The sequence below is a fragment of the Streptosporangium subroseum genome (genome assembly GCF_900188345.1).
GTDB lineage: Bacteria > Actinomycetota > Actinomycetes > Streptosporangiales > Streptosporangiaceae > Streptosporangium > Streptosporangium subroseum.
The window spans coordinates 1-54707 of the sequence record NZ_FZOD01000057.1; the positions used below are offsets into that span (position 1 = coordinate 1).

Below are 54707 nucleotides of genomic sequence, written 5' to 3' on the forward strand. Positions count from 1 at the left end.
CGCTGCGCTCTGTATCCTTCGCCGGGTCCGGAGCAGCGCGTGATCGGTTCATGGTGCAGAGATTGTGTTGCCCGCGTCCACTATGTGATTCTGAAACAGCAAACACCGCCGCCTGGCCCGTAGTTGATACGGGCGGGTGTGAGTGTGGTGGTTGATTGTTTAATAGGGTTACGGCGGTTATGGCGAAGGGGAAACACCCGGTTACATTCCGAACCCGGAAGTTAAGCTCTTCAGCGCCGATGGTACTGCACCGGGGACGGTGTGGGAGAGTAGGTCACCGCCGGACAATCTTTTCAGAGAAGGCCACCCCGTTTCGGGGTGGCCTTTTCTGCGTTCACCCACCCGTGTTACCCGGGGGTTCACGCCATGCGGTGCGAACCCCCCTTTCCTGTGTCCGGGAGGGGGCCGCACCGCGCGGTACGGACCCCTTTTTTCGTTTCAGGGGCGAGCCGCTGTCTGCATTAGAAACCGCAGCGGTTCGCGGTCGCCGTTCTCCTGGTGGGAACCTCACAGAGAAGAAGCCCGAGACCCGTCCTCGTCGTCGATCAGCAGGAAGTCAGGCCGGTTCTCGCGCCACTCGGGCACGTCCATCGAGTTGAGCACGGAGATCAGCTTCTTCTCCTCATAGATGAAGTGCGTCTGCATGACCGCCGACAGCGCCGCCACCTCCTCACGCACCTTGGAGGCCGTGGCCGGGTCCGGTTTTTCCGGAAGGGACCCGAGTAACTTCTGCAGATTCCCCAGCAGCCAGTCCAGCTGGTTATGGTCGGTGCGCAAATCGGAGAGCACCTTGCTTAGCTCAGGGAACTCCTCGGCGATCGCTGGGAACGCACCCTTGTCCTCGCCGGTATGGTGGCGCGTCAACGCCGTGCAGAAGGAAAGGCAGTGGGCCCGCAGGTCCCGTGGCGGAAGCCCCTTGCCGTCGAAGTAGTCGTCGACGCTGTCCTGGAGGTCTTCCAGCATCTCGCGGAGCCATATATGCACTTCGAGCAACTGCGTGCCCAGGGCGGTGAGGCGGTTGCCCGCCTCGGAACGTGCATTCATGCTCTTCCTTTGGATGGGGTATCCCAGTATCCCCGCCGGCGCACCAGGGACAAGCCGACCGTCCGGGAGCGGCCAGGCAGTCCAGTACGCGGAGGCCGCCAACACGACCCCTCGGTGCCGTCACCGGCCGGTGTGCTGCCCCCGCTGACGGGTTCGAGGATCAACGTGCCCGGCCCGTCATGATTCAGCGACTAGACCGTGCCGGCGGCCGTGGGGGTGGCGCGGGCGCCTGGTATCCACGTTGCCGGTCAAGGTATTGAGGATGCCGGGTAGTACTTCTACCGTTCCGGCGGGCAGGCCGGTCACGGTTTCCTCCGCCAGCGCGCACCATAGCTGCTTGACCTGGTCGGCTAGCGCCTTGCCGCTGTCGGTGAGTTCGACGATGCTGGCGCGCTTGTCGGAGGGGGCGGGTGTGCGGCGGATATGGCCGGTGGCTTCGAGCTTGCGGGTCATGAGCGTGACGCTGGGCGGCTCGCAGCCGAGCGCCTCGCTGAGCTGGGCCTGGATCATCGGGCCGGTCCGGGCGAGCTCGAGGAGGAGCGCCTCCTGCCCGGGGTGCAGGCCAAGCGGGGCCAGCAGCGCCGCGGCCCTGGCCCGGTGGCGCAGGCTCAGGAGACGGATGGCCTGGTTGAGGGCGTCGGCCTGCTCGAAGTCCACGGGCTCTCCTTGACAAATTAGTTATGCGCATAACATTATTCGCATAACTAATTCTACGCGACATCGTAGGAGCCAACATGACCGTGAAGGTCGCCGTCATCTACTACAGCGCGACAGGTGCTGTGCACGCACTCGCGCAGGCCGTCGCCGAGGGCGCCGCCTCGGCCGGAGCCGAGGTGCGGCTGCGGCGGGTCGCCGAGCTGGCATCCGACAGCGCGATCGACGAGAACCCGCAGTGGCGGCGGCACACCGACGCCGCCACGTCGATCTCCCCGGCCTCGGTTGAGGACCTGGCGTGGGCCGACGCGTTCGCGTTCGGGACGCCGACCCGGTTCGGCGCGCCGGCCGCGCAGCTCAAGCACTTCATCGACCAGACCGGCGGGCTGTGGCAGGAGGGGAAACTGGCCGACAAGCCGGTGACGGCCTTCACCTCGGCTTTCAACCGGCACGGCGGCAGCGAGGCCACGATCTTGTCGCTGGGCAACGTCTTCTACCACTGGGGGGCGCTGATCATCCCACCCGGATTCACCGATCCGGCCGTGTACGCTGCCGGCGGCAACCCCTACGGCACGTCGTCTGTGACCGGCCCGACCGGAGACGGCTCCGACGCCGCGGCGCTGGAAGCGGCCAGGTACCAGGGACGGCGGCTGGCCCAGATCACGATCCGGCTGCTGGGGGACGGCCGCGTCACCGATGCCGCCGCGGGCGACGGGAACGCCCGCGAAACCGTGGCCGCGACAGCCTCCCAGACCGCGTGAGCGGCGGGGTTGGCAAGGCGGAAGCCATGACGGGCACCGGCACCGCAACTCAGCGGGCCACCTGGTTGGTCCTGGCGCTGGCGTGCGCCTGCCAGTTCGTGGTGATTCTGGACGCGTCCATCGTTAACGTCGCCCTGCCCTCGATCCGTGGGGACCTCGGCTTCACACCCACCGGTCTGGCCTGGGTGGTGAACGGCTACCTGCTTACCTTCGCCGGCTTCATGCTGCTGGGTGGCCGCGCCGCTGACCTGTTCGGCCCTCGCCGGATGCTGGTCGCCGGGCTGTTGCTGTTCTCCGTCTCAAGCCTGGTCGGCGGCCTGGCGACCGCTCCGGAGGCCCTGGTGGCGGCCCGCGTGGCGCAGGGCATCGGAGCCGCCATGCTGGCCCCGGCCACGCTGGCCGTGATCAACACCGGCTTCACCGAGCCGAACGCGCGTGCCCGGGCATTCGGCGCCTGGTCTGCCTCGGGCGGTGTGGGCGGGATGGCCGGCGCGATCGCGGGCGGTGCCATCACCACCGGCCTGTCGTGGCGGTGGGTCTTCCTCATCAACGTGCCGATCGGCGCGGTGCTGATCATGGCGGCCATGATGTCGCTGGCCGGCGCACGAACCCGCCGGCGGGAATCGCTCGACCTCGCCGGCGCGGTCACGGGGACGGCGGGGCTGGCCGCGCTGATCTACGGGGTCATGCAGAGCGCCGATCATGGCTGGACGTCCATGCCGGTCGCCGGGCCATTGGTGACGGGCCTGCTCCTGCTCGCCGTCTTCACCGTGGTGGAGGCGCGGTTCGCCACGCAGCCGATGATGCCCCTGCGGCTGTTCGGAATCCGGGGGGTTGCCGTCGGCAGCGGCATGCTGCTGCTGTTCGGCGGCATCGCCATCGCGATGTGGTATTTCACATCGCTCTTCCTGCAGAACGTCCTCGGCTACAGCGCGCTCCAGGCCGGGCTCGGGCAGACACCCGCGGCGGTGACGTTCATGGTGATCGCGCGATGGGCCGCCACCCTGCTGCCGCGAACCGGTGTGCGCCCCCTGGTGCTGGCCGGCAGCGCCTGTTTTGTGGCCGGTTTCGGCTGGCTCGCCCAGGCCCACTCCGACAGCGGCTACGTCACCGGCGTGCTCGGGCCTACGCTGCTCATCGCGGTCGGCATCGGGCTGACCTTCCCCACCCTCATGGCCGCGGTGACCGCCGACGTTCCCGAGGGTGCCGCGGGGATCATCGGCGGCCTGGCCCAAACCGCCAACCAGGTAGGCGGGGCGATCGGCCTGGCGGTGCTCGCGACGGCCGCCGGCGCCAGAGCCGCGATGGAGGCCGGCGGGAGTTCCCCGGCCGACGCCCTCGCCGTCGGCTACGACCTGGTCTTCCTCATGGCGGCTGGGCTCGGCCTGGCCATCGCGGTGGTCAGCTTGCTGCTGCCGCGGCACCGGCGCGGCTGACCGCCGGCGACGCCGCGTGCTCACTCGCCGCGCCCCTGTGTCCGCGTACGACCTCACGTGGCGGTGCACGTGAACCGTCCTGGGTTCGGAAGCGGGCCCGATGCACGCATGCACGTGCTCTTGGAGCCGAGCCGAGCCGAGCGGGCCGAGCCGGGCCGAGCCGGGCCGAGCCGGGCCGAGCCGAGAGAGGTCGGAGGTCGCGTGAGCGTGGATCACTAGAATGACGACGATGACCGGGCGGCATTCCCCATCCGGTTCCGGCGGGGAATCCGCGCCTTCAACGCAGCGAAGGAAGCCAGCTTATGATCTTCATCGTCGTCAAGTTCGTCATCCGTCCGGAGCGGAGCGAAGACTGGCTCTCGCTCGCCGACGACTTCACCCAGGCCACTCGGCAGGAGCCGGGGAATGTCTTCTTCGAATGGTCCAGGAGCGTTGACGCGCCTAACCAGTTCGTCTTGATCGAGGCGTTCGCCTCGTCCGACGCAGGTGCGGCACACGTGGGTTCCGACCACTTCAAGGCCGCCATGGCGTGGATGCCCGAGCTGATCGCGGAGACACCGGAGATCATCAACGTCGAGGTGCCCGGCGAGGGTTGGTCGCGAATGGCGGAGCTGACCCCCGCCTCGTAGAACGAATGGCGGAGCCGGCCCTGGTCTCATGGAACATCGAGGCGGTCCGGGCCGATGATCTCGTACGAGCGGCGGCTCGTCGCGGCGAGATGCTCTCCGGCCTTCGGGCGCGGTCGGAACGGTCGACGATGCGTTGATGAGGTCCGTACGGCTCGCATCCCCGCAAGCGGATGCGAGCCGTACGGGAAACCAGGGGTCAGGGGGTGAGGTCGAGGTCCTTGACCCGCGGGTCGCCCTCGTCGGCGAGATACTGGTCGGGCTGGGTGGCGTCGCCGCCGTCGGTCACCTTGGAGGCGCGGGCGATGACCGTGCCAAGGATGGCGACGATCAGGTTGACGGCCAGCGCCACGATGCCCGCGTAGATCGTCATCTTGGTGTCCAGTCCCAGCTTCTCCAGCGGGAACGCCGATCCGGCGAAGTGCAGCTTGCCGGTGACCGGATTGCCGATGTTGTAGAGCATGAGCATTCCGGCGCCCATGCCGGCGATCCATCCGGCGATCAGACCGGCGCGGTGGAACCAGCGGGTGTAGATGCCCAGCGCCACCGCCGGGAGCGTCTGCAGGATGATGACGCCGCCGATGAGCTGGAGGTCGATGGAGAATCCGGTGTCCAGGAACAGGATGCACAGGATCGCGCCGACCTTGACGAGCAGCGAGGTGAGCTTGGAAACGCGGGCCTCGTCGGCGTCGCTGGCGTTCGGCTTGATGTACTCCTTGTAGATGTTGCGGGTGAACAGGTTCGCCGCGGCGATGGACATGATCGCCGCGGGGACCAGCGCGCCGATGCCGATCGCGGCGTAGGCGACCCCGGTGAACCAGTCGGGGAACATCTGGTTGAACAGCTGCGGCACGATCGTGTTGTTGTCCGTGCCGATCGGCTTTACGCCGGCCGCGATGGCCATGTAGCCGAGCAGCGCGATCAGACCCAGCAGCAGGCTGTAGGCCGGGAGCGCGGCCATGTTCCGCTTGATCACGTCGCGGTTCTTGGAGGCCAGCACTCCGGTGATGCTGTGCGGGTAGAGGAAGAGCGCGAGCGCGGAGCCCAGGGCCAGAGTGACGTACTGGAGCTGGTTGTTGGCGTTGAGCAGGATGCCGTCAGGTGCGGGCGAGGCCGCGAACTTTTTCTGTGCCTCGCCGAAGACCACGTCCCAGCCGCCGAGCTTCATCGGAATCACGATGATCGCGACGATGATCACGATGTAGATCAGCGTGTCCTTGACGAAGGCGATCAGCGCCGGGGCGCGCAGGCCCGACTGGTAGGTGTAGGCGGCCAGGATGGCGAACGCGATGATGAGCGGCAGATGGCCGGTCACCCCCATCGACTTCAGCACGGCCTCGATGCCGACGAGCTGGAGCGCGATGTAGGGCATGGTCGCGACGATGCCGGTGATGGCGATCAGCAGCGCGAGCGTGGGGGAGCCGAAGCGGGCCCGGACGAAGTCGGCCGGGGTCACGAAGCCGTGCACGTGGGAGATCGACCAGAGCCGGAGCAGCACCAGGAACACGATCGGATAGACCACGATCGTGTACGGCACGGCGAAGAAGCCCATCGCGCCCGCGCTCCAGATCAGCGCGGGCACGGCCACGAAGGTGTAGGCGGTGTAGAGGTCGCCGCCGACGAGGAACCAGGTCACCCACGGCCCGAAGCTCCGGCCGCCGAGTCCCCACTCGTCCAGGCTGGCCAGGTTGTCAGGGCGGCGCCAGCGCGCGGCCACGAAACCCATACCGCTGACGAGCAGGAACAGCACGGAGAAGACGGTGATCTCGGTCAGATGCTCGTTCACCGGGTCATCGCCTCCGCTTTGTCATCTGGTAGACGATCGTGGTGCATATGACGCCGACCGCGATGCAGGAGAACTGGAACCAGTAGAACAGCGGGAAGCCGAGAAGACGGGGTTCATCGGAATTGTACAAAAAGGTAAGTAAAGGTAGGACGATCGGTAAAATCAGCAGCCAGTTCCAGGGGCTGCGATCACTTCGATCGCCTCCGTTGGGAGTGGTCAAAGGGTCTCCTCGGGATGGAGAGGGATGGTCGGCGGACCATTTACTGCGGCTGACCGGCAGCGTAATTACATGACCGTTTCATTCGGGTCACCGAGCGCCGAGCGGATCAGTTCACGCGACGAACGGTAGGTTGGCTTTTGCCGCTGCTATCGAGCCGTCGATATCGGCCACCCGGCCGCCATCGGGGAACGGGCCGTTGACGCAGGCCGGAACGGCCCTCTCCACATCGCTGACGTGCGGGCCGGTTCTTGCCGGATCACCCGGTTCTGTCGGCGGCGGTCCTGGGCTCGTGGCGGACGTCGTCGGGCAGGCCGAGATCCCGGGTCCAGGCGGCGAACTCCACCAGGATCCCGTCGGGGTCCTTGAAGTAGATCGATCGGACGAACACGCCCTCCTGCATCTCGGGCGCGATGCCGAACTCGCTGTCGTCGTGATTGAGGATCACCCCGACGTCTACTCCCTTGGCGATGAGCTTGTCGCGATACTCCTCGATCCTGTCCGGCGCCACATCAAGGGCGATGTGGTTCATCGAACCGACCGCCGACAGCAGTTCGCCCCGGTCGGGTAGGCCCTTTGGCGCGGAAACGCCGGGAATGCCCTCGGGGGCGTCGGGGAACCAGAAGAATGCCAGCGCGTTGCCCCCACCGCAGTCGAAAAAGAAGTGCTGGCCCCAGCCCATCGGCAACTCGATCGTTTTGATCAGCGGCATGCCCAGGACACCCGAGTAGAAATCGACCGTCTGCTTCATGTCCGAGCACACCAGCGCCAGGTGGTTGACTCCGCGCAGCTCGAACTCGGTGTTGTCTCCCATGGTCTCCTCACTCTCCTTCTCGAGCGGCTGTCTCCCCAATTACTTTGACCATGATCGAGGTTTCCCGCCGGCAGCGTGGTCACTCGCGACAACCACAGGCCACGATGTCGTGTCTGCGATAGAACCGCCAGCCGCATTGACCGAAAACTGGAACGGGGGCGCTGACGACGATCTTCAACACGGTATCCGCCGGCGGCCTGGATGTCTTCGACCGGGAGGTCGGTGAGGCGACGTGAGCGCGCCGAGGCCGATGCTTCTCGGCGGGTTCCCATCCTCCTCCCACCGGTTCCGTAATCCTGCGCCGGCCACGAGGTGCTCAGTCGCGGTAGGCGGCCGTTGCGATCCGGACGAACGACCGGATCAGCGGGTTCGCGTCGCCCTCGTTCCACGCCGCAACCACGCGGCTCAGCGCCAGGTCGGCGAGCCGGTGGATCGTCGGTGCGCAGCACCGCGCCCACCGGGTCGGCGCGCGGTTCGTGCACCGTCAGGCTGGTCTCGTCGAACGGCCCGTGGGTCAGGGCGACGTCGACCAGTCCGGTACGCAGCCCGCAGTTCGGATCGGTCAGGTCGGTCTCGCGGATGCGGACCTCGACGCCCGGATGCCGCCGGCGGTACGCGGCGGCCAGCCGCGCTACGCCCCGGTCGGCGCTGTCGCCCAGGATGCCGACGGTGATGGTCGTGAGCTGCGCGACGAGACGTGGCGGCGGCGTGACTCCGCGATGGGCGAGGCCGAGATCGTTGCCGAGGTCCGGGCATTGCTGATCGAGCGGCATCCCGAGTGGGTCGGCCAGGAGTGGATCGAGCGGGGCGTCGGGTGCATGTGCGCCGAGCACGCCGCGTGACCCCCGTCCCGCGCCTGCCGTACGTCCGGGATGCGACGGCACCGCTTCACCGGCCCGTTGCTGGTGGAGGTGGCCGCGCGGCCGGGCCGATCTTCGATCCGTCCGAGCGTAAGGATCGGCTGTTTCTGATCTCCGTACTCGGGCGTGACGGTCACCACACGGTGTTGTCGTGGGGGGAGATCGATCCGGAGTTCGGCGACACCCGGGTCCTGCTGGGTGTCCAGATGGACGGCCGCGATCTGGATGAGCAGGGACCGCACCCGGTGGTGCCGGGTGACCGATCCGGAGGCAGATACATCAGCCGGATCGTGGAGATCCGGATCTGTGCCAATGCGCGTCTGTGGAGCGCCGCCGGCTAGCAGCCGCAGGGGCAGGACGACTCGGCAGGGTCGGGCGGTTCGACCCAGTACAGGGCGATGAACGGCTCGGCGCAGCAAGGGTGATGGACGCGTTCGCGGGTGACGCGATAGCGGGCCGCTTCGGGTTCTTCGGGGGAGCGGCGCGGAACCGGCACGCTGAGAATGCCGATGTCCTGGTCGATGTGGGTGAGCATGCCGTGGCAGGGCCCGCCCAGGCAGATGGCGTTGTGTGATGGTCGGCCGTTCATGCGCGGCGGCCCTGGGTCTCGGTGGCTCTGAGCCGAGGGGCCGGCACCCGCGGCGGGCGGCCCGCCGCGTCGCCGGTCGGTGCGCCTGACCGATCGGGGCGGCGCTGGGCTCCGCCCCGATCGGCTGGTGTCGCAGAGGATGTCATCGTGATGTCAGGGGGCTTCGAAGCCGGCCTTGGTCAGCACGTCGGCGCCCTGCGGCGACAGCACCAGATCGACGAACTGCTTGGCCAACTCCGGCGCGGGCGCCTTCGTCAGAGCCGCGATCGGGTAGTCGTTGATCGCCTTGGCGGACTCGGGGAAGTCGATGCCCGTGACCTTGCCGGCCGAGGCCAGCACGTCGGTCTTGTAGACCAGGGCGGCGTCGACCTCGCCGAGCTCGACCTTGGTCAGGGCGGCCTTGACGTCCTGTTCCAAGGTGACCGGGGTGACCTTCATGCCCGCGGCGTCCAGAGCCTTGATCGCCGCCGCACCGCACGGCACCTGCTCGGCGCAGAGCGCGACCTTGACCTTGGGATCGGTCAGGTCCTTGAGGTCGTCGACCTTGGCCGGGTTGTCGGCCGGGACGGCGATCTGCAGCGAGTTGCGCACGAACGTGGTCGGAGCCGAGGCCAGGGAGGCGTCGGTGACGGTCTTCATCGTGGCGGGGCTGGCCGCGGCGAACACATCGGCAGGGGCGCCTTCGACGATCTGCTGGGCCAGCGTGGCGCTGGAGCCGAAGTTGAAGCGCACCGTGGTGCCGGGGTGGGCGGCCTCGAAGGTCTTGCCCAGCTCGGTGAAGGTGCCGGTCAGCGACGCGGCGGCGAACACCGTCAACGTGCCGGACGCGGCTTCGGCGGCCGAGGCAGAGGCGGTGGTGGAGGCGGCGGGGGTGGCCGGGTCGCTCGAGCCGCAGCCGGACAGCGCCGCGGCCAGGGTGAGGGCGAGTGGGACCGTGACGGCCCAGCGGGAAAGACGCCTGAACAACGAGGACTCCTTACGGACTCACCAGGTGAGTGTGGTCGGCGATTTCTATGACGACGTTGGTGGACTTGATCACGGCGACCGCCACCACCCCCACCTCCAGGCCCAGCTCGTCGGCGGCCTGGCGGCTCATCAGCGACACCACCCGATAGGGCCCGGCGGCGATCTCGACCTGGGCCATCACCGCGTCCCTGATCACCTCGGTCACGATCCCGCGAAAGCGGTTACGCGCCGAGGAACGATTCGAGCCGCGCTCGGTCTCGATCTGAGCGCTTGCGAACGCGGCCAGATCCATACCCGCCACCGTCCGGTGACCGTGCTCGTCGCGGTGAGCCGGCAGCCGGCCGATGTCGACCCATCGCCGCACGGTGTCGGGGCTGACCCCGAGCAGCGAGGCGGCCTCACCGATCCGAAACGTCGTCACAAACAATCACCATACATTCGCACATGCTGGCCTTCATAGCCGCCTCCCATGGCAAGCACGGCGTAATCTACTGTTCTTCATCGCATCTGCGAGATGGGAGAGCGCAGATGGCCCCCCGTATCTCCCGTCGACGCCGACGGGTTGTCGTAGCCCTGCCGCTGACCATGATCGTGCCGCTCACCATCACGGACCCACGACGCCACCACGGCTACCGGCGGGCGGCGATGGCGAGGAAACGGTGTTCCGGGTCGTCGTAGCCGGTCAGTCGCCACCCCGTCTGGTGCATCGACCGGCGCAGGGGTGCTTCGGCGAGGGGCTCGTCGGGGCTCAGGGTGCGGCCGTGGCGGGCGGCGAGAGCGGCGCGTCCGGAGGGATGGAAGAGCACGAGCAGGCCGCCCGGCCGGGTGATGCGAGCCAGCTCGTGGAGACCCGCATCGGTGTCGGGCAGGTGCGTGAGGAGCCCGGCGGCGAACACCGCGTCGACGGACGCGTCCGCGAGGGGCAGGTGCCGGGCGTCGGCGAGGGCGAGTGCCGCGTACTCGGCGCGGCCGTGCGAGCGGACCTGCGCGAGCATCTCGGGAGTCAGGTCCACCGCGATGACGCCGCCGCGCGGGCCGACGGCGTGGCGGAGGGCGGGCAGGGCGCGGCCGGTGCCACAGCCGACATCGACGACCACGCCGTCCCTCGGCAGGCCTGCCTCGGTGATCGCAGCGGCGTAGGCGGGCAGGTCGTCGCCGAACTTGGTGTCCCAACTGGCGGCGCGGGTGGCGAAGAAGGCCCGGCTCTCGGTGAGGTACCACCGCGTGCGGTCACCCAGCCGGGCGGTGGAGTGGCGGATCACCGGCCAGGTCGGATCATGCAGGTCGATGACGATGTCGGCGTCGGCCTTCGCGCTCTTGCGCCCGTTGCCGGCAGGCGGAGTGCGCAGCCAGATCACCACGTCCCAGTGGCCGCGAGGTGGATGGGCTCGCCAGTGGGGGCCGTGTGCCACCACGACCGCGTCGGCGCTGGACTCAGGGCTCCAGGTGGACGGGGTGGTGCCGAACAGCCGGGTGCAGGCGCGTCCGGTGGCGTGGACGGCGGCCGCGAGGCGTTCGGCGACGATCAGGTTCTGCTCGCCGGCGCCGTCGACCACCACGCACACCGGTCCGGCCGGGAGCATGTCCGTGATATTCCGCAGGAGCTCTTCCCACCGGCGGTCCTGGGCGGCGGTCATCGCCCGCTCCGTGGACACCGGTGCCGCATCGTCAGCCATGCGTCAATCATGCAGATGCCGACCTTAAATGGCTACCTGACCAGGAGAAGCGAGGTCTGGGACCTCTTTTGGGTCGAGACCACGATGAGCGGGGTCGCAGACGGCCGCCGACCGGATCGCTCGCGCGTTTCCTCCACGGGGATGAGCAGCGTGCTCAGCCAACCGATCCAGGCCGGGGCGGCATGGCCGGGAACCTCACCGATCTTGTGATCGTTTGCCGTTCGGTCGTATTCAGCGCACAACCAGAGAGAGGAAACCGTGGTCTTCAAACGGATGCTGGGAGCCTTCGGTGTCGGGGCCCCTTCGGTGGACACGGTCCTGGCCACGCCACGCGTGCAACCCGGTGGGTCGCTGCGCGGCGAGGTGCGGATCAAGGGTGGTGACTTCGACGCAGACATCGAATACGTCGCGCTGGGGCTGGTCACCCAGGTGGAATCTGAGCACGGCGAGGGTGAGCAGATCGGCCTGGTGGAGTTCTTCCGCACGCAGGTGTCCGGGCCGTTCCGCCTGAGCACCGCGGAGGACAGGATCGTCCCCTTCCACCTTCCCGTCCCGTGGGAGGCGCCGGTCACCGAGATCGCCGGCCGGCACCTGAACGGCATGGCCATGGGGGTGCGCACCGAGCTGGCGATCGCCAAGGCGGTCGACAAGGGTGACATGGATCCGGTCGAGATCGAGCCGACCGCCTCCCAGGAAGCCGTGCTGCGGGCCTTCTTCCAGCTCGGCTTCCACTTCAAGAGCGCCGATCTGGAGCGGGGCCGCATTTACGGCGTCAGCCAGCAGCTGCCGTTCTTCCAGGAGATCGAGTTCTATCCGCCCGCTCAGTATTCCGGGCAGATCAACGAGGTCGAGCTGACCTTCGTCGCCAACCCCGCCGGCCTGGACGTCATCGTGGAGGCCGACAAGCGCGGCGGACGCTACAGCTCAGGCACCGACGCCGTCGGCCGTTTCCAGCTCACCCACGAGCAGGCGCTCCAGGTCGACTGGGCGGCTGAGATCAACGGTTGGGTGGCCTCGTTGTCCCAGCACCACGGCGGTTCGCACACCGCGGGACACGACCCCTACGGCCGGTACGGCGGTCATCACGGCGGGCACCACGACTCCCACCGCGGCCACCACGGCGGCGGGCCCGGCTGGGGCGGGATCGCCGCGGCCGGAGCGGCCGGCGTGGTCGGCGGCTTCGTCGCCGCCGAGGCGATCGACGAGGTCGGTGACTTCTTCGAAGGGGACGGAGGAGAAGAGGAGTGACCTCACCAAACCCGGCCCGCTGAACCCGCGACAGGCACGGCGGTGACGGCCCGCCCCGCGACCGAATGCGGGGCGGGCCGTCACGGCCGTACGGCCAAGTCGGGGACGTCGAACCCGGCGGGCGCATGGCTGAACCGGCGTGGGTCTCGCCCCCCTTGATGTCCCGGTCCCGGCGACACACCTCGCCCGGGGTGAGGGCGCCGCCTCATGGCCGGCCACCGATCGACTGTCGGCTTTTGTCGCCGGAGACCATAGCGAGCAGGACACCGGGGCCTTCCGGGGAGAGCAGGATGTCCTGGGCGGTGTTGGTGGCGGTGACGGCCTCCTCCATCCGGGCCAGCGTCGAGGCCTCGTAGGCGTTGATCGCGGCGTTCACGTCGGCGTGCTCGGCGGAGGTGAGGGCGGTGACGAGTTCGAGGGCGTCGAGGAGACCCATGTTGACGCCCTGTCCGGTGAACGGGGACATCACGTGCGCGGCGTCGCCGATCAGGGTCAGGCCGGTGTGCCGCCGCCAGTGCTGCCGTACGGGAACGGTGTAGAGGGGCCACCAGATGAACCCGGTGTCCACCTCGTCGAGGATGCCGCGCATTCGGGGAGACCATTCCTGGAACTCGCGGTCCAGTTCGCCGCGGATGAAGCCGGGGTCCCTGAACGTGGCCCCGGCGGTGCGGTTCGGGTCCTCGTCGCGGCGCTGGGCGAAGTAGACGCGGATCGAGCCGTCGCCGTTGCGCTGGCACAGGAACGCCCTGTCGTACCCGAGCACGAGGCCCGTGCCCTATCCCACGATCTCGGCGGCGTAGGAGCCGGGCGACGGATGGGAGATCTCGCCTGCGATGAAGGTGACCCCGGTGTAGGCGGGCACCTCGTCCGTGATTGCCGGGCGGGTCCTGGAGTTGATGCCATCGGCGCCGATCACCAGGTCCGCCTCGATCGTGTCTCCGCCTTCGAAGCCGACGCGCCACCGATTCCCGGTCACCTCGACGGAGGTGACCTCGCGGCCCCACTCAACGGTTCCGTGGGGAGCGAGTCGAGCAGCAGGGAGCGCAGTTCCAGCCGGTCGATTTCCGGCCGTATCTCGTCCTCGTCGGACTCGTCGGTGGACAGCAGCAGGGCGCCGTCGGTGTCGAAGTAGTTGGTGTGCTGCCCCTGCGGGCGGACGACTTTCTCGAACTCGCCCATCAGGCCGGCGGCGGCGAGGGTACGCAGCCCGTTGCCTTCGCCGAGGTCGAGCGATCCGCCCTGGGTGCGGGCGAGGCGGTCGGCGTCTTTCTCGAGCACTCGGGCACGCACTCCGTGCAGGTGCAGGAGCCGGGCGGTGGCGAGGCCGGCGGGGACGGCGCCGAGGATGACGATCTCGAGTTGGGCCAGAGCTTGCGCGGTGGGCATGGTGGTTCCTTTCGTACGGATTCAGAGCCGGTGGGGTGCCGCCCCGCCGGGCGCTGATCGACGCTGCCGAGCGGTTGTTCGAAGAGCGTGGTTTCGACGCGGTGACGGTGGCGGAGATCGCGGACGCGGCGAACGTGTCCGTGAAGACGCTCTTCGTCTACTTCCGGTCCAAGGAGGACCTCGCCTTCGCCGACAGGGGGCTCATCGAGGCTCTTCTTGAAGCTCTGGCGAACCGTCCTGCCGGAACCGCCGCGGCGGAGGCGGTGGCCGGGGTGCTGACCGCGGCGCTCGACGGCGGCGACGGCAATCCGGGCCTGGAAGGCTTCCACCGCGGCTACGGCCAGTCGGCGGCACTTCAGTCGGGTCTGCTCCGGATGTGGGCGGATTTCGAGGACCGGATCACCGCCGAGCTCGCCCGCGAGGCCGGCACCGAGGCGACGCCGCAACTGCGCATGCACGCGATCCAACTTGTCGGGATTGTCCGGCTGGCGACCTTGCCCGAGGCCCGCGCCGCGATCACAGGGCTCACCCCCGTGGAGGCCACCGCGCGCGTCGCGTCGACGCCGCGGCCGCTGTCGCCCGGTCGTTTCCGTGACCGTTCGGACCGCTCGGACCGCTTAAACCGCTTGGACAGTTTAGGCCGCTTGGACTGCTTAGGCCGTGCCTCGTCCGGTGATCGGTCGTTGGACCGGCCGTGGCGTCCTTCCCGGACCGGCCTGCCCGACGAGGCCGTGGAGGTGGGCGTAGGAGACCGCGTGGACCCGGTCACGCAGATCCAACTTGGTGAGGACGCGCGAGACGTGGGTTTTGACGGTCTCGTCGCCGATTCCGAGACGCTCGGCGATCTCGGCGTTGCTGTACGCCTTGGCGAGCAGCAGCAGTACCTCGCGTTCCCGTGCGGTGAGGAGGTCCAGATCGGCCGGGGTGGGAGGCGGGGCGATCCCGTCGGCGAGGCGGGCGCTGAGGCGGCGGGTCACCGAGGGATCGATGAGGGCGCCGCCGCGGGCGGCCACCCGGACGGCCGCGATCAGTTCTTCCGGCGGCAGGCTCTTCAGCAGGAACCCGCTGGCCCCCGCCCGCAGGGCGCGATGGACGTACGTGTCCTCGTCATAGGTGGTCAGCAGGATCACCCTGGTGGTGTTGGCCGGGTCGGCGAGGATCGTCTCCGTGGCGCGCAGGCCGTCGAGCCGGGGCATGCGGATGTCCATGATCGCCACATCGGGACGTAGCCGGAGCACCTCGCTCAGGGCGATCTGCCCGTCCGGCGCCTCTCCCACGCATGCCAGGTCGGGCTGGGTGTCCAAGACCGCGCGCAGACCGGAGCGGAACATGGCGTGGTCGTCGGCGATCAGGACGCGCAAGGTCATGAAGGGTCCAGGGGGAAGGTCACGGTGGTGATCCAGGTTCGGCCGTCGGGGGTGGGCCCGTAACGGGTGGAACCCTTGAACATGGTGACACGGCTGCGGATCCCCTGCAGTCCCCGATGCGGTGAGTCGGGCCGGACGCCCGTTTCCGCGGCGAACGGGTTGGAGGCGGTCACGGTGAGGCCGGTGGGGCCGTAGCGCAGCTCGACCTCCGCGACACCGCCGGCGCCGTGCCGCAGGGCGTTGGTGAGCATTTCCTGCACGACCCGGTACACGGCGATGTCCAGGGACTCCGGCAGCGGGGACGGGACGCCGTGAACGGTCACCCGCGCCCGCAGGCCGACGGCGCGGACGGCGTCGAGGAGTTCGGGGAGGTTGTCCAGACCGGGCTGGCTGTCCTCTCCCGGCTGGTTGCCGTGCAGGAGGTCCAGCAGACGCCGCAGGTCGAGCATGGCCGCCCGGCTGGAGGTCTCCACGACGGTCAGCGACTCCGTCAGGTCCTGGGCGTCCGGCGCCGTCGTGGCCCGTAATCGGGCCGCCCCCGCGTGGATGCCGATGGCGCTCACGTGGTGGGAGATCACATCGTGCAGATCGCGGGCGATGCTGCTGCGCTCTTCCGCGATGGCCGCGGTCAGGGCCTGCCGCGCCTCTCGCTGTTCCCGCTCGGAGCGCTGTTCCAACTCGGCGATGTACGCGCGGCGGGCGGTGGTGTACCGCCCGACGAGCCAGGGCAGCAGCGCGTTGGCCAGGACATCGAGCAGGATCCGCCGCGGCTCGATGTGCGCCCCGCCGAGGGTCTGTCTCGCGACGGTCCCCGTCGCCAGGCAGACCAGGGACGCCACCGCCGGCCATCGGTTCAGCCAGGCACCCGCCCGGTAGGCGGAGATGAGCAGACCCGCGTTGTTCGGCTGGGGCACCGGATGGGGCCCGGGGTGCAGCACAGTGTCCCACATGGTGAGGGCCACCCAGGTGCCCCCCACCGCGACGGCCGCCTGGGCGACGGCCACCACTCCCGACGAGCGCGGCGCACCGGCCAGGCCGGCGTCCACCACGACGATCGCCGCCAGCATGGCCCAGCGCCATCCCACCGGATACGGGAAGGAGCCGATGCTGAAGAAGAAGGACAGGCAGTCCACCATCAGGGTGACCGCGGCGATCACGACCGCCTGGCGGGTCAGCGACCCGCTGGCGCCGCGGACGGGCCCGGCCCAGCGCCCGTCATGTCCTTCCCCGCCGGGCACCGGCACCCCTTCCGTCCTCCGCTCCAGCAGCCGCGTCACCCGAGCGGGCGGCCATGACCATCCATGATGCCTGGTCATGGATCATGGCCGAGTCCCCCGGCCGGGGGACCCGCATCCCCTGCCACCGTGACGACAGCGACAGGCGGCCTTCCCTAGGCTCCCCGCACGATGAACGACACCGCCGCTCGTACGACGGGACGCGACAGGCCCCCGCGTACGGCTCACGCCTTCCGACGCCGGCTCGGTGCCGTACTCGCCGTCCTGCCGAGCGCCGTGGCTCTGCTGTTCGTCATGGGCCCCGGGGCCGGGGCGGACTCCACCGCCGGCGGCGATGTGCACGTCGCCCAGACACTCGGCGACCGGGAGCTGACCGTCATCCTGCGCCGGGTCACCGGTGTGCCCGGACCTCTGCATGTGGACGTGATCACCCACGCGGGCACGGCCGCCGGCCGCCTCACGCTGGGGGTGACTCCCACCGGGGTCTCCACGTCCGCGTCCGCCGCCTCGGCGTCGGGCACGACCGTCGACACCGCCGTGGTCACACTGGGCGGCCGGCCGGGGACCTTCTCCGCCGTGCTGGACGTCACCCGGGCCGGCCCGTGGGAGCTGTCGCTCGGCGACGAGCAGAGGACCGCGACGATTCCCTTCGTCGTGCCGAAGCGGACCACCTCACCGGCGGAGACCGCGGTCTACATGGGTTTCGGCGGCGCCGGGGCGCTTGTCCTCGTCACCGTCCTGGTCGCCGTACGCGTGCGCCGCTTCTGGTGGACACTGGTGCCGGCCGGCGGGCTGGTCGCCTGCCTGACGGTGGCGGTCACCGGCGCGCTGCTGTCGTCCCGGTTGCCGCCGCCGCCGTCCCAGGGTGGCCAGGTCGACGCCACCATCGACGGCGTCGGCGACCCCTACGCCGACGCCGGTCAGCAGATCGGCGACTACTCGCGCCCGCCCGCCACGCTGCTGCTGCGGTCCTCCACGGACCGCGCGGGCGAGGTGGCCGAACTGCGGCTGACCCTGTCCGACGCGTCCACCGGTCTGCCCGTGGACGATGTCGTGGTCCACGACGGGGCGCTGCTGCACCTGCTGGTCGTCGGTCCCTCGGGACAACTGCGGCACCTGCACCCCGTCAGGACCGGCGCCGGCGTATTCGAGGTCCCGTTGTCCCTGCCCGAGGAGGGCCATTACGCGGTCTCCGCCGAGTTCGCCCGCCGGGGTGGCGGCGTCCAGCAGCTCCGCTCCGCCACCGGCGTCGACGCGGTGCCCGGCTCCGGCGCCGCCGCGCGGACCACGTCCGACGACGCTCCTCCGCAAGCGGGGACCGGTACGCGGACCGTGGCCGGCGTCGACGTACGGCTGACCGCGTCGTCGCTGGTGGCGGGCAGGGCCGCCGTGCTCACCGCCCGCGTCGGAGAGACGGCGACCCTGCAGCCCTGGCTCGGCATGCTCGGGCACCTGATCGTCGTCGGCCCCGTCTCACCCACGGCGGCGGCGGGAACGGCGACGCAGGGCGCCCAGGTGTGGGCCCACTCCCACTCCATGGGCGCGGTGCCGGACGGCACCCACGACATGAGCGGCATGGAGGGCATGTCACACATGAAGGGGATGGAGGAGCACTCGTCGGCATCGTCCTCGTCCCTGGACATGGACTCGTCGGCATCGTCTGCGTTCTCATCCCCGGACCTGCACTCGATGAGCGGTCTGACCTCGGTCAACGGCGACAGCACCGCCGACGAGACCGTCGCCGCCTATGGCCCCGACATCTCTTTCGTCTACACCTTCCCCGCCACTGGTCATTACCGGGTCTGGATCCAGGCCGAGCGCGACAACACCATCCTGACCGTCCCCTACCTGCTCCACGTCACCGGCGCCTCGGAGAGGACCTCATGAGCCGGCCCACGTCGCCGTCCGGTCGGCGGTCCCTGGTGGCCGCGGTGGTCCTGTCGGCGATCCTGCTCACCGCGCTGTCGGTTCGTGCCCTGTGGGCACCGTGGCGGGGAACGTCACCACCGGTGTCCGGCGACACCCCGCGGGGAGCGGCGACGCTCACGGGCGGCACCGCCCACGACGTGGTGACCCTGACGGTTTCCACGCCCGTCACCGGCACCACCGCGGTCAACGTGCGGCTCGTGCCGCGCGACGGCGCGGCAGCCGGCAGGTCGTCACCGGTCGTCACGGTCTCCGCCGTACTGCCCACCGCGGGCCACGCGGTTCCCGACTTCACCACCGCACCGGCCGCGGACAACCGCTACCACGTGGCCGGCCTCCCGCTGATGATGCCCGGCCGCTGGGAGTTCGTGGTCACCGTCGAGGGCGACGGCCGCCACGACCGGCTGGTCTTCCCGCTCACCATCCCCCGCTGAACACGCCACACCCTTCGGAAAGGCATGCCCGATGGAATCCGTTCCCGCGTCCACGCCGACCGGCCCAGGCCGGCCGTCCCCGCCCGGCCGGCCACCGCGGCCCCAGAGGGCCGGCGCGGCCGGCGCGTACGCCGTACTGGCCGGCGCCCTGATGTCGCTGATCGGCACGAGCTGGGACGTGCAGTGGCACGTCGACGTCGGTCCCGACACCTTCTTCACCCTTCCTCACCTGGTGCTGTACTCCGGCAGTGCCGTCGCCGGCATCGCCGCCCTAGTGATGGTGCTGCGCGCCACCTTCGCCCAGCGGGCCGGACGTCCCGCCGACCCCACCGTCGGCGGCAGTCCGGTCCGGGTTCTCGGCGGCACGTTCACCGCGCCCCTGGGGTATCTCGTCGCCGGAACCGGCGGCGCGCTGTTCCTGCTGTACGGCCTGCTGGACCTGTGGTGGCACTCCCTGTACGGATTCGACGCCGTGCTGAACTCCCCGCCGCACATCGCCCTGTTCGTCTCCATCAGCCTGACCATGCTCGGCGGCGTCATCGTCTTCTCCGCCGCCCGCGCACGGCGCTGGGGGCGGATCGGGCTTGTCCTGACCGTCCCCGTGCTGCTGACGTTCACCCCCATCACCTTCGGAGCCTTCAACGGGCTGGGCCTGCCCGTCGACCCCAAGTTCGCGGGCACCGTCTTCTTCGCCGTCTGCCTCGTCCTCATGAGCGCGATCACCCTGCGCCACCGGTGGGTGGCCCTGTCCGTCGCGGCCGTCCTCGGCGTCCTGCAGCTGTTTCTCTGGTGGTTCTCGCCATGGGCCGCGAAATTCTACGCGGACTACGTGGGACTGCCCCTGCGGGACAACCTCAGGGACGTCCCCCCTGAACTCGCCGCCGGCATGCCGATGTTCATGCTCGCCGCGGCGCTGGTGATCGAGGCCCTGCTCCGGCTGGGGCGCGGACGCGGATGGTCGGCCCGCCGGCTGCCCCAGCTCACCGGTGCCGCCGGCGGCGTGGTGGTCGGCCTCTCCATGATCGTGCAGACGTCGATGCTCCGCGGAGGGGCGGGAGGAGGGCCGATGGGCCGGTCCGCCACGTCCGCGACCACGGTGCTGACCGACGCGATCCTCGGGCTGGCGTTCGGCGCCTTGGCCGGCTATCTCGCCGCCCGCTTCGCCGTCCTGCTGCGCCTCAACGCCCCCGCCGCCGATCAGGAAGGCCGCTGACCCGATGCACCTCCGAACGTCTCTTTCACGGCCGGCCCGCGCGACGCGCCGGCCGGTGAAGGGCCGCGCCCGCGCCCTGCTCCTCGCCCTGTGCGTCCTGGGCGCCGCGGCCCTGCTCTCGGCACCGTCGGCACAGGCGTACACGCCGGCCCGGCCCGAGCAGGCGTACGCACCGGTCAAGATCGTCCACACCGAGCAGGTGCAGGCCGGCCCGTACCACCTGACCCTGGGTTTCTCCACGTGGCCGCTGCGGGCCATGCAGTCGCTGGACTTCACCTTCGCCCCGGACGGCGGGCTGACCGGCAAATCCGGCACCTTCAGCATGACCAGACCCGGTGCGAAGGCGGGAATGCGCGGAGTGAGACCGCTCTCCCGCCACCCGCGCAAACGGTCCGTCTGGGGCCTGGACATCCTGTCGCTGCCCACGGCCGGGCAGTGGGCCTTCACCTTCACCGTCAACGGTCCTCAGGGGCAGGGAACGGGCACTCTCGGCAACCTCACCGTCCTCGACCAGCCCGGCCCTCCACTGGCGCTGAGCTGGACTCTGTGCGCCCTGCCCGTCCTCGGGCTGATCGCCTTCCTGATCGTCGCCTGGCGACGTCACCGGCCTTCTCGCCACCTCGCGGTGGCGGGCGTCTGAGACCTCGGGCGGGCCGCCGAGGTAGGGCCGCGCGGTCACGGCGCCGTTTCCGGGGGCGGGGGGTGTGGCGTGCGCCACCGCTCGTAGGCGGCGAGGGCGGTGGGAAGGGTGGGGAAGATGCGCTCCTCGCCGATGGACGCGGCCAGGCCGGACGTCTCCAGGAAGACCATGAGGTCCTGTTTGACCCGGGCGAGGGCGAAGACGACGTCCCGGCGTTCCAGCTCGCGGCGCAGTGCCTCGACGGCGTCCAGGCCGGTGATGTCGACCTCGACGATGGCCTCGGTGTTCAGGACGAACCAGGCGACGGGGCCCCGGTGCTGGTCGACGGCGGCCAGGGCGCGGCGGCGGAAGTCCTCGGCGTTGGCGAAGAACAGCGGCGAGTCGTAGCGGTAGACGACCAGCCCCGGCACGGTGCGCGCCTGAGGGTAGTCGTCGACGTCGTGCATCCCGGCCAGCCCGGGAACCAGGCCCAGGATCGCGTCGTGGGGTCTGGCCACCCGGACCAGCATCTCGGCGACCGAGAGGGCGACCGCGGCCAGCACGCCGTACAGGATGTCGAAGACGAGCACACCGGCGAGCGCGCCGAGCGCGAGCAGGAGTTCGCTGCGCCGGAACGCCGCCAGGCGCCGGAACTCGGCGACGTCGATCAGCCGGAGGGCGGCGTAGACCACGATGGCGCCGAGAGCCGCGGCGGGGAAGGTCGCCAGCAACGGCCCCGCGAAGAGCAGAACCACGACCACCGACGCCAGCGCGACGAGGGAGAACAGCTGGGTGCGGCTGCCGGCGGCGTCACCGAGGGCGGTGCGGCTGCCGCTGCTGCTGACGGGGAAACCGCGCAGCAGGCCCGCGCCGAGGTTGGCCGCTCCGAGGGCCAGCAGTTCCTGATTGGCGTCGATCTCGTAGTCGCGGCGGGCGGCGAAAGCGCGCGTGGTGAGGATGTTGTCGGTGTAGCCCACCAGCAGCAGGCCGACGGCGGGCAGCAGCAGGGACGCGAGATCGCCGGTGGCCGGGAGCGACGGAGCGGGAAGCCCCGAGGGGACCGTGCCCACGACCCGGATGCCGTACCGCTCCAATCCGAACACGGCCACGGCGGCGGTCGCCAGCAGGACGGCGAGCAGCGGCGCGGGCGCTCTGGGCAGGCGCCACTGCAGGACGAGCAGGAACGCGAGCATCGCGGTGGCCAGCAGCGACGTCGCGAGGTGGACATGGGGCATGCCCCTGAGGAAGGAGGTCAGCTGCGACAGGAAGCTCTCCCCGCTCACCGGCACCGCGGTGAGCTTGCCCAGCTGCCCCACGATCATGATCAGGGCCACCCCGGCCATGTAGCCGACCAGAATCGGTTTGGACAGCAGGTCGGCGACGAATCCGAGTCGCAGCACCCAGCAGATCAGGCACAGCAGCCCGACGAGGACCGCCAGCGCGGCCGCCAGATGCGCGTACCGGGCCGGATCACCGGCGGCGATCGGCCCCACGATGACGGCGGTCATCAGCGCGGTCGTCGACTCAGGACCGATCGACAGCTGCCGGGACGACCCGAGCAGCGCGTACAGCGCCAGCGGAGCCAGGATCGCCCACAGCCCCACCACGGGAGGCAGCCCCGCGACGGTGGCGTAGGCCATGACCTGGGGGACCAGGTAAGCCGCCACCGTGATCCCGGCAAGCAGGTCACCGCGTAGCCAGCCGCGCTCATAGCGGGCCAGGACGGCGGCCCCGGGCAGCAGGCGCCAGATGAGGCGGTTCGCGCGCGGCTTCGCCATGATCATCCTTCCACCTCGTGGTACAGGCGTGAGGTGTTTCCCGTCTCGACCGGGAAGCTGCCCCATCGGCGGCGGCACCATGTCAATAGATCATGACAGGAGAGGGCCGTCGAATCATGGCTGGTGGGGCCGTACCTCGCTGGTCAGGCGCCTGCCGATCCTGAAGTGAACGACAACCGGACATCCCGAGGAGCCCGAAGCGAACCGAAGCCAGGACGCGTGAGCGCCCGCCCCGGACCAGGGTGGGCGTTCACGCGTCCGGGTGACAGACTTGGAACCATGGCGAAGATCGCGTCACGGACCCTGATTCCGCACATGCGGCTGGACGAGCTGCTGGCGGAGTTGCAGGGCCGGCTGGAGGCGGTGCTGGCCACCCGCGACCGGGTGCACGCACTGCTGGACGCGGTGGTCGCCGTAGGCAGCGATCTCGACCTGGAGACCATGCTGCGCCGGATCGTGGAGACCGCCATCACCTTGGTCGACGCCACCTACGGCGCCCTGGGCGTGGCCGGGGAGCAGAGCACGCTGCTCCAGTTCATCCCGGTGGGGCTGAGCGAGGAGGAGATCGCCAAGATCGAGCACTGGCCGCACGGGCTCGGACTGCTGGGCCTGCTGATCAAGCAGCCGCAGTCGCTGCGGCTGGCTCACATCGGCGATCACCCCGAGTCCTATGGTTTTCCGCCCGGTCACCCGCCCATGGGCTCGTTCCTGGGGGTGCCGGTCCGGGTCCGCGATGAGGTGTTCGGCAACCTCTACCTCACGGAGAAACGCGGCGGCGGGGAGTTCGACGAAGAGGACGAGGCGATCGTCACCGCGCTGGCCACCGCGGCCGGTGTCGCCATCGAGAACGCCCGGCTGTACGAGGAGACGCGCCGCCGGGAGATGTGGTTGCAGGCCTCGGCGGAGGTCACCACCAGCCTGCTGTCGGGAGCCGAGCCGCACCAGGTGCTCACCCTGATAGCGCGGCGGGCGCGGGAGATGGTCGGGGCCGACATCGTGGCGGTGCTGCTGCCCGATGACAGCGGGCAGGTCCTGCAGGCGTTGATCGCCGATGGGGAGGCCTCAGACCAGGTGGCTCATGCCGAGGCGTCGATCGCCGACTCCCTGGCCGGCCGCGCCTTCACCAGCGGCGAACCGCTCATGATCACCGACCCGGCCGAGACCGACATTCCCATCGTGATCGCCGAATATGTCTCGCTCGGCCCGGTGGCCGCCGTACCGATCGGCGCGTCGGGGGGCGTACGCGGGGTGCTGTCGCTGGGCAAGCGCTCGGGCCGTATCCCGTTCAACCAGGCGGACCTTCGCACCCTGCACTCTTTCGCCGGTCAGGCCGCGATCGCCCTGGAGCTGGCCGAGAGCCGGATGGACGCCGAGCGGCTGAGCCTGCTGGAAGATCGCGACCGGATCGCCAAGGATCTGCACGACGTGGTGATCCAGCGGCTGTTCGCGGTGGCCATGACGCTGATGAGCACCGTGCGGCTGATCGAGCGGCCGGAGGCCTCCGCGCGGGTACAGAACTCCATCGACGAGCTGGACGGCACCATCCGGCAGATCCGCTCGACGATCTTCGCCCTGCAGGTTTCCCCCCGGGACGGCGAGGCGAGCCTGCGCGCGCAGATCGTGGCCCTGGTGGAGGGGGCACGCGGCCATCTGGGTTTCATGCCGGGTCTGACCATGGAGGGCCGGCTGGACAGCGACGTGCCGCCGCGGATCGCCGAGCACCTGCCGGCCGTGCTGCGCGAGGCGCTGTCCAACGTGGTGCGTCACGCCAAGGCCTCCAAGGCCGAGATCTCGGTGGAGGCCGGTCAAGAGCGGCTCATCCTCACCGTGGCCGACAACGGCGTCGGGCTGCTCGCCGGCAGCGGGCGCAGCGGACTGCGCAATCTCCAGGAACGGGCCGAACGGCTGGGAGGTTCCTTCGAGATCGGTTCCCCGCCGGAGGGCGGCACCCGGCTGGTGTGGAGCGTCCCGCTCGGTGAGGACAGGTCGTAAGTGATCAGCGGAATCCGCGGCAGGCTCCTGGCAAGGGTTGCCGCACCGGCGTGACGGGTGATCCGAGCACGCCGCAGCCGGTAGATCCTGCTGAGCGCCGCCACAGGAACGAGGTTCCCTTTTACCGCGGGCGGTCGCCCTTCAGGCGTGCGGCCAGGGCCGCGACCTGGGTGCGGCGCTGCATGCTGAGTTTGGACAGCAGGTTGGACACGTAGTTTTTGACGGTTTTCTCGGCGAGATACATCCGTTCGCCGATCTGCCGGTTGGTCAGGCCCTCGCCGATCAACTCCAGGATCCGCCGTTCCTGCTCCGACAGTGCGCTCAAGGGATCCTTGCGGGCGGCCTGCTCGCGGAGCCGCGCCAGCATGGCCGTGGTGGTCTGCGGGTCCAGCAGCGACTGGCCGCCGGCCACCGTTCGTACCGCGCCGACCAGGTCCGAGCCGTGGATCTGCTTGAGCACGTACCCGGCCGCGCCCGCCATCACCGCGTTGAACAGGGCGTCGTCGTCGGCGAAGGAGGTCAGCATCAGGCAGGCCAGCTCCGGCATCCTGGAGCGGACCTCCCGGCACACGTCCACTCCGTTGCCGTCGGGCAGGCGTACGTCCAGAACCGCGACGTCCGGCCTGAGCGCCGGGATGCGCGCGATGGCCGACTCCGCGGTCCCCGCCTCGCCGATCACCTCGATGTCGCCCTCGGACTCCAGTAGCGCGGCCACGCCACGGCGCACCACCTCATGGTCATCGACCAGGAACACACGAATCATGTCTTGAACGCTAACGTTCCCGTGACTCCGCAGGTAGGGACCAAGGTCCTCGGACCCAGCCCTCGCCGGGGCGTCGTCCGGCCGATGACCTGGTCTTCCTCGGCAGTCCTGATCAAGGTCGCCCGCCAGGAGGCCGGTCGTGCAGGATGCGGCGGCCGGTGACCTCGGAAGGGACGATCTTGACGTAGAGCTCGCGGTCGCCGCCCACCCACGGCTGGACGTCGGAAGTCTGCGCGGCCGCCCGTTCCTCGGTGGTGGAGACATGGTGGGCGCCGCCCCGGACGAGCACGCTCCAGCCCTCCCGGTTGGCGTCGTCGATCCGGTCGACCTCAAAGGCAATCTTGAATTCGACGCCCTGAACGCCGGTGCGCAGGGTGTCGTCGAGCGGACCGCCGAACGCGGTACGAAAGATCACCGAGTTGTCCCGCAGGACGTAGTTGACCGGCAGGATCGCCGGTCCGCCCAGGTCGTTGAAGGCCACCCGGCCCACCCCGCCGGGGGAGAGCAACCGCAGGCACTCATCCGCATCCAGCTTCTCCAGCCGGGGGTGGGCGGCGGGACGTCCCAGGCCGGGCGGCAGGTCCATGGTCCCGCCCAGCAGTTCCCCGGCGCTGGTCTCCAGGGCCGAGGCAAGGCGGCTCACGGTCTCGGCCGTCGGTGAGGCCGCGGTCTCCTCCAGGTACTCGAGATATCCGGGGTCGATCCCGGCCCGGCCGGCCAGCTGATCGCGGCTCATGTCCAGAGCTTCACGTCGCCGGGCCACCCGGCGGCCCAGGTCACCGGGGGCCGTCATGTGCTTGGTCATCGAAATCTCCCAACGAGAAAGTAACGGCGTTCACGGACTTGAGACCTCATCGGGTGCCGTACGCCCTCATCCGGATCACGGGCGGACCTTCCCGCAGCCGTCTGCCGGGAAAACGCCGCGATGTTCGCCTTCCACCCAATTTCACCGCGGAAAACCTCTGGGGGCAGGGGCCGGAAGTCCCTGATGAGCGGGTCTTCTGGCCGCTGCGGAAAACGCCGGCGACCGGTCGAATGGAAGGAGAACCCGAGGAGGTCGCCATGGCGGCCCGATCGAACGGTCACGCGTGCAAGATTCCACCCCCGTGCCGGTGATGGAGGGACAGTCATGAACGTCCGTGCAACCGAGGAGATCACCTCGGCGGTCCGTACGGCGGTTGAGACCGCCGGGTGGGCGCCGTCGGTGCACAACACCCAGCCGTGGTCCTTTGTCGTCGACGGTGATGAGATCGCGCTGCGTGCCGACAGCGACAGAAAGCTGCGGATCGGCGACGCCACCGGCCGGGAGTCGCTGATCAGCTGCCCGACCCCGACCGCCCGGCCCTGCTGGCGACGGTACGGCTGATCGCATCGGTGGCCGCCGACGAGGACACCCGGCTGCTCTACGCCGAGATCAAACGCCGCCGCACCCACCGGGCGGGCTTCACCGGCCTTCCCGTACCGGAGCGCCTCCTCGACGCACTGGTGGCCGAGGCGAGCACCGAGGGGGCACATCTGACGCCGGTCCGCTCCGAGCCGGCCGTCCGGGTGCTCGCCGCGATCACCTGCGCCGCCCAGGAGGTGCAGTCCCAGAACCGGCTGCTGTCGCTGGAGCTGATCCGCTGGGCACGGTCGCCGGGAAGCCCCCGCACGGATGGAGTGCCGGCCGAGGGCTACCCGTGCGTGCCCCGGCGGACCCGGCCGCACTTCGCCCAGCGCGATTACACCCACGGCCACCCCTGGGGCAATGACACCGGCCAGTTCTTCTCCACCTCCACCGGGGTCGTGGCGGTCCTGACCACGAAGGGCGACTCCCGCCAGGACTGGATCGCGACCGGTCAGGCACTGCAGCGTGTCCTGCTGCACGCCTCCGCCCACGGCCTCAGCGCGGCCTTCCACACCCAGGCGCTGGAGCTGTCTCACCTGCGGGAGTTCCTGCGCCAGGAGTTGTGCTCGCAGGAACACCTTCAGATGATCATGCGTCTGGGCATCACCTTCGACGACACCGAGGGCGTCCGGCGGCCGGTGACCGACATGCTGGAAGAACTCTGATCAAGCGCGCGTCGGGCCCTAGCCACCGGGGCGCCTCACCGAGACGGCGCCTTCGTGGCCGTGGGAGACGGGCCGGGCCGGCGCCTTGAGCGGGCGCGTGACCTTGAGGGCGACGGCTTCACGACGGTGCCTTCGTGGCCGTGGGAGACGGGTCAGGCCAGCACCTTGAGCAGGCGCGTGACCTCGAGGGCGATGGCTTCACGACCGCACCCGAGATATTTGCGGGAGTCGACGACCTTGTCGTCCGCGGCCAGGTGGTCGCGGATCCCGCGGGTGAACACCTTGTTCAGGTGGGTCGCGATGTTGATCTTCTTCATGCCGTGCCGTACGGCTTCGCGCAGCGTGTCGTCGGGCACGCCCGAGGAGCCGTGCAGCACGAGCGGGACCGGTACGGCGGCACGCAGCTCGGCGATCAGGACAAGATCCAGCACGGCGTCCCTGGTGGTCATGGCGTGCGAGGTGCCGACCGCGACCGCGAGGGCGTCCACGCCCGTCCTCGCCACGTAGACGGCCGCCTCGTACGGATCGGTGCGGGCGCCGGGCGCGTGCACCCCGTCCTTGCCGCCCACCTCGCCCAGCTCGGCCTCCACCCAGACGCCGCGCTCGTGGCACCAGGCGGAGATCTCGGCCGTGAGAGCCAGATTGTGCCGGTCGGGCAGCGCCGAGGCGTCGAACATCACCGAGCCGACGCCGAGCGCCACCGCCTCCTCGACCAGTTCCCGGTCGGTGGCGTGGTCGAGATGGACGGCCACCGGCACCGCCGCCGCGCGGGCCACGGCGAGCGAGGCCAGGGCGATCGGGGCCAGCGCGCCGTGGTAGCGCACGCAGTTCTGGCTGATCTGCAGGACGACGGGCGCCCCGGCCGCCTCCGCCCCCGCGACGATCGCCTCCGCGTGCTCCAGCTGGATGACGTTGAACGCGCCGACCCCGGCGAGGGCGCCGCCGATGATGTCGCCGATACCTGCCACGGGCATGATGAACTCCGATCTAGGACACGTTGATCTGGCGATGGACGGCCTGGAACGTCCCGTGGTCGATCTCGCCCGCCACCGGCATGGCCACGGCGGCGGCGCCGAGGGCGGCGGCCAGCCTCAGCCTCTCCGGCCACGGCATCCCCTCCACCACCCCCATCGCCAGCCCCGCGACGAACGCGTCACCCGCCCCCGTCGGGTTCCCCGCCACCCTGTACGGCATGCGCGCCCGCCAGGTCCCCTCGGCGGTGACGGCCAGCAGCCCGTCGTGTCCCAGGGAGACCACCACGGCTGCCGCGCCCGCCTTCCGCATCAGCCCGGCCTGCGACTCGGGTCCCAGGGCGTCGGCGGGGAACGCCCGGGCGAGCTCCTCCAGGTTCGGTTTGACGATGGCCGGACGCCCGGCCGAAGCCCGTCTGAGGGCCTCGCCGTCGGCGTCGACGAGCGCCGGTATCCCGCGATCGGCCGCGTGGGCGGCCAGCGTCGCGTAGAAGTCGGCCGGAACCCCGCGCGGCAGGCTGCCGGAGATCACGACGGCGGCGGCCCCGGTGAGCGCCCCGGCGAACCCGTCGAGGAACCGCACCAGCTCCTCCCGCGTCACCCGCGGCCCCAGCTCGTTGAACAGGGCCGTGCCCGAAGACCCGGTGACGGCGAGGGTGGTGCGGGAGTCGTCGCCGATGGGCGTCAGGGAGTGGGGGAGCGCGGAGGCGGTGAGGTCGAGCTCGACGGCCCGCCCGGTAGGACCGCCGGCGAGACCGGTGACCAGGACGTCGTGGCCGAGGGCGGCCAGGACGCGGGCCACGTTGACGCCCTTGCCTCCCGCGCGGCGATGAAGGTCCTGGACGCGGTTGACGCCGTTCCAGTGGACCTGATCGATCCGGTAGGTGACGTCGAGGGCCGCGTTCAGCGTGACGGTGACGATCACGCCGTCCGCCCGGCCGCCGGGGGCACGCCGACCGGGCCGCGGCGGCACTCCGTCGCGGGACCGGCCTCGGTCCGGGAGCGGGAGGTCCCGCGCGGGGGAGCGGGCTCGGCGCGGCCCCGGCACCCGGGTCTCACCCGGCCCCCTGCGGGTCCAGGTGAACGACGGTGTTCGTGGTCCGGGCGCGTTCGGCGGCCCACACGACGCGGTGGGTGGCGAGGCTCGCGGCCGCGTCGGAGGAGAGCAGGGTGGGGTCGCCGGTGGAGACGGCGGCGAGGAAGGCGTCGGTGAGCGCCTCGTCGCCGCCGCCGTGACCGTCGGCCGCGGAGGGCCCGGACCCGGTGCGACCGTCGACGCTCTCCTCGCCTCCGGTCCGGAAGTCGACCAGGCGCAGGGTGTGGCCGTCGCCGTCGATGTAGCCGTGGGTGCCGAGCAGCCTGGTACGGCGGTGCTCCATGGGGGTGAAGGCGCTCATCGTGAACGAGCAGGTCGCTCCGCCGGGGAACTCCATGTTGACCACCTGGTGGTCGACGACGGTGTTGTCGCAGGCATAGACGCAGCGGCCGTACGGCCCCGTGCTCAGCGCCTCCAGCACGCCTGCCTCGGTGTGCTTCTCGGTGACCGCGCTCAGGGGCCAGAACTCGCGGCCGGGATCGCCGAGGCAGCCGAGGTAGAGCCGCTTCGCCGAGTACGGGCAGCTCGGTTCGATCGAGCAGCCGACGCAGCGGTCCGCGGCCCCGGGCGGGCGCTCCTCCGCCCGGAAGTGGGTCAGGCCGCCAAAGGAGCTGATCTTGGCCGGGGTCTCGCCGAACAGGTGGACGAGCCAGTCGATGTCGTGGCAGGACTTGGTCAGGAGCATGGGCGCCGAGGTGTCCTCGCGGCGCCAGTTGCCGCGGACGAAGGAGTGGGCGTGGTGCCACCATCCGACGGGCTCCAGGTGCTGGACGCTGACCAGCCGGCCGATCCGGCCGTCGTCGAGCAGCCGTTTGAGCGTCCGGGTGTAGGGCGTGTAGCGCAACACGTGGCAGACGGCCAGCATGATCTTGTTGCGCCGGGCCGCGTCGGCGATCTCGGACGCCTCGCGCTCGCTGGTGGCCATGGGCTTCTCCAGGAGGATGTGGTAGCCCAGGTCGGCCAGCCGTACGGCGGGGGCGGTGTGCAGCCGATCCTGGGTGGCGATGATGGCCGCGTCGGCCAGCCGCCCCGCCGCCGCGAGGTCGGACCAGTCGGCGTACACCTGCTCCGGGGCGATCCCGAACTCGGTCGCCGTGGTCTCGCGGCGGTACGGGTCCGGCTCGGCCACCGCGACCACCCGCCCGGTGCCCGCGCTCAGCGCGTGCCGCGCGTAGGACCGCCCGCGCAGCCCGGCGCCGACGAGGGCTAGAGTCACCCCAGACATGTGATCCTTTCCACCCTAATTACACTGGAGTCCATAATTATTAGCTGTAATGCAGCGGATCTCAAGAGGGCGCGATGACCGGAGACCTGAGTGGCGGAGATCTCTCCAGGCTCCGCCGGCTCAACGCGCTCGCGGTCATCGGGGTCCTGCGCGGAGAGCCGGCGCTCACGCTCACCGAGGTCGCCAGGCGGACCGGGCTGTCCCGCGCCTCCACCGAGGATGTGGTCCGTGAGCTGCTGGAACGCGGCTGGATGATCGAGGCGGAGCCCACGGCGGGCACGGTGGGACGTCCCGCTCGCCGCTACCGGTTCCACGCGGACGCGGGCCGGGTCCTCGGCGTCGACATCGGCGGCCACAAGATCCTGGCGCTGGTGGCCGACCTCGACGGCGCCGTCACGCACACCGGCAGGGTCGCGGTCACGCCGCAGATGGGACGCCGGCAACGGCTGGCCGCCGTGGACCGGGCCGTCGGCGCGGTCCTGGCCGACGCGGGCCTGGAGGCCGCCGAGGTGTGGGCCTCGGGTGTCGCGACGACGGGACTGGTCGACGCGACGGGGCGAGTCATGCTGTCGGAGGCGCTGCCCGAATGGACGGGCGTCAACGTGGCCTCCCACGTCGGGCGGCTGGTGAGCGGCCCCGTCCTGGTGGAGAACGACGGCAAGCTCGCGGCACTGGCCGAGTCCTGGCGCGGGGTGGCCAGGTATGCCAAGGACGTGGTCTTCCTCCTCGCGGGACTGCGCACCGGCGCGGGTCTGATCATCGACGGGAAGCTGCACCGGGGGTTCGGCAACGCCGCGGGTGAGATCGGCGCGCTCCCGGCGGCGAGGTGGGTCCAGGCCCTGGAGCACCTGAGATCCTGGCCGGGCGACGACCCTCCCGCCGATCCCGACGCGGCGGTGGAGGACCTCTTCCTGGCGGCCCGCGACGGGGACCGGAAGGCGGGCCTGGCCGTGCGGCGCTACGTCAAGGACCTGGCGGTCGGCGCATCGGCCCTGGTCCTCACGCTCGACCCCGAACTGGTCGTGATCGGAGGCGGATTCTCCCGATCGGGGGACCTGATCCTCGAGCCGCTCCGCCGCGAACTGGACCGCTGGTGCGTCCGCACCCCCGAGATCCGCGTGTCGGGCTTCGGGGACGAGGGAGTGGCGCTCGGCGCGGTCCGCCTGGCGCTGGACCATGTCGACGCGGTGCTGCACGGGCCGGGTGAGCTCGTCGATCCGAAGCATTTCCTGACGGTTGAGCGGCCTCGCACCCGCATCGAGCCTTGACTTAATTTCCCTGGACTCCATGATTAGTTCCATGTTCGCGATCACGGCGGGCGGCCGATCGGGGGATTGGCGCGGAACGCAGGGCGCTTGGCACGCCTCGCTCACGGGAGGATCGGGAATGCGGAGATCGGCGCGATTCGGCGCGGCCCTGCTGGGGGTGGTGCTGGGCGTCCCCGCCTGTTCGGGCGGAGAGGGACCCGGGGGCGCACAGGACAGGATCACGCTGTCGTACGCGGTCTGGGACAACAACCAGAAGCCCGTGATGGAGGAGCTGGGCAGGGAGTTCACCAGGACCCACCCGAACGTCACGATCAACGTCCAGTTCGCCCCGTGGACCGACTACTGGACCAAACTCAGGGCGGCGGCCGGCGGCGGAGCGGCGCCCGACGTCTTCTGGATGAACGGCCCCAACTTCCGGCTCTACGCCTCGAACGGGATGATCCGGCCGCTGGAGGAGGAGATCGTCAGGGACAGGGTGGACCTGTCGGTCTATCCCAGGCCGCTGGTGGACCTGTACACCCTGGGCGGCGAGCACTTCGGTCTGCCGAAGGACATGGACACGATCGGTGTCTGGTACAACAAGACGCTGTTCGACGCCAGGGGCGTCGCCTACCCCGCGAACGACTGGACCTGGGCCGACTTCCAGACCGCCGCGGCCAGGCTGACCGATCCGGCCAGGGGCGTGTACGGCACCGCGGCCATGCTCGGCGGCTTCCAGGAGTACCAGTACAACACGATCGCCCAGGCCGGAGGGTACGTGATCTCCCCGGACGGCGGGAAGTCCGGGTACGACGACCCGAAGACGATCGCGGGCCTGCGGTTCTGGACCGACCTGATCAAGGCCGGGCGGTCGCCCGACCTGGTGACCATGACGGACACGCTCCCGCTCCAGCTGTTCGAGGCGGGAAAGGTCGCCATGTACTGGGGCGGTTCGTGGAACGTCGCGGAGTTCTCGGCCAACGAGTACACCAGGGACAGGGTGGACGTGGCGCCGCTGCCCAGGGGGGAGAGGCAGGCCACGATCATCCACGGAGTCGCCAACGTCGTGTCGGCCAGGACCGAGCACTCCGAGCAGGCCTGGCAGTTCGTGAAGTTCCTCGGATCCGAACGGGCCGCCGGCATCCTCGGCAGGAGGGGCCCGATCCCGGCCTACACCGGTACGCAGGGCTCCTGGGTGAGCGCGCACCCCGAATTCAGGCTGAGGACCTTCGTGGACGCGGTGGCCTACGGGGTGCCGTACCCGGTGTCCGTCAACACCGCCGCCTGGAACGAGGCGGAGCTCACCTACCTCGCCAGGGCCTGGACCGGCGAGGTACCGGTCGAGAAGGCCGCGACCGATCTGGCGGCGGCGATGAACGCCCTGCTCTCCAAGGAATGACATGACGCTCACAACCGGATCGGACGCCGCCCGCGCCAGGCGCGACGCGACCCCCCAGGGGGAGCCCCGCCGCGTGGGCGGCCGGGGGCGCGGGCGGGCGATCGAGGCGCTGTGGGGATACGCGTTCATCGCCCCCACCGGGATCGGCCTTGCCGTGTTCTATCTCTGGCCGATCCTGCAGACCGCGTACTTCTCCATGACCGAGTGGGGGTTCTTCGGCGGCCACACCTGGACGGGATTCGACAACTACACCCGGCTCCTCCGGGACCCGGAGGCCGGCCAGGCGCTGATCAACACCCTGGGCTACACGGCGCTGGGACTCGTCGCGATCCCGCTGGCCATCGTCTTCGCCGCGCTGCTCAACCAGAAAGGTCTCCGCGGGGTCGGGGTGTACCGCACGCTGTTCTTCCTGCCGGTGGTCACCATGCCCGTCGCCGTCGCCATGGTGTGGAGATGGCTGTACAACGGCGACTACGGCCTGATCAATTACGTGCTGTCCCTGGCCGGCGTCGAGGGGCCGAGCTGGGTCGCCGACCCCGCCACGGCCCTGTACGCCCTCGCGGTGGTGGGGATCTGGAGCAGCCTCGGCTACAACCTGATCATTTTCCTGGCCGGGATGCAGGCGATTCCCAGGGAGTACTACGAGGCGGCCCAGATCGACGGCGCCGGCCGGATCACGCAGTTCTTCAGGGTCACGCTGCCCCTGCTGTCGCCGACGGCGTTCTTCGTCTCGGTCATCTCGGTGATCGGGTCCCTGCAGCTGTTCGACCTGGTCTACGCGATGGCCGGATCGGGGCTGACGGCGCGCGCCAACCCCGCCTTCCCACGGCTCCAGACGGTGGTCCATCTGTTCTACGACAGGGCCTTCGTCACCAACGACCGCGGTTACGCGGCGGCGATCGTGGTGATGTTGTTCCTGCTCATCATCGCGATGACGGCCGTGCAGTTCCGGCTCCAGCGACGGTGGGTGCATTATGCGTAGGCCCAGAGCTCATATCGGTGCGCACGCGGTGCTGATCGCCACCTCCCTGGTGATGGTGACGCCGTTCGCCTGGCAGATCATCACCTCGCTCAAGACGCTGAGCGGCGCCACACGGGTGCCCCCCTCGTTCCTGCCCGAGGGCCGCTGGGAGAACTACGGCCGGGTGTTCGAGCTGCTGCCCTTCGGCCACCAGTTCCTCAACACCGTGCTGATGACGGCCGGCCGTACGATCGGGCAGGTGCTGCTGTCCTCGATGGCCGCCTACGCCTTCGCCCGGCTCCGCTTTCCCGGCCGTGGCCTGCTGTTCGGGGTTTTCCTGTCGGTGCTGATGGTCCCGCCGCAGCTGTTCGTCATCCCGCAGTACGAGATCATGTTGTCGCTCGGCTGGCTCAACACCCTGCGGGCGCTCATCGTCCCCGGCCTGTTCAGCGCCTTCGGGGTCTTCCTTCTCCGGCAGTTCTTTCTCGGGCTGCCCCGGGAGCTGGAGGAGGCGGCCCGCCTCGACGGCGCGGGGCCGCTGCGGATCTACTGGTCGATCATGCTGCCGCTGGCCCGGCCCGGACTGGTCGCGCTGTCGGTCCTGGTGCTGCTGTGGTCGTGGAACGACCTGTTCTGGCCGCTGGTGGTCAACACCGATCCCGAGCAGATGACGCTCTCGGCCGGTCTGGCCTCCCTCCGGGGTCAGTTCCAGACCGACTACCCGGTCCTGATGGCGGGTTCGCTGCTCGCCTCCCTGCCCGTCATCGCCGTTTTTGTCTTCCTGCAGCGCCAGTTCATCCAGGGCATCGCCCACACCGGCATCAAGGGCTGAGCCCCGTCCGGGCGAACCGAGACGGCGCGGTGCGCGCGGCGGTGTAGACGGGCCATGTGCCGTGTGGGCATTCTGTGGCGTGCTTTTGCGTCAGTTGGAGTATTTAGTCGCTTTGGCTCGGGAGCGGCATTTCGTCCGGGCCGCCGCCGCCTGCCACGTGTCCCAGCCGTCCCTGTCGGCCGCGATCCGCAAGCTCGAACGCGAGCTGGACGTGCCCATCGTGCTGCGCGGTCACCGGTTCGCCGGGCTCACCCCCGAGGGAGAGCGCGTCCTTCTCTGGGCACACCGGATCCTCGCCGAACGCGACGCGCTACGTCATGACCTGTCGACGATGCGCAACAACCTGTCGGGCACGCTGCGGATGGGAGCCATCCCGACCGCGCTGACCGCCGCGTCGCTGCTGACCACACCGTTCTGCGAACGGCATCCGCATGTGCGGGTCTCACTGGAGTCACTGTCCTCGCGTGAGATCACCCGACGGCTGGCCGAGTTCGAACTCGACATCGCGATGACGTATCTGGACGGCGAGGCACTGGGAAGCGTGCGGGCGACCTCGCTGTACGAGGAGCGCTACCTGCTGCTGACCCCGGACGACGGCGAGCTGGCCGAGCGCTCCGTCGTGCGCTGGGCCGAGGTGGCCACGCTTCCGCTCTGCCTGCTGGCGCCGCAGATGCGCAACCGGCGCATCCTGGATGAGATCTTCGCCGCTGCCGGGGCCGTCGTCGTCCCGGTCATCGAGACCGACACCGTCTCGGCCCTGTACGCCCACGTCGCCACGCACCGGTGGTCCAGCGTGATCGCGCACGCCTGGCTGCACATGTTCGGCGTGCCCGACGGAATGCGGGTGATCCGGCTGGAGAATCCGGCGCAGACACCGCGGGTCGGCCTGGTCGTCGCCGACCGGACCCCCGAACCCGTGCTGGCGCGGGCCCTTCTCGACGTCGCCCGGGGCGTCGACATGCGAGGGATTTTCGACCGGCTGCTGCACGGCTACCTGTCCGGTCCGGACATGAATGCCGTCGGTGGATAGACCCGGTCCATGCGTGGAGCGGCGCTGTCCCTGACGACGAGCAGGGGAGGCACGATCAGGCGCTCGTGCGAGCGGGCCTGACCCGTCTTGATCTGCCGGATCAGCACCTCGATGCTGCCCCTGCCCACGGCTCCGAAGTCCTGGCTGACGGTGGTGAGCGGAGGGGAGAAGAACTCCGCCTCGGGGATGTCGTCGAAGCCCACGATGCTGACCTGCTCGGGGACCTTCACCCCCTCCTCGGTCAGCGCGCGCAGGACGCCGAGGGCCATCTGGTCGTTGGCCACGAACACCGCGGTGACCTGATCGGCCATCGCGGCGAGCCGGCGGCCCGCCGCATACCCCGAGCGCGGACTCCAGTCGCCGGTCAGCGGTTCGGGGACGGTCCGGCCGGCGGCTTCGAGGGCCGTGCGCCAGCCCTCGATCCGGCTCTCGGCCTCCAGCCAGTCGGAGGGGCCGCTGACGTGCCAGACGGTCCGGTGTCCCAGACCGATCAGGTGCTCGGTGGCCAGCCGGGCGCCGTCGACCTGGTCCACGCTGACCACCGACACCTCACCCACGTGCCGGCCCTCGACGACCACCGCGGGCATGCCCCGGGGCAGGCCGTCGAAGGCGCGGGCCGCCGAGCGCTGCGGCGCCACCACGACGATCCCGTCGACCCCCTGGTCGGCCAGGTAGTCGATCGCGTCACGCATGCCCGCCGTGTCGACGGTGTGCAGGCCGACGATGCTCACGAAGTAGCCGGCCGCCCTGGCCGCCTGCTCGATGCCGTCGACCGTGCTGGCCGGGCCGTACAGCGTGGTGTTGAAGCCGACCACGCCGAACGTCCGTGTGTGGCGGGTGACCAGCGCGCGGGCGACGAGATTGCGGCGGTAGCCGAGCTTGTCGATCACCTCGAGGACCCGGGTGCGGGTCTCGGCGCGAACGTTGGGGTGCTCGTTGAGCACCCGCGAGACCGTCTGATGGGACACGCCCGCCGCCTTGGCCACATCGGCCATCACGGGGGAGCGGCGCTCGGTAGGTGATCTCACCGCCCACTCCTTCTGACATCTGGGCAAGTCTGTGAACTCTGTGAACGTTGACAAGATCCATCCAGGGGTTTCTCCGTCACGGCCCGATCTCGCTGAAGGGTGCCGTTAACCTTTTGAGAAAACCTTTTCGTTGGAGGAGCGCGCGCCTGGCTGGCGCAGCCGGGTGTGTGTTCTGCAGAAAATAGCCTGTCCAGGCGGGATAGAGCAAGGGTGGCGGCCCCCGCTCATTGACATCGGTCCGTGTCAAGCCTGTGTTTCGAAAACCTTTTACTTGAGTTTCGGATGGTTTGCATCCGGGGTCGGGGCCCGGGAGCGTGACGTGGCCGTCAGGTCACCGATCTCAGCAGCCGTCGGAGCAGCCGGGGCCGCACGCGCACCCTTCGCGCCCGGTGGACTCGGCGTCCTTGGAGTGGCCTCGGGCGCTCATGGCCGGGGGGACGGGGCAGCAGGCGTCCCCGCGCCAGGCCTCGCGGCCTTCCTTGACGGCGACGGCGGCGATGACCAAGGCGGCGACGGGGTCGGCCCAGGACCAGCCGAAGAGGCTGTTGAGCGCCAGGCCGACCAGGAGCACCGCCGACAGGTAGGTGCAGAGCAGGGTCTGCTTGGAGTCGGCCACCGCGCTGGCGGAGCCGTACTCGCGGCCGGCCCGCCGTTGGGCGGCTGACAGCAGCGGCATGACGGCCAGGCTGAGCGCGGCCAGGACCAGGCCCGCGGTGGAGTGTCCGGCCTCGCCGGTGCCGGTCAGCGCGCGGACTGAGTCGACGCCGACGTAGGCGGCCAGGGCGAAGAAGGACAGCGCGATGACGCGTAGCGCGGCCTTCTCCCGTCTCTCGGGGTCGGCGCCGGAGAACTGCCAGGCGACCGCGGCGGCCGAGGCGACCTCGATGACCGAGTCCAGGCCGAACCCGATCAGCGCGGTGGAGGAGGCCGCGGTACCGGCGGTGATGGCCACGATCGCTTCGACCACGTTGTAGGTGATCGTGGCCGCGACCAGTATCCGGATGCGGCGCCGCAACTCCGCTCGCCGCCGCGGGGACGGGCCGAGGGTGAGCGCGGTCATGGTGTGACCCGCTGCCCGGCGTCCTGGCCCAGGCCGTAGACCGGGCACAGCGCGACCGCCTGACCGGTGGCGGCCAGCAGGTGCTCGGCCGCTCGCAGCAGGTCCAGGAGTTCGGGACGGGCGACGAAGTAGAACGACTGGCGGCCCTCGGCGCGATAGTCGACCAGGCGGCAGTCACGCAGGCAGGCCAGATGCTTGGACACGGTGGACTGGGCCAGGCCCAGCTCGCCGGTCAGATCCACCACCCGGGCCTCGCCGCGGGCCAGACGCTGGACGATGGCCAGCCGTACGGGGTCGGCCAGGGAGTGGAACAGGGCCGCGGCCGGGGCCAGCCCCGACCTTTCATTCATTCCACAATCAGAATCAATCGCCATATCGCGATGATAGCACTGGAACTTGATGTTGCAGGTCCCCGCCCCGGCCGTACGGATGCCGGGTGCTCCGCTCCGCGGTCGGAGCCCGTCGGGAGCCTTCCTCGCCCGGCGGGGCCGAGGCGGTGGCCGCACTGCCGATCGAACGCCTGCGCCTGGCCCGGTCGTTTGCAATGCACGGAAGAGGGCCGCCGATCTTTACCCGCTGACGGCGATAAAAATGACGTCGAAAAACCGTTCTTCCCCATTACTCGATAGAAGTCGAGATGCGGGCGCGGTCAGGGAAAAGCCAATCCCCGACAAGGGCAATGCGATGGGCGCCGTGTTCGGATCGCCACACCCGGGAATCCCCGGATTCGCCGTGGCCGACCGCGGCGCCACCCTTCCCCGGGGCGAATCCACGGCTCGTGCATGGTGAACGGGAAACGCGGGGGTGACACGGGGCCAGGTGCCTGTCATGTGCCGTTTGTCCAGATGGCACCCTTAAAGTATGAGGTATTCCGACAGGGGCGGGGGACTGTCCGCACAGGAGCGGGCCAAACGCGAGAAGCTGCGATTCCGGGCCGCGGACATGTTCGCGGGGGACATCGAGCCGCCGCGGGTGGCCGAGCTGCTGGGAATCACTCGCAAGTCCGCCTACGAGTGGTACGCGCTCTGGAGCCGGGGAGGCAGGGCCGCGCTGGCCTCCAAGGGCGCCGCGGGTAACGGCTGCAAGCTCACCGACGAGCAGCTGGCGTGGCTGGAGGGAGCCCTGGAGGAGGGAGCCGCCGCCCATGGCTGGGACGACCAGCGCTGGACCACCTCGCGCGTCGCGTCGCTGATCTGGGCGAGGTTCCACGTGTCCTACACCGCGCGCGGGGCGGCCTACCTGCTGAACCGGCTCGGCTGGGCCGGTCGTCCCGGGTCCCGGCGCGGCGGGCCGTCGGGCGGATGAGGCGCGGATGAGGCGCGGATCGCCGGCCGGAGAGGGCCGGCGTGGCCCGTCATCCACGGCGAGGACCGGAGAAGGCCGGCGTGGGCCGTCGTCCACGGCGAGGACCGGCCCACTGCCTTGATCGAGAACCGGCTCGAACGCATGCGCCGCCCCGAGTCACCGCCCGGATCTGTCACCGAGACCGGATTTGTGATCCCCGCCCCGGTGTAACCTCCGGCTTTCTTTTTCGGTGGTGATCCCGGACCAAGGCTTTGTTCTCTCTGGGGTGAACGTCCATATGGCCCTCAACTAGCGTCTTACGTGACGCCGATTCGCCATATTTCCGGGAAACCGGTTCGGCGCCCTGTAAGCCCAGGCAGCACGCCGGGCTCAAACATCAGACACGGAGTGATTTTTTATGCTGAAGCACGCTCTCGCCGTTGGCACATTGGTGGCTTCCAGCCTCATCGTCACGATGGCGGTGTCAGCCCAGCCCGCCGGCGCAAGCGCGATAACCCAGAAAGCCGCTGTCGTATCCGGACTCTCCACCGCCAGTGGCGACAACTTCATCGATCCCTTCAACCCATACGGCTTCGGCCAGGTCTACTACCGTCCCTTCGGGTTCAACCAGTTCCGATACGCTCCCTTCGGTTACGGCCAGGTCTACTACAACCCCTACACCGTCTACACGTGGTGATTCCGGCCGCGACAGCGGCCGGCTGGTGAGTTGAGGCGCGAGCGGCGCCGAGCGTGGCCGGCCACGCTCGGCGCCGCTCGTTGTTGGCCGGGCCCGGGGTGCGAGGCGCCTACGGCGGAGTCGGGCCCGCTATGTCCTGAGTGACCGTTTGTGCGACCATGACTGGTGAAGGCGACGGCGGAACGAGGAATCCGGTGTGAATCCGGTGCGGTCCCGCCACTGTGATCGGCGAGCGATTCCCGGACAGGCCACTACCCGCGTGCGGGTGGGAAGGCCGGGGGAAGCATCGACCCGAGAGCCAGGAGACTCACGCTGTCGCCTCCTCACGCAATGGGGCGGATCTCCCCAGGAGAGGAACGGTGCACGGCATGGAGGGCACTGCCCGCGACCCGGAACCGGGACCGCGGCCCGCGACCTCCCGCCACGTCGCCGAGGTTCTGGCCGAGGTGGCGACGATCAGTGCCTACTTCGAGGTCGAGACCGAACCGCTCGAATCCGGGTGGCGCCCGCTCACCGATCTGCTCACCGACCCGGACCCGCTGTCGGACAGGATCGCCGAGGTGGCGAAACGTCTGAGCACCACCGAGGCCCAGATCGCCGCCTCCATCTTTTTCCAGGGCCTGGCCGCTCGCCTGTGGTCGCCGGTCATCGGCGCGGCCGTCACCCGCGAGTTGCTCGTCGACCTGGCACCGGCCCGCTCGTTCTGGCGGCCCACGCCGAGCGGCCCGATCCCGCTGCGGGTCACTCACCCGGCGGGCTGGGAGATCACCGACCCGGACCGGGCCGCCGAGCCGCTGTATCGCGCCGTGGTCACCGGACTGCTGGAGCCGCTGGCACACACCGTGCAGGCGATCATCAAGATCGCCCCCGGTCTGCTGTGGGGCAACGCCGCCTCCGCGCTGGCCGGGACCGTACAGACGATCGCCCGAAGACGCCCCGAGCTCGCCGCCCGCACGGTCGCGCTCGGGCGCGAACTGCTCTCCACGGAAGTCCTGGAGGGCAGCGGTGAACTGGTCGAACCCGCACCCGGACACCTCTTTTTCGTCCGGCGCAGCTGCTGCCTGTACTACCGCCTGCCCGCCGGGGGCAAGTGCGGCGACTGCGCCCTGATCGACTCCGAGACCCGCGGGGAGCAGTGGGCGCGAGCCTTGCGGGACACCCGAGGAGGCCCATGAGCCCACCGTTGCGGAACCCGGGCCGAAACCCCGTCTCAAGCCCCCATCTGACCCGCTCGACCGCACCGGCAAAGGATTCACGCACGCATGAGGAAACAGGCACCATGCAGGATCGTCGTCTGCCGCGGCTGCTGCTGTGGCAGCGCGGACAAGGTGGCCGGTCTCGACCACGCGGAACAGGTCACCCGCCTGGCCGAGGTCACCGCGGTCCGCGTCACCGACTGCCTGGACGTGTGTGAGCGGGCGAACGTGATCGTCGTCCAGCCGTCGGCCGCCGGACGCGCCGCGGGAGGCCGTCCCGTATGGCTCGGCCTGGTCAACGATCCGGACGCGGCCGAGGACATCGCGGCCTGGGTCCGCGCCGGCGGCCCGGGGGTGGCCGAGCCGCCCGACATTCTCGGCCTGTACGTCTTCACCCCGCCGCGTCGCATCCGCACCGCGCCGGCGCTTTCCTGACGGTGGCGCGTGTCAATACCGTTCCGCGATCCATTGGAGATCCGGGTGACCGTAAACCCCCATTTCTTCGGTTCCTGACTGAGTGCGATCCGGTTCGAAAGCAAACTTCATTCGCGTAATGACAGATTTAACAATTCGGCTGTACGATCGCCACTCGTGGTTGAAGTTGATCTTTCGGGTCCCCGGTTGGCCAACGATCTGTTCTTCGTTTTGCACGACGACACAACCGGGCGAATGCGACTGAGTTCCCGGCTCACCGGCCTCGGACTGGCCGCCGCGGTCCTGGGCGAGTTGATGCTCACCGGGCGGGTCACCGTAGAGCTGACGGACGGATGGGTAGGGCTCGCCCTCGTCGACGCGGCACCGACCGGCGACACGCTCACCCAGACCGCTCTGGACCACATCATCGCCGAACCCTCGCATCGCTTCCGGATCTGGCTGCAGTTCCTCGCCCGTACGGCGCACACGGACGTGGCGGCGCGAATGACCGCCGACGGGCTGTTGCATCCGCCCCGCGGGCGTCTGTCGCGGAGGTGGGCACCGGTCCTCGCGAACACCGCGGCATGGCCCGGCGGGCGTCTCAACCTGGCGATCCAACGCCGTCAGCCGCTCGATCTCCAGGACGGCGTGTTGCTGGGACTGCTGGTCGCGACGAGTGGCGGCCAGCTCGTTCTGTGGGATCAGAACCCGACATACCTATCCGCCTCGACCGCCGCTCTTCCGGCGCCGCTCCAGGAACTGATCGCCCAAACCGAGGCTGCCGTCGGTGACTCCGTCATCAGCCGCAGGTGAACTCACCCCCCTCATTTCAAGGAGTTCCCCCGATGTCCCTGACTGAAGAGACAGAAGAGAGAGCCGGCGCCGTCTCGGCGGCGCTGGCCCAGGACCGTCTCGGCATACCATCCGTGGTGTTCTTCGTCATCTCGGCGTCGGCGCCGCTGACCGTCATCGCGGGCGTGGTCAGCACCGCCTACGCCGCGACCGGCGTGACCGGCGTGCCGCTGGCGTTCGTCCTGCTCGGAGCCATCCTCGCCGTCTTCACCGTCGGCTACGTGACGATGGCGCGCCACGTCGTCAACGCCGGGGCGTTCTACGCGTACACCGCGAAGGGGCTCGGCCGGCCGGCGGGCGTGGCGACCGCATGGGTCGCGCTGCTGGCCTACAACGCGCTCCAGGTGGGCCTCTACGGTCTGATCGGTTCGGCCGTCGAGCCGCTGCTCTCCGAGTGGTTCGGGATCTCTCCGGCCTGGTGGGTCATCGCGCTGGCCGCCTGGGCGCTGACCGGACTGCTCGGCCTCATGCGGGTCGACGTGAACGGGAAGGTCCTGGCGGTCCTGCTGCTGACCGAGGTGGCCGTCGTCGTCGTGTTCGACATCGCGAACCTGCTCCACCCGGTCGCCTCCGGCTACAGCCTTGACGTCTTCGGCCCGTCGAGTTTCTTCGTGCCCGGAATGGGCGCGGTGATCGCGATCTGCATCGCGGCCTTCTCGGGGTTCGAGTCGTCGGTGGTGTTCTCCGAGGAGACCAAGGACCCGCGGCGCACGGTGCCGATCGCGACCTACATCGCGATCGCGGTCATCTCCGGGCTCTACGCGTTGTCGTCCTGGGCGATGACGGTGCCGGTCGGCTCGGACAAGATCGTCGCGACCTCACGCGAGCAGGGCCCGGGTCTTCTCTTCAACCTGGCGGGGCAGCACCTGGGGGCGACCATCGCCACCATCGGCTCCGTCCTCTTCGCGACGAGCATCATCGCGGCGCTGATCGCCTTCCACAACACGATCTCCCGCTACATCTTCGCCCTCGGCAGGGAAAGGGTCCTGCCCGCGGCCTTCGGCCGAACCTCCCCGCGGACCGGCGCCCCGGTCAACGGCTCGGTGGCGCAGAGCGTCGTCGGGCTGGCCGTGATCGTCATATGCGTGGTCTTCGGCCTGGACCCGCTCGTCCAGCTGTTCTTCACCGTCGGATCGTTCGGCGGCCTGGGGGTGCTGCTGATGCTGGCCGCCACCTCGGTCGCGGTGCTGGCCTTCTTCTCCAAGAACCCCGGTCTGGAAAACGCCTGGCGGATCCGGATCGCCCCGGGCATCGCCGCGGTCCTGCTGGTCGTCGTCCTCGGATTCGCCCTGGTCAACTTCGACACCGTTCTCGGCGTGGCCCCCGACTCCCTGCTCCGCTGGGTGCTGCCCGCCGTCTACTTCATCGCCATAGGGCTCGGCGTCGCATGGGCGCTGGCCCTGCGGGCCAACCGGCCCGAGGTCTACGCCAACATCGGCCTGGGTGCCGAGGCGGCCGTCGGGGAGAGCAAATGACCGAGATCATCCGTATCCAGGACGCCCCCGGAGCCGCCGAGGAGATCGGCGGGATCATCGGCGTCTCGTTCCACGACCTGGAGGTCTCGGCCTGGATCGTCCCCCCGGACGACGACCGCCGCCGGGTGATGCCTCCCTTCTTCTCCATGCTCACCGAGCACGCCTTCACGTACGGGGAGGTCTACGCGACGGTGGACATGTCCGCCGTCGCGGTGTGGTTCCACAACGACGTCGCGCCGCTTCCCGACGTCCCCGACCAGGCCGCCCGCGTGGAGGCGTTCGCCGGCCCCCACGCGGAGCGCTTCGGACTGCTGGGTGAGTCGATGGACAAGCATCACCCGCACGACCCGCACCACTATCTGTCGCTCCTCGCCGTACTGCCGGATCGGCAGGGGCAGGGGCTGGGAAGCCTCCTGCTGGAGGATCACCACCGCAGGCTCGCGGAGACGGGGGTCGCCGCGTACCTGGAGGCCGCCAACGCTCGCAGCCGTGAGCTCTACCTGCGCCATGGTTACCGGGATCTCGGCGACCCGATGATCCTGCCCGACGGCCCGCCGATGTTCCCGATGTGGCGCCCGTCGAATCCCTGATCGGAGCAGTCCGGCACCTATGTCCTGAATAGCGATGGTTCACCGCCGGGTCATCGGTTTCAGTACGCGTCATGCGCGCGGCCCCAGCATTCCCAGGGCCGCGCGCATGATTAATGTTCGGGACATTTCGCGGATTAAACGACCATAAAAGGCTCATTTAATATAATTAAGAATTGAGCGCACGATAGCGGTTGAAAACGGATTATTTGGTGGCGAGGTGGTGTCACGAGCCGGGCTTGATCTCCGTGCCCTGGGCGGAGACGAGGCGCCATCCCGCGATGGAGTCGGCGGCGAAGACGTGGGTGTACCGGCTGCCGGCGGTGAAGGCGGTGCCGTCGGCGTTGGTGAAGTTCATGCTGGTCCGCCCGACGACGATGCCGACGTCTCCGACGCGGCGGACGACGGCCTCGTCCGGGAAGGACCGTACGGCCGGAAACCGGAGGGTTCCCGATGACATCAGGCCGAGCAGATCGGCTCTGGTCGCGACCGCGCCGTTGTCGATGGCGACCATGATGAAGTCGTCTGCCAGCAGGTCGTCCAGGCGGGCGACGTCGGCGGCGACCAAGGCGTCGAAGAAGCGCCGGTCGTGGTCGAGCAGGAGTGTGCGGTCGTCAGGGTCGGTCAGGATGGTCATCGGCGTCCGTTCCACGGTGCGGGGACTGTGATGCTAAACCTTGACGCCGATGACAATGTCAAGGGAGAGCTCCCGACCGGCACGCCGAGGGCACGGCCCGTCGCGGGTGTTCAGAGGGTGCCGACGAACAGCTCGGCCTCGCGCTGGCCCATGCCGGTCTCGCCGCGTACCAGGTGGATCGCCTGCTCGACGCGGTCGGCGGCCTTGAGCTCTCGCACGCGGGTGGCCAGGTCGGGACCGGTGGCGACACCGGTGTGCGACAGGGCCACGGGGGAGGGCCGGAACCGGGCCAGCGCCGGATGAGCCCACATGGGGTGCCCCATGGCCACGGCGTCGACGACCTTCTTGGCCTCGGCCAGGCTGAGCCCGGTGTGCCGGCGCAGCTCCTTGATCGCATGGACCTTGCGTCCCTGATGCGTCAGCTGCGTGACGAGCCCCTGCAGGTCCTGGGGCGCCAGGGGGGTCGGCGGTGGGACGGACGCCCCGCCTCCCTTCCGGACGGCCACGACGATGCCGAGGACGATCACCAGGATCACCACGAGCGGGATGGCGATGATGAGCAGCTCGGTGGGTCCGATGTTCGGCATAGGCCGCATCGTATGTCGGGTCCGCGGAGCTGTACAGGAGCCGTTCGGCCGTTCGTGCGGTCGTTCTGCGACGCCCGGCGCCGGGCTCGGAGACGGACGGGCAAGGGCAGGTGCCGCCGGCGGCACCTGCCCTTGTCAAAAGTCGTGTTACTTGCCGGCCTCGGCGAGGTCGACGATCGCGGCCGCGGCCCGGAAGTACTTGTTACGGCCCAGGTCGCGGACGGTCTTGACGCCGAACGCCTTGGCCAGCGCCTCGGCATCGGCCTCGCTCACTCCGGCGAGCGCACCGACCGGCGCGTCGGGGAGCTGCTCCAGCGGGGTCTCCTCGTATGCCTTGACGAGCAGCTTGTCCAGGTTGGCGGCAACCGCCATCGTGCACCTCCATATGTTTACAAACAACGATGAAGACCACTTAACGCGGCTTCGTGATCATCCTTCCAGACTTGCCGTCTGCCGGAGCCGGTAAGAGCGTGAACTCGATCGGTCGCTTCGGGTGAGTAGGGATGACCGTGCCCCCCGCCTCGTGAGGACAGAGGCCCGATGAGCGGAGCCACGTTTGATCGCCGATGCACAGCGCGCCGAGACATCGGACCGCACCGACGACGCGGAGCTGATCCGAAGGTCCCGTGACGAACCCGGCGTGTTCGCCGCCCTGTTCGACCGCCACGCGCCGGAGCTCCACCGATACGTCACCCGCAGACTGGGCGACTCCATGGCCGACGACATCGTCGCCGACACCTTCCTCGCCGCCTTCGGAAAACGCGGGCGCTACGACGCGACCCGCCCGGACGCCCGGCCCTGGCTGTACGGCATCGCCGCCAACCTCATCGGCAAGCACCGCCGTACGGAGGTCCGCTCCTATCGGGCACTGGCCAGGACCGGCGTGGACGAGGTGGCCGAGAGTTACGCCGACCGCGTGGACGCAGAGGTCACCGCCTCGGCCGCGCACCGGGAACTGGCGAGCGCGCTCGCGACGCTGTCGGGGGGCGATCGCGACGTGCTGCTGCTGATCGCGTGGGCCGACCTCAGCTACGACGAGGTCGCCCACGCCCTGGGCATTCCCGTCGGCACGGTGCGCTCACGACTCCACCGGGCCAGGAAGAAAACCCGTGCCGCGCTCGGCGGTGCCGACCCCACCGCGATCCAAGAGGAGGCCGACCGTGGATGACCTGACCGCGCTCCGCGAGCTACGCGCCGACGCGCCCGAGCCGGACGCCGGACGGCTCGCTGCCGCCCGCGCCCGCCTGGTGACCGGAACGGACCGCGCCGCCAACCGGCGAGGGTTCCTTTCCCTCGGACGTCCCATGGTGCTCGCCGGGGCCTTCGGCCTCGTGGCGGCCCTCGTGCTGACGCTCGTCCAGATCGACCGGACCGGCGGGATCGGGGACACGTCCCCATCGAAGGCGGCGCGGTACGCCAGCGCGTCGGAGGTGTTCGCGCAGGCGGCCCTCGTCGCCGAGGCGCGCTCGACGGACGCGTCCCCGCGTCCGGACCAGTGGCAGTACCGCAAGTCGCTCACCCGGCAGCCCGATGAGGGTTCGGGTGCCGGCGACACCATGGAGGAGTGGATCCGCTACGACGGGAAGCAGACCGCCGGCTACGACGACGGGCGGCTGCGGATCCGTGACGTCCCGCCGGATCCCGGCGACGACGACCTCTCGCCCCAGCGGTACGCCGGAAAGCTCCGCGAGCTGCCCACCGACCCCGACAAGCTCCTCGCGCACGTCCGGGGGGACGGGCACTGGATCGACCTGCCGGTCGGGGAGGGGGCGACAGGCGCGCGGGAGGATCCCGACGCGCGCGCCTTCCGGGTGATCTCCGTTTACCTGGAGCAGCAGGCGATCATGCCTCCGAAGCTGGAGGCGGCGATGTACCGCGCGCTGGGGAAGATCCCCGGGGTCGGCGTCGAGGTGGGCGTCGAGGACGCCGCGGGACGCAAGGGCCTTGGGATCTTCCGGGAGGCCGGCGGCCTGGACACGCGGCGATATCTCATCCTCGAGCCGGAGACCTTCCGCTACCTCGGCACGCGGGTGCTGTGGCTGCGCGATGAGATGTCTGGATCGGACCTGATGTTCCGGGCGGGAAGCGTCTACTCCAGCGCCGAGCTGGCCTCGGGCATCGTGGAGAAGGCCGGGCAGCGCCGGTAGCGACCGGCCGGTGAGCGCCCACCGGCCGGTTCTGTCAGCCGGTGGGCCCGATGCCACCACGGCGCCGGCGGACGCCCGGCGGCGAAGAAGGGGCCTTCTGGGCGATGCCGCAGCCGGTGTCGCACCGAGGCACCTTGCCGATTCGGAGCCCGGGAGCCGTCCGGAGGCCGTTTGTGCAATGAAAGGTTGCGCTAACGTGATGTGCCGCATATGCTGAGGTGCAACCGTTGGTTGCATTGAGGTCAGGAGGGTCACATGGAGTACGGAAGCATCGAGCGGGAGGTCCGCATCGACGCCACCCCCGAGGTGGTCTACGAGGTGATCAGCTCTCCCGAGCACCTGCGCGAGTGGTGGCCCGACGACGCCGAGCTCGACCCGGTCCCCGGCGCCACCGGCGCGATCACATTCGGCGACCCGACGGCGCCCGACGCGACGATCGTGCCGCTCACCGTCGTGGAGGCCGACCCGCCCCGCCGGTTCGCGTTCCGCTGGGCGTACGACGAGGGCCCGCCCACCGAGACGAACTCGTTCCTGGTGACCTTCGACCTCGTTCCGTCCGGCGACGGCACGCTGCTGCGCTTTGAGGAGACCGGCTTCCGCGAGCGCGGGTGGGAGGCCGCCGTGCTGGAGGAGGCCTACCTCGACCACGTCCGCGGCTGGGACCTCTTCCTCCCGCGCCTCGTCACGTATGCCAACAGGCTGGTCACGCGGCCGTGAGCACCGCGATCGACGACGACCTCTGGTCCGCGGTCGGCGACCCGACCCGCCGACGGATGCTCGACCTGCTCCTCGCCGACGGAGGCGGTACGGCGACCACGCTCAGCGAGCGGCTGCCCATCACCCGGCAGGCGGTCGCCAAGCACCTCGCCGTGCTGAACCGCGTCGGCCTGGTGCACGTGACGCCGGCGGGGCGCGAGCGCCGCTACGAGGTGGACGAGGCCCAGCTCGCCCGTGCGGTCGCCCAGCTGGCCGCGGTCGGCGAGGCCTGGGACGCCCGGCTGCAGCGGATCAAGCGGATCGCCGAGCGGATCCAGGGCGGCAAGCCGGGCTGACCGCACCCGCACACCTGCAACGCGCCGCCACGTCCGTGGCGGCGCCGTACGACCGCGCCCTGAAGCGGGCGCGCGCACCCGGAAACCGAGGATCCGATCACTCATGACGACACAATCACCGGACAGCCACGAAATGAGCACGGCAAGCACCGGGCGCGGCTACTCGACGTCGTACACGGTCGAGCAGTCACCGGAGGAGGTCTTCGCCGCCATCCTGAACGTCGCCGCCTGGTGGACGGGCCAGATCGAGGGGCGTGCCGACGAGCTGGGCGCCGGGTTCACCTACCGGCACCCTCCCCAGCACTACAGTCTCCAGCGCGTGGTCGAGCTCGAGCCGGGCCGCCGCGTGGTCTGGCGGGTCACCGACAGCCACCTGTCCTTCATCCCGGAGCCGGGTGAGTGGACCGGAACCGAGATCGTGTTCGACGTCGTCCCCGCGGCCGGCGGCACCGAGCTGCGGTTCGTCCACGTCGGCCTGGTGCCGGACGTCGAGTGCTTCGGCGCGTGCTCCACGGCCTGGCTGCACTACGTCAACGGCAGCCTGCGCAGCCTGATCACCACGGGAGATGGCCTGCCCGACCCGTGGTGACCGGCGGGCGCCCCGCCGAAGGGCGGTCTCCCTGTCCCGCCGCAACACAAGAATGGCTGAAGCGGCGCCCAGGGCGAGGGCCCGGTCTCAGAGGTACGTTCTTGCCAGGCCGGTGGGGGTGTCGCGTTCGCCCGAGGCGATGCCGGGGGGAACGGCGGCGTTCAGCGTGGCGAGTTCTTCCGGCGTCAGGGTGATGTCGGCGGCGGCCGCGTTCTCCTCCAGGTAGGCACGTCGTTTGGTGCCGGGGATCGGCACGACGCCCTGAGCCATCACCCAGGCCAGCGCCAGCTGGGACGGGGTGACGCCCTTCGCCGTGGCGAGTTCCCTGAGGTCGTCGACGACGGCGAGGTTCTTCGCGATGTTCTCCGGGGAGAACCGGGGCAGGTGGCGGCGGGCGTCGTCGAGGTCGAGGTCGTCGACACGGGTGATCTGCCCGGAGAGGAAGCCGCGGCCCAGCGGGGAGAAGGCCACGAAGCCGATGCCGAGTTCGCGGAGGGTCTCCAGGACGCCGTTGTTCTCGGGCTCGCGGCTGAACAGGGAGTATTCCGACTGCACCGCGGCGAGCGGGTGGACGGCGTGCGCCCGCCGGATCGTCGCGGGAGCCGCCTCGGAGAGCCCGATGTGGCGGACCTTGCCGGCGTGAACCATCTCGGCCATCGCACCGACGGTGTCCTCGATGGGCACGTCGGGGTCGACGCGGTGCAGGTAGTACAGGTCGATGACGTCGATGCCCAGGTGCTTGAGAGACCGGTCGACGGCCCTGTGGGCGTGGGCGGGGCTGCCGTTGAGGCCGTGGCTGGTGCCGTCGTCGTCGAACTCGGTGGCGAACTTCGTGGCGACGGTGACCTCGTCGCGGCGGCCGGCGATGGCACGTCCGACGAGTTTCTCGTTCTCGAAGGGACCGTAGGCCTCCGCCGTGTCGATGAAGGTGACCCCGAGGTCGATGGCACGGCGGAGGGTGGCCAGGGACTCCTGTTCGTCGCGGGCGCCGTACCAGACGCTCATGCCCATGGCGCCGAGTCCTTCCGCGGAGACGGTCAGACCATGGGAACCCAATGCAAGAGTCTTCATGTTTTTGCGATGCTTTCTCGATAAAAACGGATTTTTCGTTCTATTGCGGTCAGGTGTCCCCGGGTCTCGCGGAGCTGGGCGAGGACCCGCTCGCGATGGGCCTCCAGTACGGCAAGGCGTTCGAGTTCGCTGCCCTTCTCCCTGCAGCTCTCCACGAAGGCCCGGATGTCGCGGATCGGCATGCCGGTCCGGCGGAGCATGACAAGGCTGGCCAGCCAGCTCAGGTCCCGTTCGAAGTAGCGCCTCCGTCCGGAAGGCGCCCGGTCGGCGGGCGCCAGGGTCAGCCCTTCCCGTTCGTAGTAGCGCAGGGCGTCGATGCTCAGCCCGCAGGCGGCCGCGGCCGCGCTGATCGGCAACCCCTCTTCGGGGATCTCCACCTTCGGTGCGAGCCCGGTCATCACCGTCTCCATGCCCTTACTCTCCATGCTGGAGTGCAGACCAGGTCAAATCGGTTCAAACCATGCAAAAGTAAAGATTTTCATGGTCCACGGCGGATCGCGGTCCCGGCCGTTGCGATCGTGTCCCCGTTTTGGGGGTGTCGGGTCCGGCGGTGTTGCCGTACCTTGTGGCGATCGTCGAGAGGAGTTGTCGCCGTGGGCGCGACCAGAAATACCGAGATCTACCTCAAGGCACGTGACCTGCTGCTGGGCCTGAACGGCGACTACGCCAAGGCGGTCGAGCAGTTCGCCTGGCCGGAGCTCGAGGGGCATTTCAACTGGGCGGTGGACTGGTTCGACGTGCTCGCCCGTGACAACGACCAGACGGCGCTGTGGCTGGTGGAGGAGGACGGCTCCGAGACCCGTCACAGCTTCGACGAGATGGCACGGCGCTCGAACCAGGTCGCGGCGTTCCTGGCGGTGCAGGGCGTCTCCCGCGGCGATCGGGTGATGCTCATGCTGAACAACCAGGTCGAGCTCTGGGAGTCGATGCTGGCGGTGATGAAGCTGGGCGCGGTGATCATGCCGACCACCACCGCGCTCGGGCCCACGGACCTGGCGGACCGCATCGACCGGGGCGGTGCGCGGTACGTGATCGCCAACGCCGCGGACAGCGCCAAGTTCGGCGACGTGCCCGGGCGGTACGGGCGGATCTGCGTGGGCGACGCCCCGGCGGGCTGGGCGTCCTACCGGGACGCGTACGCTCTCTCGGACCAGCCGGTGGCACACCCGGGTACGGCACCGCAGGACCCGCTGCTGCTGTACTTCACCTCGGGCACCACGAGCAAGCCCAAGCTGGTCGAGCACACCCAGGTCTCCTACCCGATGGGGCACCTGTCGACGGCCTACTGGATCGGTTCGCGTCCGGGGGACGTGCACCTGAACATCAGCTCTCCCGGCTGGGCCAAGCACGCCTGGAGTTGCTTCTTCGCGCCGTGGATCGCCCAGGCCACGATCTTCGTTTACAACTACGGCCGGTTCGACCCCGGCGCCCTGCTGGGTCAGATCCGCCGTGCGGAGGTGACGACGTTCTGCGCGCCGCCGACGGTGTGGCGGATGCTGATCAAGGCCGATCTGTCCGGCGGGCCCGGCCGGCTGCGGGAGGTGCTGTCGGCGGGGGAGCCGCTGAACCCCGAGGTGATCGATCAGGTCCGGCGGCAGTGGGGGCTGACGCTGCGCGACGGCTTCGGACAGACCGAGACCACGCTGCTGGTCGGCAACGTGCCGGGAATGCCGGTCAAGCCCGGCTCCATGGGCCTGCCCCTGCCCGGGATGCCGGTGACGCTGGTCGACCTCGTCACCGGCCAGAAGTCGGACGAGGGGGAGATCTGCATCGACCTGAGCCGCCGTCCGGTCTCACTGATGACGGGTTACCAGGGCGACGACGAGCGCCACGCCGACGCGATGACCGGTGGTTACTACCACACCGGGGATGTGGCCGTCCGCGACGAGGACGGCTACATCTTCTACGTCGGGCGCACCGACGACGTGTTCAAGGCCTCGGACTACAAGATCTCGCCGTTCGAGCTGGAGAGCGTGCTGATCGAGCACCCCGCGGTCGCGGAGGCGGCCGTGGTGCCGGCGCCGGACGAGCTGCGGCTGGCGGTGCCGAAGGCGTACGTCGCGCTGGCGGCGGAGTGGGAGCCGGACCGCGAGACCGCGCTGGCCATTCTGCGTCATGCCAGGGAGAAGCTCGCGCCGTTCCAGCGGGTGCGCCGGCTGGAGTTCTTCGAGCTGCCGAAGACGGTGTCGGGCAAGATCCGCAGGGTCGATCTCCGGGGCCGCGAGCGGGAGGCCGCGTCCGAGGGAGCGTCCCTTCCGGAGTGGCGCGACGAGGAGTTTCCCGAGCTCCGCGAACCGCGATCCTGACGGCGTCCATCCCGCCCGGATGCCCGGTCGTCCATCCTGCCCGGGTGCCGGGTGCCGGGTGCCGGGTGCCGGGTGCCGGGTGCCGGAGGCGATGAGAGGCCGCCCCGGCCGGCCTCTCATCGCCTCCGTTGTCAGGCGGGGTTGCCGGCGTGGGTCAGGGTCTCCCACGCGACGAAGAGGACGTTCGTCCCGGCCGGGCGCTGCTGCTCGGTGAGCCGCTGCGTGTTTGTCATGGCGATGCCCATGCGGGTGTTGAGGGCGTTGAACCCGACCTCCGTGACCGGGCCCAGGCCGAGGGTGAGTTTGCCCCCGCACAGCGAGGACGGCACGGCGGTGCCGAGCTGGTACTTCGCCTGGAGCCCCAGCGCGTGGCGCAGCCGTTCGCTGATCTCCGGGTAGAGGTCCTGACCCTGGATCCGGGTGGTCTCGGCGAAGTGCGAGATGGCGGAGAGGCCGTATCCGGTGTGGACGAAGTCGCGGCAGGTCTCCTGGGTGAGGCCGTCCATGAACGTGGACTGCCCCTGCCAGTAGCTGATGATCTCGGCCTTGGTGTCGACGCTGCTGCCCGGAGGAGCCTTGGGAAGGGCGCCGTCGGCGCTGATGTAGATGAAGGCGGGCACGCGGCCGCGGAACTTGCTCACGGCCCTGTCATAGGAGGTGCGGTCCTCCAGGAAGACCGAGATCCCGATCGCGGCCTCCATCATGCTCAGTTCCCAGTTGCCGTTGCTGTTGGAACCGTTGATGACCTTGGGCAGGTAGACGTTGCGCAGCATGGTGGAGAAGCGGGTGACGCCTGCGGCGGACCAGCCGGTGTAGGTGTACCGGATGATCTCGGCGGCCCTGGGCCACGAGGACCCGGCCCACCCGGTCTGCAGCGGCGCGTTGCTGTTGGTGTGATCCTTGATCACGGCGGACCAGGCGTCCATGATCTCGATGGACTTCTTGGCGTACCTGCTGTCCTGGGTGACGTACCAGGCCAGTGCGAGGGTGTAGGCGGCGAGTGCGTCCTGACGCTCGTCGGTGCAGCCGTTGTTCGGGTTGGAGTACGAACCGCACTCCACGATCGCGCGCGGCTTCGGGGTTCGCGACAGTGACGCCAGTGAGTGCTTCATCATCTGGTCGTAGGCGCCCTTCCACGGCTGGGCGCCCGCGTTGACCTTCGACTTCATGAAGTCGAGCTGGCCCTTGCCGACCAGGACGCCGGGATGAACGAAGGTCGCCGGGGCGGCCTTGACGGTCGTCGTCTTCGGGAGGGGGGCGGCGCCGGCCGCGGGGGTGGTCATGGAGGTGACGGCGAGAGCCGCGGCACCGATGACCGCGATGGCCGTTGTTCGGATACGTCCGAGCACGTGGAACTCCTCGCTGGCGACAGGCCAAGGGGATGGCGAGAGGTCTCGACTGAGGGTCTCGATGACCGATCATCCAACCCAGCTCGACAAGTTCCCGTCAAGCTATTTAGGAAAGTTTCCTAACATTTAAGGTGATCATCGGGAGCCCTTATGGATGGGGCGTCGGCGGAACA

At 69.7% G+C, this 54707-nt stretch carries 61 protein-coding genes, 1 rRNA gene and 1 riboswitch; of the genes, 32 read left to right on the forward strand and 30 right to left on the reverse strand.

Annotated features, from left to right (window positions below):
• Window positions 1–169: 169 nt before the first annotated feature.
• Window positions 170–286: ribosomal RNA gene (gene rrf, locus CHC08_RS36735) — 5S ribosomal RNA — on the forward strand.
• Between the two features lie 221 nt (window positions 287–507).
• Here the strand turns inward: rrf and CHC08_RS36740 are convergent.
• Together CHC08_RS36740 and CHC08_RS36745 are read right to left on the reverse strand one after the other, a co-directional pair.
• Complete coding sequence (locus CHC08_RS36740) at window positions 508–1044, reverse strand: hemerythrin domain-containing protein (protein WP_089211998.1); 537 nt, start codon at window positions 1042–1044, stop codon at window positions 508–510.
• 177 nt (window positions 1045–1221) lie between these two features.
• Entirely contained in the window at window positions 1222–1701 is a 480-nt protein-coding gene (locus tag CHC08_RS36745; RefSeq protein ID WP_089211999.1) for a MarR family winged helix-turn-helix transcriptional regulator, read from the reverse strand.
• 77 nt (window positions 1702–1778) lie between these two features.
• Between CHC08_RS36745 and wrbA the strand changes: the two genes are divergently transcribed.
• The 3 genes from wrbA to CHC08_RS36760 all read left to right on the forward strand — a co-directional run bounded on the left by wrbA (window position 1779) and on the right by CHC08_RS36760 (window position 4524).
• Window positions 1779–2459, forward strand: coding sequence for an NAD(P)H:quinone oxidoreductase (gene wrbA, locus CHC08_RS36750; RefSeq protein WP_089212000.1), 681 nt, complete (start codon window positions 1779–1781; stop codon window positions 2457–2459).
• A gap of 26 nt (window positions 2460–2485) precedes the next feature.
• Window positions 2486–3895, forward strand: a complete 1410-nt coding sequence (locus CHC08_RS36755) for an MFS transporter (RefSeq protein WP_089212001.1) — start codon at window positions 2486–2488, stop codon at window positions 3893–3895.
• A gap of 302 nt (window positions 3896–4197) precedes the next feature.
• Window positions 4198–4524, forward strand: coding sequence for a putative quinol monooxygenase (locus tag CHC08_RS36760; protein WP_089212002.1), 327 nt, complete (start codon window positions 4198–4200; stop codon window positions 4522–4524).
• Between the two features lie 196 nt (window positions 4525–4720).
• On the opposite strand, the gene mctP is transcribed toward CHC08_RS36760, so the two are convergent.
• The 4 genes from mctP to CHC08_RS53060 form a co-directional block, all read right to left on the reverse strand.
• Window positions 4721–6307, reverse strand: coding sequence for a monocarboxylate uptake permease MctP (gene mctP, locus CHC08_RS36765; protein WP_275937233.1), 1587 nt, complete (start codon window positions 6305–6307; stop codon window positions 4721–4723).
• A 4-nt stretch (window positions 6308–6311) separates the two neighbouring features.
• Window positions 6312–6527: a DUF3311 domain-containing protein gene (locus tag CHC08_RS52585; RefSeq protein ID WP_089212003.1), complete on the reverse strand. Its 216-nt coding sequence runs from the start codon at window positions 6525–6527 to the stop codon at window positions 6312–6314.
• Between the two features lie 256 nt (window positions 6528–6783).
• A complete protein-coding gene (locus CHC08_RS36775; protein WP_089212004.1) occupies window positions 6784–7338 on the reverse strand; it encodes a VOC family protein in 555 nt (184 codons plus the stop codon).
• On the reverse strand, window positions 7272–7964 hold the full coding sequence (locus CHC08_RS53060; protein ID WP_420823603.1) for a LysR family transcriptional regulator substrate-binding protein: 693 nt from the start codon (window positions 7962–7964) through the stop codon (window positions 7272–7274). The genes CHC08_RS36775 and CHC08_RS53060 overlap by 67 nt, the downstream gene beginning before the upstream one ends.
• Between CHC08_RS53060 and CHC08_RS51975 the strand changes: the two genes are divergently transcribed.
• A complete protein-coding gene (locus CHC08_RS51975; protein ID WP_245878790.1) occupies window positions 7848–8180 on the forward strand; it encodes a hypothetical protein in 333 nt (110 codons plus the stop codon). The genes CHC08_RS53060 and CHC08_RS51975 overlap by 117 nt on opposite strands.
• Window positions 8177–8539 carry a hypothetical protein gene (locus tag CHC08_RS36785; protein WP_179282424.1) on the forward strand — a complete coding sequence of 121 codons (363 nt, stop codon included), beginning with the start codon at window positions 8177–8179 and terminating at the stop codon, window positions 8537–8539. The genes CHC08_RS51975 and CHC08_RS36785 overlap by 4 nt, the downstream gene beginning before the upstream one ends.
• Here CHC08_RS36785 and CHC08_RS36790 read toward each other — a convergent pair.
• The 4 genes from CHC08_RS36790 to CHC08_RS36805 all read right to left on the reverse strand — a co-directional run bounded on the left by CHC08_RS36790 (window position 8536) and on the right by CHC08_RS36805 (window position 11429).
• Window positions 8536–8787 carry a hypothetical protein gene (locus CHC08_RS36790; protein WP_089212005.1) on the reverse strand — a complete coding sequence of 84 codons (252 nt, stop codon included), beginning with the start codon at window positions 8785–8787 and terminating at the stop codon, window positions 8536–8538. The genes CHC08_RS36785 and CHC08_RS36790 overlap by 4 nt on opposite strands.
• Before the next feature lie 153 nt (window positions 8788–8940).
• Window positions 8941–9753 carry a molybdate ABC transporter substrate-binding protein gene (modA, locus tag CHC08_RS36795; RefSeq protein ID WP_089212006.1) on the reverse strand — a complete coding sequence of 271 codons (813 nt, stop codon included), beginning with the start codon at window positions 9751–9753 and terminating at the stop codon, window positions 8941–8943.
• A gap of 10 nt (window positions 9754–9763) precedes the next feature.
• Window positions 9764–10174, reverse strand: coding sequence for a TOBE domain-containing protein (locus CHC08_RS36800; RefSeq protein ID WP_089212007.1), 411 nt, complete (start codon window positions 10172–10174; stop codon window positions 9764–9766).
• A 208-nt stretch (window positions 10175–10382) separates the two neighbouring features.
• Window positions 10383–11429 carry a class I SAM-dependent methyltransferase gene (locus tag CHC08_RS36805; RefSeq protein WP_218825663.1) on the reverse strand — a complete coding sequence of 349 codons (1047 nt, stop codon included), beginning with the start codon at window positions 11427–11429 and terminating at the stop codon, window positions 10383–10385.
• A 258-nt stretch (window positions 11430–11687) separates the two neighbouring features.
• On the opposite strand from CHC08_RS36805, the gene CHC08_RS36815 reads away from it, so the two are divergent.
• Window positions 11688–12677 carry a sporulation protein gene (locus CHC08_RS36815; protein ID WP_089212009.1) on the forward strand — a complete coding sequence of 330 codons (990 nt, stop codon included), beginning with the start codon at window positions 11688–11690 and terminating at the stop codon, window positions 12675–12677.
• 205 nt (window positions 12678–12882) lie between these two features.
• On the opposite strand, the gene CHC08_RS36820 is transcribed toward CHC08_RS36815, so the two are convergent.
• The 5 genes from CHC08_RS36820 to CHC08_RS36845 all read right to left on the reverse strand — a co-directional run bounded on the left by CHC08_RS36820 (window position 12883) and on the right by CHC08_RS36845 (window position 16668).
• A complete protein-coding gene (locus tag CHC08_RS36820) occupies window positions 12883–13440 on the reverse strand; it encodes an FAD-dependent oxidoreductase (RefSeq protein WP_089212010.1) in 558 nt (185 codons plus the stop codon).
• Window positions 13441–13452: 12 nt separating this feature from the next.
• Window positions 13453–13653, reverse strand: coding sequence for an FAD-dependent oxidoreductase (locus CHC08_RS36825; RefSeq protein ID WP_089212011.1), 201 nt, complete (start codon window positions 13651–13653; stop codon window positions 13453–13455).
• Window positions 13650–14063, reverse strand: a complete 414-nt coding sequence (locus CHC08_RS36830) for an FAD-dependent oxidoreductase (RefSeq protein ID WP_089212012.1) — start codon at window positions 14061–14063, stop codon at window positions 13650–13652. Before CHC08_RS36830 ends, CHC08_RS36825 begins: the two co-directional genes overlap by 4 nt.
• Before the next feature lie 653 nt (window positions 14064–14716).
• Window positions 14717–15430 (reverse strand): response regulator, encoded by a 714-nt coding sequence (locus CHC08_RS36840; RefSeq protein WP_089212013.1) that lies wholly within the window; start codon window positions 15428–15430, stop codon window positions 14717–14719.
• Window positions 15427–16668, reverse strand: coding sequence for a sensor histidine kinase (locus tag CHC08_RS36845; protein ID WP_218825664.1), 1242 nt, complete (start codon window positions 16666–16668; stop codon window positions 15427–15429). Before CHC08_RS36845 ends, CHC08_RS36840 begins: the two co-directional genes overlap by 4 nt.
• 168 nt (window positions 16669–16836) lie before the next feature.
• Between CHC08_RS36845 and CHC08_RS36850 the strand changes: the two genes are divergently transcribed.
• From CHC08_RS36850 to CHC08_RS36865, 4 genes are read left to right on the forward strand one after another with little or no spacing between them, the layout of a single operon-like run.
• Complete coding sequence (locus tag CHC08_RS36850) at window positions 16837–18552, forward strand: hypothetical protein (RefSeq protein ID WP_218825665.1); 1716 nt, start codon at window positions 16837–16839, stop codon at window positions 18550–18552.
• Window positions 18549–19025 carry a hypothetical protein gene (locus CHC08_RS36855; protein WP_143653496.1) on the forward strand — a complete coding sequence of 159 codons (477 nt, stop codon included), beginning with the start codon at window positions 18549–18551 and terminating at the stop codon, window positions 19023–19025. Before CHC08_RS36850 ends, CHC08_RS36855 begins: the two co-directional genes overlap by 4 nt.
• 31 nt (window positions 19026–19056) lie before the next feature.
• The gene (locus CHC08_RS36860) at window positions 19057–20238 is read left to right on the forward strand and encodes a hypothetical protein (protein WP_089212016.1); all 1182 of its coding nucleotides are present in this window, start codon (window positions 19057–19059) and stop codon (window positions 20236–20238) included.
• Window positions 20239–20293: 55 nt separating this feature from the next.
• Complete coding sequence (locus CHC08_RS36865; protein WP_218825666.1) at window positions 20294–20878, forward strand: hypothetical protein; 585 nt, start codon at window positions 20294–20296, stop codon at window positions 20876–20878.
• A gap of 35 nt (window positions 20879–20913) precedes the next feature.
• Here CHC08_RS36865 and sulP read toward each other — a convergent pair whose 3' ends face one another.
• Window positions 20914–22635 (reverse strand): sulfate permease, encoded by a 1722-nt coding sequence (sulP, locus tag CHC08_RS36870; protein ID WP_179282425.1) that lies wholly within the window; start codon window positions 22633–22635, stop codon window positions 20914–20916.
• A 279-nt stretch (window positions 22636–22914) separates the two neighbouring features.
• Here sulP and CHC08_RS36875 point away from each other — a divergent pair, with 279 nt between their 5' ends.
• A complete protein-coding gene (locus tag CHC08_RS36875) occupies window positions 22915–24627 on the forward strand; it encodes a sensor histidine kinase (RefSeq protein ID WP_089212018.1) in 1713 nt (570 codons plus the stop codon).
• A gap of 121 nt (window positions 24628–24748) precedes the next feature.
• Here CHC08_RS36875 and CHC08_RS36880 read toward each other — a convergent pair whose 3' ends face one another.
• Both CHC08_RS36880 and CHC08_RS36885 read right to left on the reverse strand, forming a co-directional pair.
• Window positions 24749–25390 (reverse strand): response regulator, encoded by a 642-nt coding sequence (locus CHC08_RS36880; RefSeq protein WP_089212019.1) that lies wholly within the window; start codon window positions 25388–25390, stop codon window positions 24749–24751.
• A 112-nt stretch (window positions 25391–25502) separates the two neighbouring features.
• Window positions 25503–26195 (reverse strand): pyridoxamine 5'-phosphate oxidase family protein, encoded by a 693-nt coding sequence (locus CHC08_RS36885; RefSeq protein ID WP_089212020.1) that lies wholly within the window; start codon window positions 26193–26195, stop codon window positions 25503–25505.
• A 324-nt stretch (window positions 26196–26519) separates the two neighbouring features.
• Here CHC08_RS36885 and CHC08_RS51985 point away from each other — a divergent pair, with 324 nt between their 5' ends.
• Window positions 26520–26756 carry a nitroreductase family protein gene (locus CHC08_RS51985; RefSeq protein WP_245878791.1) on the forward strand — a complete coding sequence of 79 codons (237 nt, stop codon included), beginning with the start codon at window positions 26520–26522 and terminating at the stop codon, window positions 26754–26756.
• Between the two features lie 8 nt (window positions 26757–26764).
• A complete protein-coding gene (locus CHC08_RS36890; protein WP_245878792.1) occupies window positions 26765–27442 on the forward strand; it encodes a nitroreductase family protein in 678 nt (225 codons plus the stop codon).
• 152 nt (window positions 27443–27594) lie between these two features.
• Here the strand turns inward: CHC08_RS36890 and CHC08_RS36895 are convergent, their stop codons facing one another.
• The 3 genes from CHC08_RS36895 to CHC08_RS36905 all read right to left on the reverse strand — a co-directional run bounded on the left by CHC08_RS36895 (window position 27595) and on the right by CHC08_RS36905 (window position 30734).
• Window positions 27595–28416 (reverse strand): class II fructose-bisphosphate aldolase, encoded by an 822-nt coding sequence (locus tag CHC08_RS36895; protein ID WP_089212021.1) that lies wholly within the window; start codon window positions 28414–28416, stop codon window positions 27595–27597.
• Window positions 28417–28429: 13 nt separating this feature from the next.
• A complete protein-coding gene (locus tag CHC08_RS36900) occupies window positions 28430–29338 on the reverse strand; it encodes a 1-phosphofructokinase family hexose kinase (RefSeq protein WP_089212022.1) in 909 nt (302 codons plus the stop codon).
• 130 nt (window positions 29339–29468) lie between these two features.
• Window positions 29469–30734 carry a Gfo/Idh/MocA family protein gene (locus tag CHC08_RS36905; protein WP_089212023.1) on the reverse strand — a complete coding sequence of 422 codons (1266 nt, stop codon included), beginning with the start codon at window positions 30732–30734 and terminating at the stop codon, window positions 29469–29471.
• Window positions 30735–30808: 74 nt separating this feature from the next.
• Between CHC08_RS36905 and CHC08_RS36910 the strand changes: the two genes are divergently transcribed.
• The 5 genes from CHC08_RS36910 to CHC08_RS36930 all read left to right on the forward strand — a co-directional run bounded on the left by CHC08_RS36910 (window position 30809) and on the right by CHC08_RS36930 (window position 36203).
• The gene (locus CHC08_RS36910; protein ID WP_089212024.1) at window positions 30809–32002 is read left to right on the forward strand and encodes an ROK family transcriptional regulator; all 1194 of its coding nucleotides are present in this window, start codon (window positions 30809–30811) and stop codon (window positions 32000–32002) included.
• Window positions 32003–32120: 118 nt separating this feature from the next.
• Complete coding sequence (locus CHC08_RS36915; RefSeq protein ID WP_089212025.1) at window positions 32121–33380, forward strand: ABC transporter substrate-binding protein; 1260 nt, start codon at window positions 32121–32123, stop codon at window positions 33378–33380.
• Window position 33381: 1 nt separating this feature from the next.
• Window positions 33382–34362: a carbohydrate ABC transporter permease gene (locus tag CHC08_RS36920; protein WP_089212026.1), complete on the forward strand. Its 981-nt coding sequence runs from the start codon at window positions 33382–33384 to the stop codon at window positions 34360–34362.
• Window positions 34355–35173 (forward strand): carbohydrate ABC transporter permease, encoded by an 819-nt coding sequence (locus tag CHC08_RS36925; protein ID WP_089212027.1) that lies wholly within the window; start codon window positions 34355–34357, stop codon window positions 35171–35173. Before CHC08_RS36920 ends, CHC08_RS36925 begins: the two co-directional genes overlap by 8 nt.
• A 94-nt stretch (window positions 35174–35267) precedes the next feature.
• Window positions 35268–36203, forward strand: coding sequence for a LysR family transcriptional regulator (locus CHC08_RS36930; RefSeq protein WP_245878793.1), 936 nt, complete (start codon window positions 35268–35270; stop codon window positions 36201–36203).
• Here the strand turns inward: CHC08_RS36930 and CHC08_RS36935 are convergent.
• The 3 genes from CHC08_RS36935 to CHC08_RS36945 form a co-directional block, all read right to left on the reverse strand.
• On the reverse strand, window positions 36164–37198 hold the full coding sequence (locus tag CHC08_RS36935) for a LacI family DNA-binding transcriptional regulator (RefSeq protein ID WP_089212029.1): 1035 nt from the start codon (window positions 37196–37198) through the stop codon (window positions 36164–36166). The genes CHC08_RS36930 and CHC08_RS36935 overlap by 40 nt on opposite strands.
• Window positions 37199–37571: 373 nt before the next feature.
• Window positions 37572–38291, reverse strand: coding sequence for a cation efflux transmembrane domain-containing protein (locus CHC08_RS36940; RefSeq protein WP_089212030.1), 720 nt, complete (start codon window positions 38289–38291; stop codon window positions 37572–37574).
• The gene (locus CHC08_RS36945) at window positions 38288–38641 is read right to left on the reverse strand and encodes an ArsR/SmtB family transcription factor (RefSeq protein WP_089212031.1); all 354 of its coding nucleotides are present in this window, start codon (window positions 38639–38641) and stop codon (window positions 38288–38290) included. The genes CHC08_RS36940 and CHC08_RS36945 overlap by 4 nt, the downstream gene beginning before the upstream one ends.
• 511 nt (window positions 38642–39152) lie before the next feature.
• Here CHC08_RS36945 and CHC08_RS36950 point away from each other — a divergent pair.
• From CHC08_RS36950 to CHC08_RS36980, 7 genes are all read left to right on the forward strand, one after another.
• Window positions 39153–39596 (forward strand): helix-turn-helix domain-containing protein, encoded by a 444-nt coding sequence (locus CHC08_RS36950; RefSeq protein WP_089212032.1) that lies wholly within the window; start codon window positions 39153–39155, stop codon window positions 39594–39596.
• 397 nt (window positions 39597–39993) lie between these two features.
• The gene (locus tag CHC08_RS36955; RefSeq protein ID WP_089212033.1) at window positions 39994–40272 is read left to right on the forward strand and encodes a hypothetical protein; all 279 of its coding nucleotides are present in this window, start codon (window positions 39994–39996) and stop codon (window positions 40270–40272) included.
• 145 nt (window positions 40273–40417) lie between these two features.
• A riboswitch (cobalamin riboswitch) is annotated at window positions 40418–40597 on the forward strand.
• 43 nt (window positions 40598–40640) lie between these two features.
• Window positions 40641–41447, forward strand: a complete 807-nt coding sequence (locus CHC08_RS36960) for a (2Fe-2S)-binding protein (RefSeq protein WP_089212034.1) — start codon at window positions 40641–40643, stop codon at window positions 41445–41447.
• A gap of 87 nt (window positions 41448–41534) precedes the next feature.
• Window positions 41535–41903 carry a hypothetical protein gene (locus CHC08_RS36965; RefSeq protein WP_089212035.1) on the forward strand — a complete coding sequence of 123 codons (369 nt, stop codon included), beginning with the start codon at window positions 41535–41537 and terminating at the stop codon, window positions 41901–41903.
• Between the two features lie 156 nt (window positions 41904–42059).
• On the forward strand, window positions 42060–42695 hold the full coding sequence (locus CHC08_RS36970) for a GOLPH3/VPS74 family protein (protein ID WP_179282427.1): 636 nt from the start codon (window positions 42060–42062) through the stop codon (window positions 42693–42695).
• A gap of 32 nt (window positions 42696–42727) precedes the next feature.
• Window positions 42728–44209 carry an APC family permease gene (locus CHC08_RS36975; RefSeq protein ID WP_089212037.1) on the forward strand — a complete coding sequence of 494 codons (1482 nt, stop codon included), beginning with the start codon at window positions 42728–42730 and terminating at the stop codon, window positions 44207–44209.
• The gene (locus CHC08_RS36980) at window positions 44206–44799 is read left to right on the forward strand and encodes a GNAT family N-acetyltransferase (protein ID WP_179282428.1); all 594 of its coding nucleotides are present in this window, start codon (window positions 44206–44208) and stop codon (window positions 44797–44799) included. Before CHC08_RS36975 ends, CHC08_RS36980 begins: the two co-directional genes overlap by 4 nt.
• A gap of 223 nt (window positions 44800–45022) precedes the next feature.
• Here CHC08_RS36980 and CHC08_RS36985 read toward each other — a convergent pair whose 3' ends face one another.
• The 3 genes from CHC08_RS36985 to CHC08_RS36995 form a co-directional block, all read right to left on the reverse strand.
• Window positions 45023–45433 carry a YybH family protein gene (locus CHC08_RS36985; RefSeq protein ID WP_089212039.1) on the reverse strand — a complete coding sequence of 137 codons (411 nt, stop codon included), beginning with the start codon at window positions 45431–45433 and terminating at the stop codon, window positions 45023–45025.
• Between the two features lie 110 nt (window positions 45434–45543).
• Complete coding sequence (locus CHC08_RS36990; RefSeq protein ID WP_179282429.1) at window positions 45544–46020, reverse strand: ribosomal protein L7/L12; 477 nt, start codon at window positions 46018–46020, stop codon at window positions 45544–45546.
• Between the two features lie 147 nt (window positions 46021–46167).
• Window positions 46168–46392 carry a hypothetical protein gene (locus tag CHC08_RS36995; RefSeq protein WP_089212041.1) on the reverse strand — a complete coding sequence of 75 codons (225 nt, stop codon included), beginning with the start codon at window positions 46390–46392 and terminating at the stop codon, window positions 46168–46170.
• 187 nt (window positions 46393–46579) lie between these two features.
• Here CHC08_RS36995 and CHC08_RS37000 point away from each other — a divergent pair, with 187 nt between their 5' ends.
• The 5 genes from CHC08_RS37000 (at window position 46580) to CHC08_RS37020 (ending at window position 49808) form a co-directional block, all read left to right on the forward strand.
• On the forward strand, window positions 46580–47188 hold the full coding sequence (locus CHC08_RS37000) for an RNA polymerase sigma factor (protein WP_089212059.1): 609 nt from the start codon (window positions 46580–46582) through the stop codon (window positions 47186–47188).
• A complete protein-coding gene (locus CHC08_RS37005; protein WP_089212042.1) occupies window positions 47181–48167 on the forward strand; it encodes a CU044_5270 family protein in 987 nt (328 codons plus the stop codon). The genes CHC08_RS37000 and CHC08_RS37005 overlap by 8 nt, the downstream gene beginning before the upstream one ends.
• A gap of 255 nt (window positions 48168–48422) precedes the next feature.
• Entirely contained in the window at window positions 48423–48884 is a 462-nt protein-coding gene (locus tag CHC08_RS37010; protein ID WP_089212043.1) for an SRPBCC domain-containing protein, read from the forward strand.
• Window positions 48881–49219 carry an ArsR/SmtB family transcription factor gene (locus CHC08_RS37015; protein WP_089212044.1) on the forward strand — a complete coding sequence of 113 codons (339 nt, stop codon included), beginning with the start codon at window positions 48881–48883 and terminating at the stop codon, window positions 49217–49219. Before CHC08_RS37010 ends, CHC08_RS37015 begins: the two co-directional genes overlap by 4 nt.
• Window positions 49220–49352: 133 nt before the next feature.
• Window positions 49353–49808, forward strand: coding sequence for an SRPBCC family protein (locus tag CHC08_RS37020; protein WP_089212045.1), 456 nt, complete (start codon window positions 49353–49355; stop codon window positions 49806–49808).
• Between the two features lie 87 nt (window positions 49809–49895).
• Here CHC08_RS37020 and CHC08_RS37025 read toward each other — a convergent pair whose 3' ends face one another.
• Together CHC08_RS37025 and CHC08_RS37030 are read right to left on the reverse strand one after the other, a co-directional pair.
• On the reverse strand, window positions 49896–50879 hold the full coding sequence (locus CHC08_RS37025; protein WP_089212046.1) for an aldo/keto reductase: 984 nt from the start codon (window positions 50877–50879) through the stop codon (window positions 49896–49898).
• Window positions 50876–51289 (reverse strand): MerR family transcriptional regulator, encoded by a 414-nt coding sequence (locus CHC08_RS37030; protein ID WP_245878795.1) that lies wholly within the window; start codon window positions 51287–51289, stop codon window positions 50876–50878. The genes CHC08_RS37025 and CHC08_RS37030 overlap by 4 nt, the downstream gene beginning before the upstream one ends.
• Window positions 51290–51472: 183 nt before the next feature.
• Here CHC08_RS37030 and CHC08_RS37035 point away from each other — a divergent pair, with 183 nt between their 5' ends.
• Window positions 51473–53185, forward strand: coding sequence for an AMP-binding protein (locus tag CHC08_RS37035; protein WP_089212047.1), 1713 nt, complete (start codon window positions 51473–51475; stop codon window positions 53183–53185).
• A 131-nt stretch (window positions 53186–53316) separates the two neighbouring features.
• Here the strand turns inward: CHC08_RS37035 and CHC08_RS37040 are convergent, their stop codons facing one another.
• The gene (locus tag CHC08_RS37040) at window positions 53317–54534 is read right to left on the reverse strand and encodes an alginate lyase family protein (RefSeq protein WP_218825668.1); all 1218 of its coding nucleotides are present in this window, start codon (window positions 54532–54534) and stop codon (window positions 53317–53319) included.
• Window positions 54535–54707 lie beyond the last annotated feature (173 nt).

Excerpts from the sequence above, each read along its gene's own strand:
- CHC08_RS36790 (WP_089212005.1), bottom strand. The coding sequence starts at position 8,787 with ATGAACGGCCGACCATCACACAACGCCATCTGCCTGGGCGGGCCCTGC.
- CHC08_RS36940 (WP_089212030.1), bottom strand. The coding sequence starts at position 38,291 with ATGACCGCGCTCACCCTCGGCCCGTCCCCGCGGCGGCGAGCGGAGTTG.
- CHC08_RS36775 (WP_089212004.1), bottom strand. The coding sequence starts at position 7,338 with ATGGGAGACAACACCGAGTTCGAGCTGCGCGGAGTCAACCACCTGGCG.
- CHC08_RS36850 (WP_218825665.1), top strand. The coding sequence starts at position 16,837 with ATGAACGACACCGCCGCTCGTACGACGGGACGCGACAGGCCCCCGCGT.
- CHC08_RS36935 (WP_089212029.1), bottom strand. The coding sequence starts at position 37,198 with ATGGCCGATGTGGCCAAGGCGGCGGGCGTGTCCCATCAGACGGTCTCG.
- CHC08_RS36945 (WP_089212031.1), bottom strand. The coding sequence starts at position 38,641 with ATGAATGAAAGGTCGGGGCTGGCCCCGGCCGCGGCCCTGTTCCACTCC.
- CHC08_RS36840 (WP_089212013.1), bottom strand. The coding sequence starts at position 15,430 with ATGACCTTGCGCGTCCTGATCGCCGACGACCACGCCATGTTCCGCTCC.
- CHC08_RS36990 (WP_179282429.1), bottom strand. The coding sequence starts at position 46,020 with ATGCCGAACATCGGACCCACCGAGCTGCTCATCATCGCCATCCCGCTC.
- CHC08_RS37010 (WP_089212043.1), top strand. The coding sequence starts at position 48,423 with ATGGAGTACGGAAGCATCGAGCGGGAGGTCCGCATCGACGCCACCCCC.
- CHC08_RS37020 (WP_089212045.1), top strand. The coding sequence starts at position 49,353 with ATGAGCACGGCAAGCACCGGGCGCGGCTACTCGACGTCGTACACGGTC.
- CHC08_RS36740 (WP_089211998.1), bottom strand. The coding sequence starts at position 1,044 with ATGAATGCACGTTCCGAGGCGGGCAACCGCCTCACCGCCCTGGGCACG.
- CHC08_RS36905 (WP_089212023.1), bottom strand. The coding sequence starts at position 30,734 with ATGTCTGGGGTGACTCTAGCCCTCGTCGGCGCCGGGCTGCGCGGGCGG.
- CHC08_RS36885 (WP_089212020.1), bottom strand. The coding sequence starts at position 26,195 with ATGACCAAGCACATGACGGCCCCCGGTGACCTGGGCCGCCGGGTGGCC.
- CHC08_RS36860 (WP_089212016.1), top strand. The coding sequence starts at position 19,057 with ATGGAATCCGTTCCCGCGTCCACGCCGACCGGCCCAGGCCGGCCGTCC.
- CHC08_RS36920 (WP_089212026.1), top strand. The coding sequence starts at position 33,382 with ATGACGCTCACAACCGGATCGGACGCCGCCCGCGCCAGGCGCGACGCG.
- CHC08_RS36760 (WP_089212002.1), top strand. The coding sequence starts at position 4,198 with ATGATCTTCATCGTCGTCAAGTTCGTCATCCGTCCGGAGCGGAGCGAA.
- CHC08_RS51985 (WP_245878791.1), top strand. The coding sequence starts at position 26,520 with ATGAACGTCCGTGCAACCGAGGAGATCACCTCGGCGGTCCGTACGGCG.
- CHC08_RS36875 (WP_089212018.1), top strand. The coding sequence starts at position 22,915 with ATGGCGAAGATCGCGTCACGGACCCTGATTCCGCACATGCGGCTGGAC.
- CHC08_RS36830 (WP_089212012.1), bottom strand. The coding sequence starts at position 14,063 with ATGCCCACCGCGCAAGCTCTGGCCCAACTCGAGATCGTCATCCTCGGC.
- CHC08_RS36895 (WP_089212021.1), bottom strand. The coding sequence starts at position 28,416 with ATGCCCGTGGCAGGTATCGGCGACATCATCGGCGGCGCCCTCGCCGGG.
- CHC08_RS36985 (WP_089212039.1), bottom strand. The coding sequence starts at position 45,433 with ATGACCATCCTGACCGACCCTGACGACCGCACACTCCTGCTCGACCAC.
- CHC08_RS36995 (WP_089212041.1), bottom strand. The coding sequence starts at position 46,392 with ATGGCGGTTGCCGCCAACCTGGACAAGCTGCTCGTCAAGGCATACGAG.
- CHC08_RS36910 (WP_089212024.1), top strand. The coding sequence starts at position 30,809 with ATGACCGGAGACCTGAGTGGCGGAGATCTCTCCAGGCTCCGCCGGCTC.
- CHC08_RS36965 (WP_089212035.1), top strand. The coding sequence starts at position 41,535 with ATGAGGAAACAGGCACCATGCAGGATCGTCGTCTGCCGCGGCTGCTGC.
- CHC08_RS36755 (WP_089212001.1), top strand. The coding sequence starts at position 2,486 with ATGACGGGCACCGGCACCGCAACTCAGCGGGCCACCTGGTTGGTCCTG.
- CHC08_RS36980 (WP_179282428.1), top strand. The coding sequence starts at position 44,206 with ATGACCGAGATCATCCGTATCCAGGACGCCCCCGGAGCCGCCGAGGAG.
- CHC08_RS36880 (WP_089212019.1), bottom strand. The coding sequence starts at position 25,390 with ATGATTCGTGTGTTCCTGGTCGATGACCATGAGGTGGTGCGCCGTGGC.
- wrbA (WP_089212000.1), top strand. The coding sequence starts at position 1,779 with ATGACCGTGAAGGTCGCCGTCATCTACTACAGCGCGACAGGTGCTGTG.
- sulP (WP_179282425.1), bottom strand. The coding sequence starts at position 22,635 with ATGGCGAAGCCGCGCGCGAACCGCCTCATCTGGCGCCTGCTGCCCGGG.
- CHC08_RS36855 (WP_143653496.1), top strand. The coding sequence starts at position 18,549 with ATGAGCCGGCCCACGTCGCCGTCCGGTCGGCGGTCCCTGGTGGCCGCG.
- CHC08_RS37030 (WP_245878795.1), bottom strand. The coding sequence starts at position 51,289 with ATGGAGACGGTGATGACCGGGCTCGCACCGAAGGTGGAGATCCCCGAA.
- CHC08_RS36805 (WP_218825663.1), bottom strand. The coding sequence starts at position 11,429 with ATGGCTGACGATGCGGCACCGGTGTCCACGGAGCGGGCGATGACCGCC.
- CHC08_RS37025 (WP_089212046.1), bottom strand. The coding sequence starts at position 50,879 with ATGAAGACTCTTGCATTGGGTTCCCATGGTCTGACCGTCTCCGCGGAA.
- CHC08_RS36975 (WP_089212037.1), top strand. The coding sequence starts at position 42,728 with ATGTCCCTGACTGAAGAGACAGAAGAGAGAGCCGGCGCCGTCTCGGCG.
- CHC08_RS36950 (WP_089212032.1), top strand. The coding sequence starts at position 39,153 with ATGAGGTATTCCGACAGGGGCGGGGGACTGTCCGCACAGGAGCGGGCC.
- CHC08_RS36960 (WP_089212034.1), top strand. The coding sequence starts at position 40,641 with ATGGAGGGCACTGCCCGCGACCCGGAACCGGGACCGCGGCCCGCGACC.
- CHC08_RS36915 (WP_089212025.1), top strand. The coding sequence starts at position 32,121 with ATGCGGAGATCGGCGCGATTCGGCGCGGCCCTGCTGGGGGTGGTGCTG.
- CHC08_RS36955 (WP_089212033.1), top strand. The coding sequence starts at position 39,994 with ATGCTGAAGCACGCTCTCGCCGTTGGCACATTGGTGGCTTCCAGCCTC.
- CHC08_RS36925 (WP_089212027.1), top strand. The coding sequence starts at position 34,355 with ATGCGTAGGCCCAGAGCTCATATCGGTGCGCACGCGGTGCTGATCGCC.